Genomic DNA, 56,012 nt, shown 5'->3' with positions numbered 1-56,012 from the left:
AATGCGGTGTATCAGTGACAGGTGAGTTGACTGACCCACCGCATTCGCGAGCAAGCCCGCTCCCACATTGGATCTTTGGTGCCTTCAATCACCTGCTACCGCAGCTTCGATAGCAGCCACGTCAATCTTGGTCATGGTCATCATTGCCTCGAACGCACGCTTGGCGATGGCCGGGTTGGCATGCGTCACCGCCGCCGACAAGACGCGTGGGGTGATCTGCCAGGACACGCCCCACTTGTCCTTGCACCAGCCGCAGGCGCTGGCCTGGCCGCCGTTGTCGATAATGGTGTTCCAATAGCGGTCGGTTTCGGCCTGGTCGTCCGTGGCCACCTGAAATGAAAACGCCTCGGTATGCGGGAACGCCGGGCCAGCATTCAATCCCAGGCAGGGAATGCCCAATACGGTGAAATCGACGGTCAACACATCGCCTTGCTTGCCCGCCGGAAAGTCGCCGGGGGCGTGATGTACGGCCTTCACCGCGCTGTCCGGGAAAGTCTCGGCGTAGAACTTCGCCGCTTCCAGGGCGGTGCCGTTGTACCAGAGGCAGAGGGTGTTTTTGTTCATCTTGGGTCTCCACGGGTTGGTCGGGTGTAGAGAGTCTAGACGACGGTCGATCAAGGCTAATCGTGTGTCAGCTGTTGAGCTATCGCGGCTTTGTCGATGACTGACCAGACCTGCGCAATTTTGCCATCGCGGCATTCGTAGAACACGTTTTCATCGAAGGTCACCGTCCTGCCATTGATCGGCAGCCCGAAGAATTCACCTCGGGGGCTCACCGTGAAATTCAACCGGCTGGCGACGGTCGGCGGGTCGGCTACCAGCAGTTGGATGCGAAACACCAGGTCGGGGATCTCACGAAAATCGCGTTCCAGCATCGCGCGGTAGCCTGCCAGGCCGATGGGGCTGGCGTTGTAGGTCACCTGCGGGTGGACGAAGTCACCCAGGTGCTCCCAGTCCTGACGGTTGAGGCAGTCGATGTAGCCTTGGTAAAAGTCGACGAGTTCGGTTCGGGTCATGTCGCGTTCTCCCTATTCAGGGTGTCCATGTTCGTGAAGTGCGCGAGGCGGCCCTCACGCCCTGCGTGCCATCAACAGCACTGTGGCCGCCGCTGACAACAAGCCGGCGCAGCAGCGATTGAACAGTCGCTTGCCACGGGGCTCGGCAAACCAGCGGCGCATATGCAGGCCCATGTACGCGTAGGCGCTGATGGCGACCCATTCCAGGCCCAGGAACATCGCACCCAGCAGCGCAAATTGGGGGGTGATCGGTTGGCCTGGCACTACGAATTGCGGGAGGAAAGCGGTGAAGATCAGGATGGCTTTAGGGTTGCCGGCCGCCACCAGAAACTCCTGACGTGCCAAGGCCCACAATCCCACCTTGTCCGTCGCTGATTCAGCTTCTTTGTGCGGATTAGCCCGCCACAACTGGAATGCAAGATAAAACAGATACGCCGCACCCAGAATCTTGATCCCGTAGAACAACAGCTCTGAGGTTTGCAGCACCACCGCCAAGCCGGCAGAGGCGAGGGCAATCATGCCGGCAAAGGCCAGCAAACGGCCAATACCCGCAAGGCAAGAAGTGCGATAGCCATGACGCGTGGAGTTGCTTACGGACAGCAGGTTGTTGGGGCCGGGCGCCATGTTCAGGGCGAAGCAGGCGGGGAGAAAGAGGGCGAGCGTGGCGAGGTCCATGGCGGCTCCGGAGTGGGTCGTGCGGGACCGAAGAGGATAAAGGGTCTTGAGGGGGTAGGACAATCCACACACACCGCACTTCGATCTGCGTAGAAAAGGTCGCAATAAAAAAACCATTTGGGCAAATTTCCCCTTTACCTGTCTATAGCTTCATAGTTTATGTTGTACGCCATGGATCGAGGGACAGCTTATGTATCGTATTTCCGAGTTGGCGCTGAAAGTGGGTTTAAGCCGTTCGACGCTGCTCTATTACGAAAAGCTGGGGCTGATCAGCTCCAAGCGCCAGGCCAATGGGTATCGCGCGTATTCGACGCATGACCTGCAACAGTTGAAGTTGTTGCAGCAACTGCAAGCCGGTGGGCTGACGTTGAAAGAGTGCCAGGCGTGCCTGGACACGCGCATCGACAGGGCATTGTTGCTTGAGCGGTTACAGACGCTGGAACACGAGATTGCGCAGAAACAACAATCCCGGGATCTGCTCGCCGCCATGCTCGGGCAAGCCTCGATGCGTGGCTGGCACCAGGCGTTGGAGAACCAGGCCCCAGGCGCGCATCTGGGCTGGTTGCTCAAACAGGGCTTCAACGAAAAGCAGGCGTTGCGCCTTAAGTGGTTATCAAAGGATATGAATGAACATGACCACTACATGGCCGATTTCGAGCGACTCTTTGATAGTTTGGATCGCCTGGGGCCGGGCTCTGCCGAAGACACATTGGCAGCCCTGAATGCATTGCCCGCTGTTCCGAAGACGCTGCTGGACATCGGTTGCGGCCGGGGTGTGAGCACGCTGTTATTGGCACAACATACCCAAGGGCAGGTTACCGCCGTGGACAACGACGAATACAGCCTGGTCCACGTGCAGGCGGCCGTTGCGGCCAATGCGTTGGAGCAGCGTGTCCGGCTCCTGTGCGCCAGCATGACTGAACTGCCCTTTGAAGACGGTTCATTTGATGCCATTTGGGCCGAAGGCAGTGCTTACATCATGGGCTTTGGGCATGCGCTCAAAAGCTGGAGACGGTTTATCAAGCCGCAAGGTTTTCTGGTGGTCAGTGATTTGATCTGGTTAACCGATAGCCCGCACGCTGAAGCGTTTTCATTCTGGAAGAAAAACTATCCAGCCATGACGACGCTTCAGGACCGAGTTTCCAGCATGGCCCCACTGGGTTATCGGGTCCTGCACAGTTTTGCCTTGAGTCGCCACGCGTGGGAAAACTACGTGGCGCCCTTGCGTAAAAAGGTTGCAGAAGTATCTGCAAGCGACTTTTCGTCAAATGCTCTGGCAGACATCAAGGAAGAGATTGATATCCACGAGCGCTTTCTGGATGACTACGGCTATCAGTTTTTCGTGTTGCAGAAAAACAGCGCCTAGTAACGACGCAGCGTTTACCCCGTCCTGACACTTATTAGGTGGACAGTATGAATATTTCCAAATCGGAACAACGGAGGCTGCACGTCCTCGCAAAAGGCGGCCGCATCTCACACCAACGCGACGCGTCAGGTCGGGTGAGGGCGGTGGAATGCTATACCCGAGAAGGCTATCTGCTTGCTGACTGCACGCTCAGCGTGTTTAACAAACTAAGGGCCAAGCGATTGCTCAAGTCCATAGACGGCCAGCCTTATCGTGTGACCAAGTCAGGGTTGCAGGCGGTGCGTCCGCAACTGGATAACCGTTAATTATTGGAGTTGTCATGAACATTGAAACACTGAAAGGGCGCCTGGACTTCCTGCGCGAAGCGGAGCAACTCAAAAGTGTGCTCAGAAGTGCCCATACTTCATCCGGTCGCCAGGAAAGTACGGCCGAGCATAGTTGGCGATTAAGCCTGATGGCGATGGTGTTCGCTGACGAACTCAAAGGCCTTGACCTGTTGAAAGTGCTCAAGCTCTGCCTGATTCATGATCTGGGTGAGGCCATAAGCGGCGATATTCCCGCTGTGAGCAAGAACGACTTTCCACATAAAACCGAGCAAGAGCGCGCCGACCTCTTACACCTCACGCGTTCGCTGGATGAAGGTTTGCGCACGCAAATAATGACGCTGTGGGAGGACTACGAAAACGCCGGCTCCCCTGAGGCCCTGGCTGTGAAAGCGCTGGACAAGCTGGAGACGATCCTGCAGCACAACCAAGGCATCAACCCACGTGGTTTTGATTACGCGTTTAACCTGACCTATGGCGACCAATACACAAAAACGACTGATTTGTTCCGCACGCTACGTGGCCTGATTGATCAAGACACCCGAGAGCACTTGAATATGAGCCTGAGTATCCGCAATGAACTACCTGAAGACAGTAAACGTATATTCGCAGTGACAACTGAGGCATTCCAGAGCGAAGCGCATTCCAGCCACACCGAGCAATTCATTGTCGATGCACTGCGCCAAGCCGGGCAATTAACCGTTTCGCTGGTGGCGGTCGTGAATGATGAAATCGTCGGGCACATCGCCATTTCCCCAGTTACCGTGTCTTCCGGTGCTGCGGGTTGGTATGGGCTGGGGCCGATATCCGTATTGCCTGAACGCCAGGGCCTGCGAATTGGTTCATCCTTGATGAAAACCGCGCTTGCCAAGTTGCAAGGCAATGGTGCAAATGGCTGTGTTGTGTTGGGTAATCCTGGCTACTACGGTCGCTTTGGCTTCAAAGCTTACGCTGGTTTGGAGTTGCCCGGGGTTCCTCAAGAGTACTTCCAAACGTTGAGCTTTGGCGGTGATTTGCCAGTCGGCACTGTGCAATTTCACCCGGCATTTGACGCTAAGGAGTAAGCGCTTGGTGCGCACGTTTTCAGTTTGAAAGACTTACGCGGCCCGCATCGATGCGGGCCGCGTAGCGTGCGTCTGTCTTGAGTGTTGCCGCAAGCGCTGGTATCGCGCTTTACTTACCGTCCAGACCTGTCACGAACCGCGCTTTTCAAGGAGATAATCGTTGGCTACCAAGGATGTTGTTTACACGCTGGGTTTACCGGCCGAGCTGGATTACTACGACCAAAGATCGGTCAGGTTACCCACTGATACCAGCGTGCTTGAGGCCTGGAACATCATGACCGCCGACCCTGGGATGTTCATGCAGTGGGCCTTTCGAATCCGCGACGGGATTTCTTCGCGGTTCGGTGTGAAACGCATCGGTGGGTTCTCGGGCTTGCCGCGAAACACCGTGCAGGCGGGCGAGCGGCTGGATTTTTTCCTGGTAGAACACAGCGCCCCGGACGTGTTGGTGCTGACCGAGCGCGACCGGCACCTGGATGTGATGATTTGCCTGTCGATCAGTGAGCGGGTGTTTACGATCACCTCATCGGTGGTCACCCATAACACTTTTGGGCGCCTGTACATGCTGCCGGTGGGGCCGGTGCATAAGTTGATCATTAACAACCATTTGAGACGCCTCAAACGCGTACTTGAAGGATAGTCGCGGTCTCAGCCTGAAGGACTGTGGCTCATTTGATTTTTTCGGTCGCCGGGAAGTACGCAACCAAAGCGTCGGCATGGCCGAGGCTAAAACATAGTGATCACTCTTAGGGCTTTGTCGTCAGGACGGTATTCGAGTCCAACAATTGTACGTGCGGGGCAGGATGAACCAGGTCGTTGAGTTTCAATTATGATATTGAATTTTCGGGTGTCGTGCTCTTCTACATAACTGAGGTTGTAAATATAGCTTGATTCTATTTTGCCTCTGATCAGGCTTATCAGGTCCTCCTTGGTTGTTTGTGTGAGCCCGCTTTTTATCAGTTTGCCAGCGTTCAATAGGTAGTCGTATTTTTTATTTTCCAGGATAATGTTCAGGTTTGAAAGTGCTTGTACGTTTTCGGTGATTGCGTTGAGAGAAAAGTGGGTATCTGTTTCATGTCTGGCTAACGGTTTGCGTTCTATTTTATAACTGAGAAATTGGGTAAAGTTAAGCGTCTTGATACTTTTGATGCAATAACCTTCTTTTTCAAAGTCATAGCTGGTGATGTTTACGTTTTGGTCGTTTGGTCGATCATCTTCGTGCGCCAAAATTATTGTTTTTTCACGTTTTATGCCTACGTTCACTAAGGTTGTGGAAAGGTACGTCTTAGCGGGGGAGTCATAGGTGGTCGGAATAAAGCCAATATAGGAAGCTTGCGTTTTCAGCCCTTCGTTTATTCGCTCCAGTGCCGCGTCCGTAATATTGTTTAAATAAATGCAAAAGATATCGGTGCTGTGCCCGTACTCAAAATATCGCGCTACTTTTGTTTGGTGTTCAATGATTTCATACACGTAGTCTTGTTGTTTGTTGCTGGCGATTAAATCTCCCGCGAGGATGCTTTGGGTACTTTTGGGTTCCAGTAGAGGAAGCAGGTAGGACATGATCGCTTGACCATAGCTGCTGGATTGGATTACCCGCGTATCAAACAGAAAGGCTGCTTCATTGTTTTCAATGGACGGGACGAGGGCGGTTTTAAGTTGTTGATAATTGACGCCGCTGTTTGCGAGGGCTTTTAAGGTGCTTTGGAACATAGCCTGTATTTGGTGCGTCATTAACTGCTGAGAAATTCCAAAGTGCTCTGTGATCACCTCAAGAAAAACGTTACCCCTGGCGTCTAGTGTGTAAATTGTGTCCATATTTCAAACCTTCCATGTCTTGTAAACGTTAAAGGGGGCGAACAGCCAGTACTCGACACGCCCCCGACACTCACTGATGAAACCTGCGCCCCAACGCATCCAGCCTGACCGCAATCGGCGGCAACTGCTCACTGCTGCGCGCCAGGATTTCCACATCATCGGCGGTGTTTTGTGCAATGTTCTGCACTGACTGCAGGCGCCCGACAATCTCCAGGTTGGCAGAGGTCTGTTCGCGGGTGGTAATCACGATTCGCCCGTTCAGCGCGTCGATATGCGCGATGTCGGCGCCCACGGCCTGCAACATGTCCACCGCCAGTTGGCTGTCCTCTACGCAACGCGCTACACCTGCCTGGCTGTCGTGCATGGCCTCGACGGCCTGGCGGCTGCCGTGTTGCAGGCCTTCGATGATCTGTTTGATTTCCTGTGTGGAGACGGCGGTGCGCTGGGCCAGGCTGCGGACCTCATCGGCGACCACCGCAAAACCTCGGCCTTGCTCGCCGGCGCGGGCGGCTTCGATGGCGGCGTTGAGCGCCAGCAGGTTGGTCTGGTTGGCGATGCTGCTGATCACTTCGAGTACCGAGCCGATCTGTTCGGCTTGCGTGGCCAGGCCTTGCACCGTCTCATTGGTGCCGTTGATACGTGAGGCCAATTGGGTGATTTCCTGCTGGGCGCGACCGACACTGTCCTGGCCTCGTGCAATCTGTTGGCTGGCCTTGCCCGCATGTTCAACGGCCTGTTCGACGTGCAGGGTAATGTGGCCGGTGGCGTCTTCCATGCGCTGCATTGAGTCGGTCATCTGGTTGATTTCGACCAGTTGATGGCGCGCACCTTTTTCCAATGTGCCACTGGCGCTGGCCAACGCCTGGCCGAGTTGGCCGAGACCATGGGAGTCGCGGGTCACGCCATCGATCAGGTGGGTGATCTGCTGCAGGAAGTGGTCGAAACGCTTGGCCAGGGACACATGCGCCTTGCCTTCACCCCGGGCGGTTTCTACCGTGAGCTGGGACGTCACGGCGAGCATTTTTTCCAGCATCTCCTGGCTTTCGACCGCCTCGGCCTGGCTATGAATGGCGAGGTAGAGCAGGGCGACCGTCTCCATCACTACGTAAAAGGCGTGTACGAACACCATGTTCCAGCCGCCATGATGGTCCATCACAAATACCGGGAAACCTTGATGCTGCAACGCGTGAAACACCACGTGGTGGACGGCGATGGTCACCGCCGCGACGAGGATCGGCAGCCAGTCGCGATAAAACGTCAGCACCGCCAGCAGCGCGAAGATACCGAAGTGCGCTTCGATCAAGCCCTGCGCCTGGTTGATATGCAGCGCGGCCATGACCATCAGGCCGGCGCCGAGCAAACAGCGCATTAATCGGGTGCCACCGAGGGCGCGATAGAGCAGCGTAAGCACCACACTGGCGCCACCACCGACGATCACGGCTTGCAGCCAAGTGTCGTGCCAGAAGGCCAGACCCAGGGAGAATAGAAACATCAGCCAGATCAACGCCAGCATGATGCGGTCGGCTTTGCGGTAGTGCTCCAGGAAGCGGGCGCGTGCGGGCATTCACTCTTACTCCATGTGGTCGAGCCAGGAACAAAGCATGCGGCGTGCCACGATGGGCCGCCGGTAAAAAGCAAAGCAGGTATCAGGTTTTTTGCCGGATCAGCTGTAACAAATCGTTATCGGCAGTGGACAGTAAGACTTAAGAACGGCCGCCCGAGCGGGCGACCGAAAATACAAACAGGATCAGAAGCTATATTTGGCGGTCACCATCATGTTGCGCGGTGCGCCGTAGGAGTCGCCGCCATAGCTCACGGAGTTGGAGATGGACTGGTAATACGTGCGATCAAAGATGTTGTTGGCATTGAGCTGCAGGTCCAGATGCTGGTTGACTTGGTAACCAGCCATCAGGTCGGTCACGGCATAGGCGCCTTGCTTGAGGCGGTAGGTACTGCCGTCCGCGACTTTAAAGTCGTTGTACAAACGGCTTTGCCAGTAGACGTTGCCGCCTATGCGGAGTTTTTCCAGAGCGCCCTGGAAGTGGTAGTTGGTGGTCAGTTTGAACAAGTGTTCCGGGATGTCGGTGTCGAACTGTTTGTTAACATTTTGCGGGTTGGCGTCATCCTTGATGGTGTGGGTGCGCGCATAGGTGTAGCCGCCGCCAACCTGCCAATTGGGGGTCAATGCGCCCTGCAGTTCCATGTCGATACCCTGGCTGCGAATCTCGCCTGAGGCTACCGCGCAGGATGCCTGCGGGCAGTTCGGCACCACCACCGCCACGGCACGGTTTTCCTGGTCTACACGAAACAGCGCGACGCTAGCATTCAATGCGCCGCCCAGGTATTCGCCCTTGATACCGACCTCATAATTCTTGCCGACAATCGGTTTGAGCGGCGTGCCGGTGCTGTCCTTGTCACTCTGCGGGGTAAAGATGTCGCTGTAGCTGACATACACCGAGTGGTGGTCGTCCAGGTCGTAGATAAGACCGGCGTAGCGGGTGAGGTTGCGCGTTACATGGTAATCGCCATCGTTGCTGCCATGGGCATCGTAGTCATACCAGTCCAGACGGGCGCCGAGGATCAGCTTCAACGGGTCGGCCAGGCTCAGGCGTGTGGTGAGGTAGACACCGTCCTGGGTGGTGACGTCGCGGTCGTTGGTGGTGTGGACGAAGTCCGGTTTGCCCGCCGTCAGTGGCCAGTTCAAGTTGTACGGGCTGTAGTTGTGGGTGGTCATGTCATAGATGCGGCGGCTGGCGCCGACCACCAATTCATGGGTACGCCCGAAGGCCTGAAAGGGGCCGCTGGCGAAGGCGTCGACGCCGGCCTGGTCTTCATCGTAAGAGGCCTGGTAGACCGTGCGCGCCAGGGTGTTGTTGACCCAGCGCGACTGGTAGGAGCCCGAAAAGAGCGCGTCCTGCTCAGCGTAGTTGGCGTTGATCTGCAGTTTCCAGTCGTGGGCCAGGCGCTGACGCAGCTCGGCAAACACCGTGTTGATCTCCTGATCCTTGTTCTCCCAGGTGGTCCCTGGGTTGTAGGAGCGCGGCAGGTTCAAGTGATGGCCGTCCTGGCCAACCATCGAAGAACCCCAGAAGTAGTTGGTCTTGTCCTTCTGGTTCGAGAAACCCAGGGTCAAAGTGGTGTCTTCGCTGAGGTCTGCCTCGGTGACGGCATAGAACAGGCCGTGGTCTTCCTTGGCTTTGTCGATAAAACCATTGGCGTCTCGGTAAGAGGTCACAACCCGGCCGCGCCAAGTGCCGCTGTCATTGAGTGGGCTGGAGGCGTCCAGCTCGCCACGGTAGTCGTCCCAGCTGCCGGCGGCGCCGGTGAGGGTGACTTTCTGCTCATCCAGTGGCCGCTTGCGTATCAGGTTGATGGCCGCCGAAGGGTTGCCGGCGCCGGTCACCAGGCCGGTGGCCCCGCGCACGATCTCGACGCGGTCGAACATTGCCAGGTTCGGCTGGGCGCCGACTGAAACGCCGTTATAGCCGGTGGGGATGCCGTCATACATCAGGTTGTCGATGTCGAAACCACGTGAGGTATAGGATTCTCGGCCAGGGCCACTGGAGAAATTCAGGAACAAACCTGGCGTGGCTTTTACCACGTCGTTGATGCTGGTCATCGCCTGGTCGTCCATCCGCTGACGGGTAATGACCGTGACCGCTTGCGGGGTTTCACGCAGGGTAAGCGGCAGTTTGGTCGCGGTTGCCATCGAGCCGGTGGTGTAGGACTGGCTGCCTTCGGTTGTCGCACCGAGGACTTGCTCGGTGTTGATCTGCGTCGCACCTAACTCAACCACCTCTGGCGGTTGTTGCGCGTCGGCGGCGAAGGCCGCGGGTGAGGTGGCAAGATAAACCGCCAACGCCATCAAACTGGGTGTAAATGCTTTGCCAACATGAAGTTGCACAGACATGAAACGGAGTCTCCCCTGAACGCCGTCCCTAGCGAATAATAAATCTGTTGATAATTATTCGCATTAGTGTGGCAGATCAAGCCCAAGCAAAAAAGCCTTTGGGGAGACATAGTTAACAAAAATTTCACATTTTCCAGGGTGGCATATGGCTAGAGCCCGTCACAGCTGGTCGGCGTCTATCACGGCCTTGGCAAACGCCGCCGGCGCTTCTTGCGGCAGGTTATGGCCGATGCCGCCGCTCACCAGACGGAACTGGTACTTGCCGGTAAAGCGTTTGGCGTAGTCCTCAGGTGCCGGATGCGGCGCGCCATTGGCGTCGCCTTCAAGGGTGATAGTCGGCACGCCAATGCTCGGCGCCTGCGCGAGTGTTTGCTCCAGGGCGGCGTATTGCGCTTCGCCCTGCACCAGACCGAGGCGCCAGCGGTAGTTGAATACGGTGATGGCCACGTGATCGGGGTTGTCCAGGCCTTTGGCACTGCGTTCGAAGGTGGCGTCGTCAAAGGCCCACTTCGGTGAGGCGGTCTGCCAGATCAGCTTGGCAAAGTCGTGGGTGTTTTTCTGGTAACCGGCGGCGCCGCGTTCGGTGGCGAAGTAGAACTGATACCACCACTGCAATTCCGCTTGGGGTGGCAGCGGGTTTTTGCCGGCGGCCTGGTTACCGATCAGGTAGCCGCTGACCGACACCAAGGCCTTGACCCGCTCCGGCCACAGCGCCGAGACAATATCTGCTGAGCGCGCGCCCCAGTCATAACCGCCCAGTACCGCCTGTTTGATCTTCAGCGCGTCCATGAAATCGATCACGTCCTGGGCCAGTGCCGCAGGTTCACCATTGCGTAAGGTTTTATCCGACAGAAAACGCGTATCGCCATACCCACGCGCATACGGGATCAGCACGCGGTAGCCCTTGGCGGCCAACAATGGTGCGACGTTGGCGTAGCTGTCGATATCGTAGGGCCAGCCATGCAACAGAATCACCACCTGGCCATTGGCCGGGCCGACCTCGGCGTAGGCCACATCCAGCAGGCCGGCCTTGATGTGCTTAAGCGCCCCGAAGGCCGATTGATGCTGCGCTGGCGGGGTTTGCGCTTCGGGCATCTCGGCATGGGCAATGCCCGTGGCAGCCAATGGCAACAGGGCAAGGGCCAGGAAAAGTGGGTGGCGTTTCAACTGAGCGTGCATGGCGAGCCTCCTTGGGCTTGATGGGTGCCGGATGCTCAGTTGAACGTTGTGCTGTATCGGCTGTGTTTCAGTAAGTGCCTTGGGTTAAACGTTGTGTATCGCAACACCTCCTGTACACAGTGCGATACACATACGCGGATCAGAAATCCATTCGAAGCCCCAGTGTGCCTTGGCGGCCGTTGAGGGCATTGCTGTCCAGGTTGCGGTTGTAGCCGAGTTGGCCGTACAGGCTGATGCCTTGGGCAACGGCCAGGGTCGCGCCGAGGTTGAGGTCCAGCGTGGTCGACTTTTGTTCGGTGTTTATGTCGGTAGCATCATCGAACCTTACGGTGTTGGTGCCGGCGCGGGCATGCCAGACGTTGGCGCGCACGTAGGGCTGCACGGGCATACCACTCACCTCATAACTGCCACGCAAGCGGGCACCCAGGCGGGTGGTGACATGCGTGTCGGCGTCATAAGAGACGGCGGAGATCCGGTCGTGCTCGTTGTTAAGCCGTGTGCGGTCGACGATGAGCTGGGCTTGTGGCTCCAGTTCCCATTGGGCACTCACTGTAAAAGGCCAGCCCACTTCGGCGGACGCCAATGCATTGCTGCCTTTGGTTTTCATCTTGATACCCCGGTCTGACTCGTTGTTGCCGGTAAAGCGGGTGCCCATTACCACCAGGTCCAGATAGGCGCGGTTGTCGCCGATCAATGTCCAGTAGGCGCCCAGGCTGTCGCCGCGTAAGGTCAGGCTGCCTGCGTCGTTGTTGTGGAAACCACCATTGAAACCCTTGACGTCGCCTCGCAGCCGGCTGTGCCCCACAAAGAAGCCAAGCCGATGAGTCTGGCCGCTGTCCGTGGTGGTGGCGTACAGGTCGCTGCCCACCTGGAAGGCCGACAGCGAACTGTCGAGTGTCGGGCTGACCGTTCCAGCAAAACTCTGGCGACTGTTGCCGCCGTAGACCCTGGCCCAACCCGTGGGGAACACCCCGGCTTGTTGCTGCTGACGCTGATCGCCCACGCGTTCGTGGTAAGTGCCTAGCATGCCTTGCACGATTTGCTCGGCAGCTTGAAACAGCACGGCGTACACCGGCACTTCGGCGCGGTAGAGGGGGATTGCAGTGTTGCCTGGATTGGGCGGCAATGCCGGGGTGCCAGGCGCAGGGGCTGGCGCCGTAATCGCTGCACCGGGCGCGGGGAGGGCAGGCACGGTGGAGCGCAGGTAGTAATTGTGTTCCGTACCGGCAGTCACGCCCCCTTTGAACAAGTGATAGTCAAACGCACCGGCAGACACGGGGCCGGCCAGAGAGAATGCCCCGGCGTTGCTCGTGGCACCCTGGGTTGCCTGCACCACCTCAATGCCATCCTTCACGGTCAGCGCACCTGCACCGCCCAGGTTGGTGATATTGATCGCAGTGGCGCCCTGCAGTGTGCCTTGGCTGACCACCAGTTTGTCGCTGGGTGAGTTATCCGCGCCCAACACCGTTTGCAGCGCCAGCCGACCGCCCGTGCCGATGTAATTGCCGTTGACCGTCAAGCTGTCGGTCGTGCTGGAACTGCCGGTACTCATATCGATCAGACCGGCGTTGTTCAAGGTAGCCAATTGCCCGGACGTGAAGGTCGCGAGAGTGCCGGTTGAGACGATCAATCTGCTCGTTGCATCGATGCTCATTGCGCCGGTACCGGTATCGCTGCCTCCCAATACGAATGTACCACCCAGTGTCAGGGCTGATCCATTGACTAAAAACACCCTCTCCCAGCCGGTGTAACGGCTCGGGGCACTGGTGTGTGTGGCATCGAAGGTGAGCGTGTCGTTACCCAGGCCGCCGTCCAGCTGGGGGTTGGAAGCCAGCAAGGTTTCACTGAGGTTTTGCAGCAGGGCAGTATCATCATCGGCGCCCATGAGAATTGCCCCGTTGATTGTTCCCCCGTCGGTCCAGATGAACTGATCGGCGCCGAAGCTGGTGAGGATCTGGCCGTTGACCGTGCCACCTCTGACCTGAACCAGATCCACACCAGCGCTGGTGCTGATGTTGCCGCCGATGGTGCTGGTGCCCGAGACGAGAATGGTGTCCCTGCCAAGCCCAGTGACAAGGTTGCCGACGATGGTCCCACCGCTCATATCGAAGACGTTGTTGTCCAGTTTCATATCGACGCGTCCGATTCGCCCGCCCGTCATCACCGCTTGATCGCCGTCTTCAAACGCGCCAGTGATGGTGCCACCACTCATGTCGAATATGTCATGGCCGTCACCCTGGGCCAGAGACTCGACAGTGCCACCGCGCATTACAAAACTGTCGATGCCCCCGCCCTGGATGATCGCCCCGGCCTGCCCGCCGCTGATCTGTACCAAGTCCGCGCCATCCCTTTGGGTGACGGCCCCGACGGTGCCCAACGTCAGGCGAAAGATGTTCGCGCCGTCACCCTGGTCCAGCGCCCCATTGATTGCCGCGGGCGCACCGTTGATGTCTACCAGGTCGTTGCCGGCACCGAAGGTGACAGTGCCGTTGACAGTGCCGCTGCCGCTGATGTTCAGCGTGTTGCTGCCGGCGGTGTCGGTAAAGCCCGGTGCGGTGCCGCTGTCGCAGGTCGAGGTGTCATCACCGGCGGTGGTGTTGATCGTGCAGGCGCCTGGCGACGGCAGTGGCCAAGCCGCCATCAACGTGAAAGCCAAATACGTGAGAGAAACTGGCAGTGTGCGCATGACTGCTCCTTGTCAGAAGGTAGTTCCTGCACCTGGATAATCAGGTGCAGTTCTAGCCATGGCAAGGAAGTGCGCGATACGGAGCAGGGACTACAGGTTACCTGTTCGGCGAAAACACCGGCGAATGCAAGAGGTTGGCATGGCTTTCTCGACTGCACGTCAACCCGTGCAGGACTTTTTGCACCCTAGTCGCACATTGCGCCGGCCGCTACTGTGAGAATTAACAGGTACAGACGAGCGCTACCCTAGGCAAACACGATCTCATAGGGTTCACGCATGCGCTCCAGCAACTCCTGGGCAAGCATGGGCGCCAAACCGATCTCCGGGTCGCCGACCAATTGGCTGGCATACGCATGGGCGGCGTGCAGCTTGCGCGCGACGCTCCAGCTGTCCAGGCGCACCTTGCGCGCGCGATGCCAGGGGATCACCGAGCCTTCGCGCAGCGGCCAGTGCCAGGCCCAAATTGGCAGTTCATACAGGCGCGCGCCGGTGAGCTGGCAGGCTTTGGCGCTGGCGCGGCCGACGGCGTCATGGTCGTCCTTGCCGTCGTGGCGCCAGGTGGTGAACACCACGTCGCCCGGTTGCAGGTAGCGTGCAATGAACTGGCTCATGGGCTGTTCGCGGGCGGCGAGGGCGTCGTCGCAGAAGCCGCCGCGAATCCACTTGAGGCTGTGCAGCGGCATGCCCAGGCGCCGCAGCGCCTCAGCGCTTTCCTGCGGCCGGATCACACTCAGGCGGCTGGCCGGCCAGGCATTCGAGCCAGGGTGGCTGGCGCTGCCATCGGTGATCGAGATCAGTTGCAGCGGGTGGTTGAGGCTACTGAGCAGTTGCAACAAGCCGCCACACGCCAGCACCTCATCGCCGGGGTGAGGCGCGATGACCACCACGCGCGCACCGCGTGGCACCAGCGAGGAGGGCTTGATAAAGGGGATTTGCGCCAACTGCGGCGCACTGTTCCAGATTTGCGCAGGGCCACGACGGCCCTCGCTTAATGAGGCAGGTTTCATGGGTGTCACGTCCTTGTCGAATGATGCCGGGTCGTACCCCGTTGACGGGACGACGCTCTTTTTCTCAGCACAGGCTCCGCTGCGATGAACTGCGGCCATCCAACCCTGGATGACCAGCAAGGCGACTTCAGCATAGTCAAGGATTCGGCGTTTTTACATCTTGCACGGTCGAAATATTCAGGTGGCTTGCATCAAGCTCTTCAAATAATCACCAAAACCGCCTTGGGCGCGGCAGTCCAGGCGCGCACTGGTAATCACCTGGGGCGTGTGGCTCCAGGCGATGGAAGCGCCGCAGCGCTCCAGGTTGCGCACCAGTTGCACATCTTCGTGGCAGGCCAATGGCTCGAAGCCGCCTGCCTGCACGTACGCCGCGGCACTCACGCCCAGGTTGGCACCGTGAATATGCCGATGGCCGTCGCGGGCTTCGTAGGCTTGGGTGTAGCGGATCTGCGCCGCTGCGTCGAAGCCTTCGTTCCAGGCGTCCACCGTTACCGTGCCGCACACGGCATCGGCGCCCAAGGCCAGTTGCGCCACCAGCCAGTCGGGGGCGACACGGCTGTCGGCGTCGGTGCACGAAATCCAGCGTGCGCCCTGGTTCAACAAATGCCGCGCACCCACCCCGCGCACGTGCCCGACATTACGTGCCTGCACGTGAAGACACTGCACCGGATACGCCTGGGCAATCGCCGCGCTGCCATCGCTGCAGCTGTCGAGCACCGCCAGGATCTGCACCGCCTCACCCAGCAAACCAGGATGGCTGGCGGCGATCATCGCGGCCTTGAGGCATTCGCCCAACAGCGCTTCTTCGTTATGCACCGGGATCAGAATGCCGATCATCGCAAGCCCTCATGGGTGGCGACCGAGGTGCCGTCACGGCTCCACAGGTCGAGTAGAAAGTCACTTTCATGATGTTGGACGAGGTGGGCCATGCCCAGGCGTTGCGCGAGCAGTTCGTGTACTTGTTCAGCCGTTTGCGGGCAGCCATCAATGCGCGGGCGCCAGTGGCAGGCGAGCAGTTGGCCATTGTCGGTCAGTGCCTTGAGGGCGCAGTCGATCAGGCGCTGTAAATCGTCGGCATCGAGGTAGTAGCAAAGCTCGCTCAACACGATCAGGTCGAACTGGCCGGTCGGCCATTCCTGAGGTAAACGGCTTTGATGCACCTGGGCGTGGGCAAACCCCATCAAGCGGGTTTGCGCCAGTGCCACGGCAGCGGCGGCCGTGTCGCAACACACCAGGCGGTCGCAACGCGCAGCCAACTCGGCACTCAGCTCACCGTTGGCGCAGCCGGGTTCAAAGATCGACGTGTAATGGGGTCGGGTCAGCACGGCCAGGGTCAGGGCGCGCTTGCGCTGTTCGTACCAGCGCTGACGGAAGGCCCATGGGTCGTCATTACCAGCGAACAACTGATCAAAATAGGGCGTGGCCACACTCATACAAACACCACTTCAAAAGGTTGCAGCAACCGCTCCACCACAAAAGGTGCCAGCACCGGTGCCAGGCCCACCTGCGGGTCGCCTTCCAACTGGCTGGCAAAGGCATGAATGGCGTGACGTTTACGCGCCACGGCTTCAGGTGTCAGTGCGATCTTGCGCGCACGGTGCCACGGCACCTGGCTGTCTTCGGGCGTTGCCCAGTGCCAGGTCCAAACGGGCAGCTCGTAGAGAGTTGCACCGACCGCCTGTGCCGCTCTGGCGCTGGCGCGGCCAACGGCTTCATGGTCGCAATGCCCGTCTTCGCGCCAGGTGGTGAACATCACATCGGTGGGCTTGAGATAGCGTTCTATGAATGCGCTCAACTCATCTTCACGGGCCGCCACCTGGCTGTCGGCAAAGCCTGCGCGCAGCCACTGCAAACTGTGCAATGGCAGGCCGAGACGGTGCAGGGCCTGGGCCGATTCCTGCGGGCGCACGATGCTCAAGCGCTCGACCGGCCAGCGCCGGGAGCCTGGGTGGCTGGCGCTGCCGTCGGTGACGGAAATCAGTTGGATCGGCCGGCCCAGCATAGCCAGGCCTTGCATCAGGCCGCCGCAGCCCAGCACTTCGTCGTCCGGGTGCGGAGCAATGATCACGGCGCGGTGCCCAGCAGGCACCAACTGCTCGACACTGATGTGCGACAACTGGGCCATATGGGCTGAATCCTGCCATTGATGTAACGGCGTTCCCTGGCCAACGATCGGGTTGGGTTTCATAATAGCCACCTCCCTGTGGGGTCCTCGGCAACCAGCTTGCCCAGGGCGGCCAAGTCTCGTTCGGCGTGACTTTGGCGTACATACACGGGCAAGTCCGCCATCAACTGGGCGAAGTGCGGATCTTTGCAATACGGCCCGGCACCCACCGCGCGCCCGACATGGTGCATGACCTGCTCGACCGTATCTTCGATGCACGCCCGTGCCTGTTGGGCCAACAGCTGCGCATTGGCGCGAGGGTCGCGGTCGATCTGCTCAGCGGCGTCGCGCAGTACACAGGCGGCGCTGTTGAGCACGCTGTCGACCGCGCCCAGATGCGCCAGCGCATGAGGTTCAGGACGTTGGCTGCACTGCAGGCGCAGCACTTCGGCCAGGCGTTGAGCGCCGCCATACCAGCACGCGGCGATACCGACGCCGCCGTGCCAGAAGCCCGGCCGCGCCAGGTAGTCGCCCGGTTCGCCGACCGCGATGCCGTGGGCCCCATCAAAGATGATTTCGACACTGCCGGTGGCCGCCATGCCCACGGCGTTCCAGCCTTCGTGGGTGACGGTGACGCCGGGCTGGTTCATCTCGACCGCCACTAACTGTTGGCGGTCGTCTTCGTCCCAGGCGGTCAGCAAACCATGGCTGACCACCGCTGCGCCGGAACACCAGGCTTTACGCCCATCGACGATCAGGCGCTGGCCGTCGCGGCGCACGCGCACCCTGGCCGTCGGCGGTTCGGCGGCCCACATGCCCCAAACGCTGCCCAGGGGCGGCAGGGGGCTGTCGAGCTCGGCGATGATCGCCAGGGCATCGGTGTGGCCTTCGAACAGCTTGCACAGGCGCAGGTCATGACCTGCCACCTGCGCCAGCCGGCTGAAGCGTTCAAGCGTCTGGCCGCTGCCGGGCAATGGCAGTTGGTCCAGCCCTTCTTCCTGAAGCGCCTTCAGTGCAACGCCCAGCGCCTGAGTATCGGCGTAGCTGCGGTTGCCTTGAAGGAATCCATGCAGGGCCATGTCACACCTCATCGTCTCGTTGCAGTTCGAACAGCAGCAGGGAACGGCCCGTCACTGCGTATTCGTGCTCGAAATCAAAACGCTCCTGCCCGCGCACTGCCGGGGCATTGGTGTCGAGCATACACGTCCAGAATTCACCCTGGGGCACCGGCGGCAGGCGGAAGTTGACCATGTCGTGGTGGGCGTTGACTACCAGCAACAGGGTCGCATCAGCGCCAGGGCGACGAATCCCGGTTTCCTGGGCGCGGCCGTCCATCAGCATGCCCAGGCAGCGGCCATGGCTGTCTTCCCACTGTTCGGTGCTCATCTCGTTGCCATCTGGCGCCAGCCAGGTGACGTCTTTTACGCCAAGATCTTCGTTGTAGTCGCCCACCAGGAAGCGCCCACGGCGCAGTATCGGGTAGGCCAGGCGCAACTTGATCAGGCGTTTGACGAACTTGAGCAGTGCCTTGCCGTCATCGTCCAGGTCCCAGTTGACCCAGCCAATCTCGCTGTCCTGGCAATAGGCATTGTTGTTGCCGTGCTGGGTACGCGCGAATTCGTCACCGGCCACGATCATCGGCGTGCCTTGGGCCAGCAGCAGCGTGGCGAAGAAGTTGCGCATCTGGCGCAGGCGCAGGGCGTTGATTTCCGGGTCTTCGGTGGGGCCTTCGACGCCGTGGTTCCAGGACAGGTTATTGTTGCTGCCGTCCTGGTTGTTCTCGTCGTTGGCCTCGTTGTGCTTGTCGTTGTACGACACCAGGTCGTGCAGGGTGAAACCATCGTGGGCGGTGATGAAGTTCACCGAGCTGTAGGGCCTGCGACCCCGGTGGTTGAACATCTCACCCGAGGCGGTCATGCGCCCGGCAAAGTCCGCCAACTGGCCGTCGTCGCCTTTCCAGAAGGCGCGCACGGTGTCGCGGAAACGGTCGTTCCATTCCACCCAACCCGGTGGGAAGTTGCCCACCTGGTAGCCACCAGGGCCACAGTCCCAGGGCTCGGCGATCATCTTCAACTGGCGCAGCACCGGGTCCTGGCGGCAGGCCACGAGGAAGCTGTGGCGCTCGTCGAAACCGTCGCGGTAACGTCCAAGGATGGTCGCCAAGTCAAAGCGGAAACCGTCCACATGCATCTCGGTGGCCCAGTAGCGCAGCGAGTCGGTAACCATTTGCAGCACGCAGGGGTGGCTCAGGTCCAGGGTGTTACCGGTGCCGGAATCGTTGATGTAGAAGCGCTTGTCGTCGGGCATCAGCCGGTAGTACGAGGCGTTGTCGATACCGCGCATCGACAGGGTAGGGCCGCGCTCGTTGCCTTCGGCGGTGTGGTTGTAGACCACATCGAGGATCACTTCGAGTTTTTGTTCATGCAGGTGCGCGACCATCTCCTTGAACTCGGCGATCTTGCCGCTGGCCAGGTAACGCGGGTCGGGCGCAAAAAAGGCGATGCTGTTGTAGCCCCAATAGTTGGTCATGCCTTTTTGCAGCAGGTGCTGGTCGTTGACGAAGGCATGCACCGGCAGCAGCTCAACGGATGATACGCCGAGCTGGCGGATGTGCTTGAGCACGTCATCTTCCATCAGCCCGGCGCAGGTGCCGCGTACCGACTCACCCACCGACGGGTGACGCATGCTGATGCCGCGCAGGTGGGTTTCGTAGATGATCGTGCGGTCCCACGGCACCCGTACCGGCTGGTCGTTGCCCCAGGTGTGCGCGGGGTCGATGACCTTGCACTTGGGCACAAAGGGCGCGCTGTCACGTTCGTCAAAACTGAGGTCGTCGTCCGGGTGGCCGATGGTGTAGCCGAACAGCGCTTCGGACCATTTGAGTTCACCCACCAGCTGTTTGGCATACGGGTCGATGAGCAGTTTGTTGTGGTTGAAGCGGTGACCATTGGCCGGGTCATACGCACCGTACACACGGTAGCCGTAAATCAGCCCGGGGTGGGCGTCGGGCAGGTAGCCGTGGAAGGTTTCGTCGGTGTATTCGGGCAGTTCGATACGCTCAAGCTCCACCTCGCCGGTGTCATCGAACAGGCATAGCTCGACCTTGGTGGCATTCGCTGAGAACAGCGCAAAGTTGACGCCAAGGCCGTCCCAGGTGGCGCCTAGAGGGAAGGGCAAACCTTCACGAATCCGCGACGGCTCATTTTCCGGCGTGGCTGGGTTGTTATCGGGTTTGCTCATTAAAGTGCTCCTGCAAGGGTCTTTTTCGGGCCGAGCGCTACCGTGCCGACGGTTGCTCAGCTGACGCAATAGAAAGTAAAAAGGGCCGCCTGCCGACAGTGTCGGCAGGCGGCGCGTGGGCTGTTAAGGCTTGGGCTTTTTTGGCGCCGCAGGCTTCTTCGCCGCTGGCGGTGCAGGCTTGCTGGCCGCCGGGGCCGGCGGCTTGGCTTTTGGCGCAGGCTTGGGTGCGGTCTTGGGCTTGGCCGCAGCTTTAGGTTTGCTGGGCGTCAGCGCTTCGGCTTCGGCCAATTTGCGCGCCATCTCCCAGTGGCGTGCATCTTCACCGTGGGGCTTGCCTTCGGATTCCCAGATCTGATGCGCCAATTCGCGTATGCGTTTGTCTTCAGTACTCATCACAATACTCCTCACAGAAAATTTTCAGCTTTCTTGATCATCGGAATTGATAAAGACATTGACCGGGAAATCCCCCAGGGCAGCGCTGATCAACAGCTCCTTGTTTGGTGTGACTGCGCCTGTATGAAAAAGTCCCTTCCAGTTTTGTGTTGTGCTGGCGAACGGTAATTTCACCCGCGTATCGCCCCAAACCTGCGCATTGATATGGGGTTGCTCACCTGTTTCCAGCAAGCGATGGGACCAACGTGGCACCACTACCAGCAGGTGTTTGCCTGGATACGTGCGGCAAAATGCGACGACGTGATCGGCGTGTTTGCCTACCACTTCCAGCGCGGTGTAACTGCCGCGTTGGAAGAGTTCGGCATTGGCCTTGCGCACGGCCAACACCTGGGCAATCAGCGCCTGTTTGATACGCCCGTCGCGCCAGTGGGACAACAGCTCACCGACGTCCGGTGGGTTGTTCAGCGCGTGTTGCCGTGCGTTGAAATCCACCGGGCGGCGGTTGTCCGGGTCTACCAGGCTGAAGTCCCAGAACTCATCGCCCTGGTACAAATCCGGTACACCCGGCACGGTGATGCGAAGCAAGGATTGCGCCAGGCCGTTCAGTGCGCCCGCCGTGGCAATGGCCTGGGCGGCGCTGGCGATGGCGTTGCGTAACGGCACGCCGGCATCGCTGAGCAGCAGGCGTGACAGAAAGGCTTCGACCGACTGTTCATAGGCTTCGTTGGGCGCGCTCCAACTGCTTTGCAACTTGGCTTCGCGCAGGGCTTTTTGCTGCCATTGCCACAGGCGTTGCTGGTAAGACTGCAAGTCCGGGTTGGTTTCCAGCGGCCAACTGCCGAGCAGCACTTGATAAAGGATCAGCTCATCGCCCGCCGACGGGCTGTGTGCATCGTCGCGCAGCGGTGCGGCGAGGCGGCGCCACTGGTCGACCTGTTCGACATACCACGGCGCGCATTCACTCAGTACCGCCAGGCGCGCCCGTGTGTCTTCGCCGCGCTTGTGGTCGTGGGTGGCGGTGGCCAGCAGGTTGTCGGGGAAAGTCTGCAAACGCTGCTGGTTAACCGCGTGAAAATCCGCCAGCGGTGCACTGAACTGTTCAGTGCTGAACCCTACATCGTTACGCGACAGCAGCACCGCCGAGCGATAGAACGCGGTGTCTTCCACGGCCTTGGCAGCCGCCGGCGATGTAAGCTGCTGGAAGCGTACGCAGGCATGCTTGAGCATCTTGCGTTCACGCCCGACCGGGCGGTTGCGCCATGGTTGGCCGCCCAGCCATTTTTCCAGGTGGTCGAGCACCGGCCAGTCGCCTTCGCCCAAGGTGCTGCGGGCACCGGCCAAGGCTTGCAGGAAAAACACATCGTCATTGGCGCTGCGCCCACGCGCGCTGATGTAGGTGCGGTACACCGGGAAGTGCACGATCAGTTCCTGCAAGGCGCGGCGGATCGCGCCCAGGGTCAGGTCGCGGGTCATCACGTCGTCGCGGGCCACTTGCAGCAGGGCCTGTGCCACGCTCTCAAAGTCACCGGCCAGCGAGCCGTTGAGGATCTGCTGGCGAGCAAGCCAGGCTTCTTCGATAAAGGCCGCAGGCCGTTCGCTGTGGCGCGTCCACAACTCAGCCAGCGGTGCAAAGCCCGCCGGGTCGTGCTGTAACAGCGACAGCTGGTTCATGAATTCATAGCCGGTGGTGCCGTCCACCTGCCAGTCTTCGCGCAGGGTTTCGCCTTCTCCGAGGATTTTTTCCACGAAGATCGGCAAATGCCGGTTGGGCGAAAGTGAGTCCACACGCCGGCGCAACTTGCGGCAATACCCGCGCGGGTCGGCAAGCCCGTCGATATGGTCGATGCGCAGGCCGTCCACCAGGCCTTGGCTGATCAGCTCGAAAATCTTGCCGTGGGTGGCTTCGAACACGGCGCTGCGTTCTACGCGCAGGCCGCCCAGTTCATTGACGTCGAAGAAGCGCCGCCAGTTGATATCGTCCGCTGCGGTACGCCAGCTGGCCAGCCGATAAACCTGCTGTTCCAGCAAGGCGTGCAAGTGCTGGAAGCCGTCTGGCTGGCGGCCATCAAACTCGGCCAGCCTGTGTTCGATGGCGTGCAACACCGAAGCTTCGCTGGCACGTTCTGCCAACGCATGTTTGAGCCAGCCGGCTTCGGTGTAGGCGTCATCCTCATAGGCGAGGGCGCTGAAACGCTCAGCCAGGGGCTTCAACACTTCATCGCTGCCCAGGATCATGGCGTAATCACGCGGGCAAATCGGGAAGCGGTGTTCGTAATGCTCGACGTAAAAACCGCCATGCGCAGCATCGAACTTGAGCGTCAGATTGCCGCTTTGCAGCGCTTCACCGTAGTCGCTGCCCAGAAACGGCATCAGCAACTGGCCCTTGAGCAGCGGGTCCGGTGAGTGCCACTGGATATCGAAAAACTCGCTGTAGGGGCTCAAGCGCCCCCATTCCAACAGGTCCAGCCACCACGGGTTGTCGGCGCCACCGACGGCCATATGGTTGGAGACGATATCGAGGATCAGCCCCATCCCGTGTTCGCGCAGCGCCGCAACCAGCCGGTGCAAGGCGGGCTCGCCGCCAAGCTCGGGGTTGACGCGGGTCGGGTCAACCACGTCGTAGCCGTGCATGGAACCGGCGCGCGCGGCGAGCAGCGGCGAGGCATACAGATGGCTGATGCCCAGTTGGGCGAAGTAGGGCACCAAGGGGACGGCATCGTCCAGGGTAAAGCCTTTATGAAATTGCAGGCGCTGGGTTGCGCGCAGGGGTAATGCGTTCATCGGTCACGCTCATGGGCCTGGTTGCGCGCCACGGCCAGCAGCTCCAGGCGGCGGGCGGCACTGTCGTTGTCGAGCAAGCTGGCGGCTTCACCTGGCAGGCGACGGCGCCAATTGGGGTGGGTGTCGGTGGTGCCGGGCAGGTTGGCTTGTTCTTCGATGCCCAGCGCGTCTTCCAACGGCAGCAGCACCAACGGCGCGCGGGTGTGGCCCAGGTAGCGCACGCTGGCGTCGATCATGTGGTCGGTGTCGTTGCGGATTTCATCGACGAAGTTCTGCGGGTCCTGGCTCAAGGCCTGGCGCAGCGCCTGGCGTTCGCGCAGGCGGTGTTCGCTCCATTGCTCCACGGTGGGCGCATCGATCAGACCCAGCTGGATATTCCACTCGATATCGCGGCTGTGCCACCAGCCGTTGAGCGTTGGCAAGTCGTGGGTGCTGGAGGTGGCCAAGGCGTCGTCCGGCCAATCGAGGATCGGCTTGAAGTGGCCTTCGTGGTTTTGTTCAAACAGCAACACGCGCATGCCCAGGATCGAGCGGCCGCTGAGTTTTTCACGCAGGCCATCGGGCACGGTACCCAGGTCTTCACCGAGCACGATGGCCTGGTGACGGTGGGATTCCAGCGCCAGCAGGCGCAGCAGGTCATCCACCGGGTAATACAAATAGGCGCCTTCGCGCGGCGTAGCGTCCATGGGGATAACCCACAGGCGTTGCAGGCCCATTACATGGTCGATGCGCAGGCCGCCGGCGTGGGCGAAGTTGGCCCGCAGCATCTCGATAAAAGCGCGAAAGCCGTTGCGCTTGAGGCCTTCGGGGGAAAACGCCGAGATGCCCCAACCTTGACCGGCGCGGTTGAGAATATCGGGTGGCGCGCCGACGGTGAGGTTGGCCAGCAACTCATCCTGTCGGCTCCAGGCCTGGCTGCCGCCGCCATCGGCGCCCACGGCCAGGTCAGCGATCAGGCCGATGCCCATGCCGCTGCCACGCGCGGCTTGTTGCGCGCGCTCCAGGCTGCGGGCGATCAGCCATTGGCTGAAGGCGAAATAGCCGATTTCATCCGCATGCTCGGCGGCAAATTGCGCCAGCGCCGGGCTTTGTGGCGTGCGCCATGCTTCGGGCCAGTGGCGCCAATCGAGGTCTTCACCGGCGGCGGCGCGCACGGCCTGTATGGCTTCGAAGCGACAGTGATTTTCCAGAGCTTCGCCGCCGGCCTGGCGAAAGCTCAGGAAGTCGGCGTGTTGCGGGTGCTGGCCGTGGCGGAAATCTTCATACAAGGCCCGCAACACGCCCTGCTTGGCGCGGGCGGCGGCGGGCCAGTCGATCAAGGTGAGCTGTTCCAGTGCGTGCATCTCATCCGTGAGGTCCAGTGCCTCGATGGCGTTGCGCACTTCGCGCTCGCCAAGGATGCAGCCGGGCGAGGCATACAGGCTGTTGAGGAACAGGCGGCTGGACGGTGAATAGGGGCTGTAGCGCTCGGTGTCGGCGCTGAACATCGCATGCATCGGGCTGATGGCCAACGCGTCGGCGCCGCGTTCGGCGGCACTGCGCACCAAGTGCTCCAACGCCAGGGTGTCTCCAAAACCGCCGTCGCCCAGGCGCCGCAGTGCATACAGTTGCGCGCTCAGGCCCCAGGCGCGGGCGGGTTGGCTGTCGACCGCTTCAGCGACGCTGTAGCAATGGGTAGGGGCCACGGCAAGGGTGAAGGTTTGGTCGTCGATATGCACCTGGTGATAACCCAGCGCAATCACGCCGGGCAGTACGGCATTGCCGTCCAGGCGCAACTCCAGGGTTTCGCCCTGTTCCAGGCTGACGCGACACGGTGTGTCCGGTGCGAAGTAACGTGCAAGGTCCAGACCCGCGCCGGTGTCCACGGTCATCAGCGGTGGCAGGTGCTTGTCGTGTTGCACCTGTTCCATTTCGAGCAGGCTGGCATCGATCTCGGCGTCGGTATCGGCCGGGTGGCCCAGGCCTTTGAGGACGGCGCGCAAGGCTTCAGGTTTGACATGTTGCGGGCGGCCGTTTGCGTCGATCCAATCGACGGCCAGGCCCGCACGGCTGGCGAGTATTTCCAGGTTCGCTTCGCTCAAGGGTGATCTCCAACAGGGGATAAGGCGACGCGTGCGCTGAACGGCGCCAGTTGCGCGCCTTCATGGGCAGACGTCTCGAATAGCAGGTGCGGCGGCGCCGGGTGATCCAGCGGCGTGGCGCCCAGGTTCAGGTCAATCTGCAACAGGCTGCCGTTGCCCAGGCGCCAGCGCGCGGTGACGGCGCCGTCGGCCAATACCTGTGCGCCGAGGGCCACGCTGCCGGGCAAGTGCGGCACGATATGCAGGTGGCGCAGGCTCAGCAGCTGGCGGTACAGCTGTGCGTGTGCGTTCTCGGTGAATAAGGGCGCCGACTGCAGAAATGTCGGCAGCGCATTGGGGTCGGGGATGTGTTCGCGCCGCTCTGGGTCTTTGAACGCGGCGAAGTCGGCGAATTCGTTGCGCCGACCCTCGCGCACGGCTTCGGCCAGCTCACCGTGGTGATCGGTGAAAAACAGGAACGGTTGCTCGGCGTTGACTTCATCGCCCATAAACATCAGCGGAATCATCGGCGACATCAGCAGTAAAGTGGTGGCTGCTTTCAGCGCCTGGGGCGAGCACAGCTGGTGCAGGCGCTCGCCCAGGGCGCGGTTGCCGACCTGGTCGTGGTTCTGCAAAAACGCCACGAAGGCGCTGGGTGGCAGGTCGCCACTCGGTTCGCCGCGCGCATGGCCGTGGCGGGTGGTGTGGCCTTGGTAGATAAAACCTTCGCCCAGGCAGCGCGCGAGTTTCTCGGTAGGGTTTTGCGCGAAGTCGCTGTAGTACGCATCCGTTTCGCCGGTGAGCAGTACGTGTAGCACGTTATGGAAGTCGTCGTTCCACTGCGCATCAAAGTCGTGCTTGAGCAGGCTGGCCTGGTTGAGTTCGTTTTCCAGTACCAGCCACACGTGGCGGCCGGTGTCCACCTGCTGGCGTACCCTGTGCGCGAGTTCCTTGAGGAAACCGGGGTTGTCGATGGCGTGCACCGCGTCCAGGCGCAGGCCGTCGAAGCGGTACTCGAGCAACCACATCAGAGCGTTATCGAGGAAGAAATCGCGCACCTCGCGGCGATCAAAATCAATCCCGGCGCCCCAGGGCGTGTGCACGTCTTCTTCAAAAAAGCCCTGGGCATACTGGCCCAGGTAATTGCCATCGGGGCCGAAGTGGTTGTAGACCACATCCAGGATCACCGCCAAACCGTGCTCGTGGGCACTGTCGATCAGCGCCTTGAGTTGTTCGGGGGAGCCATAGGAGGCTTGCGGGGCGTAGGGCAGAACCCCGTCGTAGCCCCAATTGCGCTCGCCGGGGAACTGCGCCAAGGGCATCAATTCAATGGCGGTAACGCCAAGCTCAGCCAGGCGTGGCAGCTGTTTTTCAACGGCTGCATAACCCCCCATTGCGCCCACATGCAGTTCGTAGATAACGGCTTCATGCCAAGGGCGACCTTGCCACTGGCTGTGTCGCCATTGATAGGCGAGGGGATCGACGACGATGCTCCAACCGTGTACGTCAGCAGCCTGAGCCCGGGAAGCGGGATCGGGCACGTCGTGTTCGCCGTCGATGTTATAGCGGTAACAAGTGCCCGCCGGGCACTTGGTTTCTACCTCGAACCAGCCATCTGCCTTGGGCAACATGGCGATGGACTTGCCGTCTTGCAATTCAACGCTGACATAAAACGCGTCTGGCGCCCACAAGGCAAAACGCGTGTGTTGCGCGTCCAGCATGATTGCGCCGTGGGGCCAGGTTTCCAGAGTCCTTGACGGCATCTATGAAGACCTCCCTTTTTTGAAACAAAAACAAATAATTACTTCGTGGGTTTCCCCAGCGCCTTGGCCACCAGTTGCTCATAAAGCTCGGCATAGGGTTCCACCGCCTGGCACCAGTTGAACGGTTGGGTCATAGCGCGGCTGCGCATCGCGTTAAGCAGGCCTTTGTTGGCAAATACCCTGAAGGCGCGGCTCAGCGCCTCTTCATAGCTTTCAACCGTGGACTCGTTGAACAGGAAGCCGGTTACGCCATTTTCGATGGTGTCCGCCAAGCCGCCGGTATTGCGCGCCACCGGAAGCGAGCCGAAACGCTGGGCATACATCTGGCTCAAGCCACACGGCTCATAGCGCGAAGGCATCAGCAGAAAATCGCTGCCGGCAAACATGCGCCGTGCATCGGTTTCATTGAAGCCGATTCGCACGCCGACCTGGCCCGGGAAGCGCAGGGCGAGTTCGCGCATGGCGTGTTCTTCTTCCGGCTCGCCACGGCCGATGATGGCGATCTGGCCACCGTTCTCGACAATAAAGCGGCTGACCGCTTCGGTCAGGTCCAGGCCTTTCTGGTACACCAGGCGCGATACCACCGCGAACAGCGGGCCGGTGGACTCGTGCAGGCCGAACAGTTCGCGCACATGGGCGGCGTTCACCGCCTTGCCTTCCCAGTCGCCAATATTGAAATTGTGGGTCAGGTGCGTGTCGGTGGAGGTTTCCCAGCTTTCGTCGATGCCGTTGGGAATCCCGCTGAGCAAACCTTGCTGGGTTTTGCTGGCGAGGAAACCGTCGAGGCCACAGCCGAATTCCGGGGTGGTGATTTCCTGGGCGTAGGTCGCACTCACGGTGGTGATATGGCTGGAGTACGCCATGCCCGCCTTGAGGAACGACATCTTGCCGTAGAACTCCATGCCTTCCTGTTGCAGGGCATGGGGTGGAATGCCCAATTCCGGGGTCGACGCCAGGCTGACCACACCTTGGTAAGCGAGGTTATGAATGGTGAACAGTGTGGGGGTGCGCGACCCACGCCAGTGCATATAAGCCGGCGCCAGGCCAGCAGGCCAGTCATGGGCGTGCACCAGGTCCGGGCACCAGTGGATCTGCGCCAGGTTGGCAGCCATGTCGGCGGCGGCCAGGCCCAGGCGGGCGAAACGGATATGGTTGTCCGGCCAGTCGCGGCCGTTGTTGGCGCCGTAGGGCGTGCCTTCACGCTCGTAAAGCTCGGGGCAGATCAGCACGTAGATGACCAGGCCGTCCTTGAGGTCCATGCGCCCGATCTTGCACGGCGGCAGCGCCGCGTGGCCGCCCAGTTCGCCGATGATATGGATCGGGTTGTCGCTCTCCATCACCTGCGGGTAGCCCGGAATCAGCACGCGTACATCGTGCAGGTGCGCCATGGCGCGGGGCAGGGCGGCGGAAACGTCGCCCAGGCCGCCGGTTTTCACCAGATCGGCGAATTCGGAGGTCACAAACAAGACTTTCTTTCGATTAGGGCTCTGACTCACGATCGGCCGCACAGTGTTGGGCAGGTCGGCCAACGACGTCGGTCCCCCTGCCGTCTGACTAAAACGCTCTCCCTGAGTATCGACTGCAGCACTGATCATAGTTCTCTCCTACATGTTTGGTCGGCTGATGGCCCGCTGCCATCGGCTCCGATTGGCCACATCCTGCGGCCAGGCGCACAAGCACTGTACAAACTGGCAAGGCGTATGCCAGTTGCACCGATTGCTAAAAAAGAGTGGATGGACGGGCATTCGGCTGAATCGCCTGCGCTCGTCTCCCTTAAAAACTTGACCTGCGGCAGAGTTGTAAAGTTTCGATTTTTTGCGGGGTTTTTGTTTTGGAACGGACCCATCGGTCATGAGTCTAGGACAGATCCCTGAGCCTGTAAGGTTTCTAGGACTTTTTTGTAGGACAAAAAACTTGTAACGATATGCACAGTTCGAGACTGCTGTGATTTTGCGAGAACGGCGGGGCAATAGTGGCGAACGGCCTAGGTGTGGCGAGCAGGCTTACTGTGGCGAGCAGGCTTGCCCTGCGTTGGAGCGCGCAGCGCTCCCAAATGGCTGAATCGGTGCATCAGGTAGTTCGGTGTGCTCATTATGGGGCTGCTCCGCAGCCCAACGCAGGGCAAGCCTGCTCGCCACAACAAGCCTGTTTGCCACAACAAGCCTGCTCATCACAACCGGCCCGCTCGGCCACAATGCCTAGAGCGTGCGAATGGGCGCACCTTTGGCCCAGGCCTGAATGTCCTCGATCATCTGCTGATAAAACTGCCGATAATTCTGTTCACTCACATAGCCTACGTGGGGCGTGGCCAGCACGTTGGGCAAGCGCCGGAAGGGGTGATCAGTCGGTAGTGGCTCTTCGCTATACACATCCAGCGCAGCCCCTGCCAATTGCCCGGCTGATAACGCCTCGATCAGCGCCTGCTCATCCACAATCGGCCCACGTGAGGTATTCACCAGGCGCGCACTCGGTTTCATCCAGCCCAGCGCCTGCGCATCCACCAGGCCGCGGCTGCGCTCGCTGAGTACCAGATGCACGCTAAGAATATCCGCCTGTTCGAACAATTCACGCTTGCTGACCCAACTTACACCTGCCTCGGCGGCACGTTCCGGCGTGAGGTTCTCGCTCCAGGCAATTACGCGCATGCCAAATGCCTGGCCAAACTGCGCGACTTTATGGCCGATGCTGCCCAGCCCGAGAACCCCCAGGGTTTTGCCATACAGATCACCGCCCAGCCCGACCTGCCAACCGCCGGCACGCAGCGAGTTGGCTTCGGCCAGCAGGTTGCGGGTCGAGGCCATGATCAGCGCCCAGGTCAGTTCCGGTGCCGCCTGCTTGTAGCTGTCGCTGCCACACACCTGGATGCCCTGGGCTTTGGCCGCGGCAATGTCGATGGCCGCGTTGCGCATACCACCGGTCACCAACAGTTTCAGCTTGGGCAGGCCTTGCAGCAGGGTCTGGTCGAAGGTCGAGCGCTCGCGCATCACACAAATCACGTCGAACGTCTGCAAACGTTCGACCATCGTGGCGGTATCGGCGGGGTAGTCGTGCAGAAAATGCACCTGGCCCACCGACGCCAATGCCGACCAATCCACCACACCACTGGCCACATTCTGCCAATCATCAATGACTGCGATCTGTACCGACATTCACCTGTGCCTCGAAAAGGTTGGATTAAAGGGCGTTCAGCCCCTGCAACAGTGCTTTATGAAACTGCGCGGGCTCTTCCATTTGCGGTGCGTGGCCCAGGCCTGGGAACTCCACCAGGGTCGCGTGGGGGATCAGCTTGGCCGCCTGCTTGCCCAGCACGTCGTAGTGACCGAGCCTGGCCTTGACCGCTGGCGGTGCGATGTCACTGCCGATGGCGGTGGTGTCGGACGTACCGATCAACAGCAGCGTGGGCATCTGCAAATCCTTGAACTCGTAGTACACCGGCTGGGTGAAGATCATGTCGTAAATCAGCGCCGAGTTCCATGCGACCTGCGTATGGCCTGGGCCTTTATTCAGGCCGGCAAGCATATCGACCCAGCGTTCGTACTCAGGCTTCCAGCGCCCGACGTAATAGGTGTTGAGCTCATACTGGCGAATGCCGTCGGCACTGAGTTTGAGCTCGCGCTCATACCACTGGTCGACGCTGCGATAGGGCACACCCAGGGCTTTCCAGTCTTCCAGGCCGATGGGGTTGACCAGCCCCAGTTGCTCGGTTTGCGTGGGATACAGCAGTGCATACCGGGTGGCGAGCATACCGCCGGTGGAGTGGCCGATGATTGTGGCCTTCTGAATGCCGAGTTTTTCCAGCAGTTGATGGGTGTTGATCGCCAATTGCTGGAAGCTGTACTGGTAGTGGTCAGGCTTGCTGGACGTGCAAAACCCGATCTGGTCCGGCGCGATCACGCGGTAACCCGCTTCGCTCAAGGCTTTGATCGAGTCTTCCCAGGTGGCGCCACAAAAGTTCTTGCCGTGCATCAGCACCACGCTGCGGCCGTTGGCGGTGCCTTTGGCGGGCACATCCATATACCCCATCTGCAGGGTTTTGCCTTGGGATAGGAAGCTGAAGTGTTCAACCGGATAAGGGTATTGAAAGCCTTGCAGCTCGGGGCCATAGGTAGTGGCGAGGGCGGTAGCGGCGAGGGCCGGCGCGGCACTCGCCGTCAGCAAGCCGGTGATGCAAAAGGCGCGGATTAGAGACATGGCAGGGCTCCGATAGGAATGCCCGGATGCTGTTGCGAGGGGATTAAGTGGGGATTAACACCCAGTGCAAGGTCAGCGCTGCCAGCACGCTATATCGCAGGCTTTTGGCCAGGGTGACCAGCAGCAAAAACCGCCACAGCGGTTCGCGCATCACGCCTGCGACCAGGGTCAGCGGGTCACCAATAATTGGCACCCAACTGAGCAACAACGTCCAGTACCCCCAGCGTTCGTAATGGCGACGGACTTTGTCCAGATGCCTGGGGCTGACCGGAAACCAGCGTCGCTCTTTAAAACGTTCAACCGAAAACCCCAGCCACCAATTGACCAGCGACCCAAGCACATTCCCCAAGGTCGCAATACCCAGCAGCAGCCACAGGCTGTAGTGCCCGCTGAGCAGCAGGCCGACCAGCACGGCTTCCGATTGCAGCGGTAGCAGGGTGGCCGCGCCGAAGGCGGCAAAAAACAGCCCCAGGTAACCGGCGAACATCAATCAGTGGGCCGGGTAATCAGCCACTACCACGTCCTGACCATCGCGCGTCAGGCCAATGACTTGATAGGCCTCGCGGCGCTCACCCATTTCCATGCCGGGCGAACCCATGGGCATGCCAGGTGCGGCAATACCCAGCAGATCATCGCGCTTGCGCAGCGCCAGCACTTGTTCAGCGGGCACATGGCCTTCGACGAACTTGCCGTCAATCACGGCGGTATGGCACGAGCCCAGGCGTGGTGCCACGCCCAGGCGCTGTTTGACGGCGCTCATGTCGGCTTCGACATGGTCGTTGACCTTGAAGCCGTTGGTTTCCAGATGGCTGATCCATTTTTTGCAGCAGCCGCAGTTGGCGTCGCGGTGTACGTCGATAGGGATCAGGTCGGCCGCGTGGGCCAGGGTGGTGGTGAGCAGGGCGCAGAGTAACGCCAGTCGCAAGGGGTTTTTCATGCGGGTCTCGTGGGCAAGAGGATGGCATCGGGAATGTGCGGCGATCATGACCGACGTCATCGCAGGCAAGCCAGCTCCCACAGTGTGATAGGTGAGGGAGTAATGTTTCTAAATTATACGAAGGCCGCGTTTTCCAGCCGGTGCTTGAGCTGGTCCAGCGCAATGCCCGACAGCTCGACCATGCGCTCGTGCAAGGTGGCCAGTTGCAATTCGGTCTCGTAGGTCAGCACACGCTTGAACAAGGTGCCGTTACGATGGGGTTGCAGGAAGTAGTGAATCGAGCCGTCTACCGCCAGGGAGGTGAACACGGTCTTGAATTCACTGGGACGACGGGCGATCTGCACGCGATAGCTCATGGGCACGCGCACGCCCAGCAGGTCGATGATTTCGGTAAAGCGTGTGCCGACCGGCAGTGAACCGCTGGTGCCGGTGTCGGCACTCAGGGAAGTGGGGTGCCACTCGTGCCAGCGATCCGGCTGGGTCACGTAGTCGTAGATGACCTCGATAGGTGCCTGGATGAAGCGCTCCTGACTGATCCGCTCCAAGCGGACCGAATGCTCAGTTGCATGCATGACACACCTCCTGTGTGGCGAGATTTTGTCCTGAGAACTGTCAGAATAGTCCCACTCCCGCGCATTGCACGGGAGTGTCTCAGTAAATTATCAGCGCACCTTGAAGCGGCTCATCAACGCAATCACTCGGCCATTGGCGTCCAGCAGGCTCTGGGTGTTGGTTTGCGTGGCATGGCCGCTTTCTACCAACTCGTCGACCATCTGTCGGATCTGCACCATGCTGCGGTTGATCTCCTCGGTCACCGCGCTTTGCTGCTCGGCGGCCGTGGCGATCTGGGTGCTGAGGTTATTGATATGGCTGACGGAACCGGCCATCTCATCCAGCCCGGTGTTCACCCGCGCCGTGGCATCCGCCGCCGACTGGCAACTGGCCTGGGTGTTTTCCATGGCCGCCACCGACGAACTCACGCCCGTGGTCAGGCGCGCGAGCATCTCGTTGATCTGCGAGGTGCTGGCCTGGGTGCGTGCCGCCAGCGCCCGCACTTCATCGGCCACCACCGCAAAACCACGGCCTTGCTCGCCGGCCCGCGCTGCTTCAATGGCGGCGTTAAGGGCCAGCAGGTTGGTCTGGCCGGCAATCGCGCCGATCACGCCGAGGGTTTCGGTGATGCGTGCAGCGTCCTGGCGCATCGCCTCCACGGTGTGGGTGGCGCTGGCGACTTCGCCAATCAAGGCGCTGACACTGGTGGACGCTTCGCCCACTACCACGCGGGAGCGGTCGGCATGCTCGTTGGCGCGCTGGGTAAACGAAGCGGTTTGCGCCGCGTTTTGCGCCACAGTGTCGGCAGTCGAGCTCATTTCGGTGATGGCGGTAACGGTCTGGTCGGTCTCCGAGGCGTGGCGTACCAGAATCTGGTTGGTATGGGCCGAGGTCTGCTGCAACTGCGCCAGGCTCGACGACATGGCGCCCGTGGCCTGGGTCACCTCACCAATCATGTTCTGCAGGTAGACGATAAAGTGGTTGACTGAATGGCCGATGGCGCCCAGTTCATCCTCGGCGCGAATAGTGATGCGCCGCGTCAGGTCGGCGTCGCCGGCTGACAATGCATCAATATTGGTTTTCAGTGACTTCATGCGCTGCACCAGTTGGCGGATCGCATAAGCGGCCAACAGCACCAGCAGCAACACCATGGGGATTTGCAGCAGGGCCAGGCTGCCGAGCACGTCATCACGTTGGGCGGTGATCAACGAGGTGGGCAGGGCGGTGGCGAGGAACCACGGCGTGCCCTCGATCGGGCGCAAGTAGAAGGTGCTGGCCACGCCTTGGTTGTCGAACTCGGTGCGCACAAGCACCTGGTCGCGATGGGCCAGGGCTTTACTCACCTGGGCGGCAAACGCCGAGGTGCCGGCCAGTTCGCTGATGTTCTTTAACACCACCGGGCCACTGATGCGTGAACTGTTGCTGATGATCTTGCCGTCGCCTTCGACGATCAGCATCTGGCCGCCGATGTCTTTTTCCTTGCTGGCCACCAATTCATTGAAGAACCCCAGGGTCACGTCAATGGTGGCCACGCCATACGCCGCGCCGTCACGCTCGATGGCCATGGCGCAGTTGGTGCGCGGCTCCTGGCTGGCGTCGTCCTTGTAGGCCGCCGCCCAGGCGCACTGGCCGCGTGGCGAGGCGAGGCCGCCTTTGTACCAGCTCTGGTCGTAGTAGTTGGGTGCGGCGTCGCTGTTCCAGAACGTATTGACCGCCAGCTTGCCCGAGGCATCGCGGTGCCAGAAGGTGCTGAACTTGTTGCGCCCTGGCGCGCGCTGGTTGGGCAGCGGCCAGATACCGCCGCCGAAGACTTTCAGCTCGCCATACTGGTCCACCAGGCCGGGCAGCACCTTGTCGATGGCGTCGCTGTCGAGCAGGGGAATGGTTTGGGTGATGCTGCGTTGCTGGGCCTGAACCTTGTTCAGTTCGCCCTTGATGCGTTCAGCCACTTCGGCGACGCGGTTGAGCACCACCTGCTCTTCGGTATGGCGCAGCGTGGGGGCCACCAACTGGCCGATACCGACGACGGTCAACACCAATATCAGCAGGACGAACAACACCAGAAACAGGGTATAGCGGGTTTGGATGGAGCGCAGTGGGGGCATGGGGTCGTCCTTACGAAGCGTTATTGTCGACGCGGCTTTGTTAGAGCTTCGTAGGGCTATCGGCTTGGCGAGGAGGAGCTTTAGGTGCGATGGTGCGAAGTTGTCGGGTTGGCGGCGACCTTGTTGGCGTTCGTTGCGCAAGGTCGCCTGTTCGCAAAACGTGCTGCCGGGTTACCTGTTGCCCGCTTTGCCCTGTTTCACTTCAGTCAAGGGTGAGGAAGGGGGTCGGTGCCAACCGCCAGGGGCATGAATGAAAATTCGTTTTCGCTGCGGCTATCCTGGACGCGGTCGGAACCTCCACCGTTGTAGCGGGTTGTGCGGTCATTCACAAACAGTTGGTTATTACCGTTGCCACCGTTCAGATGATTTTTGCCGTCAGTGGCATAGAGCACGTCGTTGCCGTCACCACCGAACATCAAATTTTCTGAGTCCTTAGCGCCGGTCTTGCTATAGATGCGGTCGTTGCCATTATTGCCGAACATGACGCTGGTGCCGTAGCCGCCCACGATCAGGTCGTCGCCGTCGTCCCCTTGCGCATAGCCGTAGCCGCGCCCCAACCACAGTTCATCGTTGCCACCTCCACCATAGAGTGCGCTGGGGCCTCCACCCGCCTTGAGGATGTCGTTGCCTTCGCCACCGTGAATTTCCACGACGTGCATGACGTCATCATCAATGCTGACCTTGTCGTCGCCACCGTTGGTCTTGATCAAAAGGCTCGGCTGCGGGCCTTGTTGTGCTTGGGCGTCGAGCACATACGACCTGCCATTGACGAGGAACTGCAACTTGTCTCCAGGCCAACTGCGCACCTGAATCTTGTCGGCATCATTGCCGCTTTCAACTATTAGCCGATTGGACACAATCCTGGGTTTTTCGGAACCCACGGTGCTCCAGGTGATTTCCCGGCTGAAGGTCACATCGCCTTTTTTGAGCAGTTCATGTGTTCTAGCGGCTTTTGCGCCTGGCGCCAGGTCAGACGGTGGGTCGTAGGGTGAACGTGCAGGTTTGACTGGCTCGACGCTGGGTACCAGGTGACGCACGGTTGCTGGAGCGTAAGCGTAGGGAGAGAGCATGCTGATGTCCTTCTCGATGACCAACGTAGAAAACCTGACTGCATGTCAGGGCTTCTCTTACGTGGACGCTCGATGCGCAAGCGTTCCTGGCAGCCGCGCAGAGCTTGCGACTGGATATGTCGCTCGCGCCTGGATGGCTCAAGCGTTACCTGGCCTATGTGCGGTGACGCTCGAACGCACAGGGTCAGACCAGGTAGCTCTTGCGCAAAGGCCGACCCATTTCACGGTGCATGCCATTTTCCGTGAAGTGTTCGGGGTTGATGGTGGTGGGCGGGGTAGACGGGTCGTTGTCGAAGTCAAAAGGCTGCGCGGTGCTGCCCGGTAAGCCGACGACCTGAAACTCAACGTTTTTGACTGTGTCTTTGAACGCAGGATCGTACGCCGACCGCTCCGAGGTTTTACCGGGTAGGTTTGTCCCGGTCGCGCCGTTGTAGGCATGCCCGATTTCATGCACCAAACCAACGACTGGCGGGATAAACAGGAGGCCTCTCTCATCGCCTGAAACTGTCGGATCGTAATACACCACCCCCGCGTCGGCACGTGAGCCGGGCCTGTTATGGGTGATCACGCCGCTTCTAGGGTCCTCAGCGCTTATGTTCAGCTCACCGGCGCGCTGAGCTCTGCCCAGTTCGCGGCTGCGAAACAAGTAGTGGCTTCCGTCGGTCGACTCCTGGATCTCAACCTTGCCCCCGGCCTTCAGCGCTTCCTTGTCCATGTCTCTGAGTATCTTTTGCCCATTGGGCGAGCTGCGCAGGAATTCGAAGTCGTCATCGACCCGTTGTTTGAATTCGGGACGACCACTGACTTTGAAACCTTCATTTCCCGCGAAGCTTGGTTTTACCTCGACAAATTTTGAGCCCTGAGACCGGTCGTAGGCGTCTCCAGCTTTTGCATAAATAAGATCGCCAGGTCGGTTGTTCCAGATCCGATCTCGGCCTTTACCCGTGTAAAAGGTCGTACGATCTGTTCCCAGCAGGTGATCGTCACCCTTGCCGCCGTGAAGGACAGAATGCCCGCTGCCGGCGTACAGGTGGTCGTCGCCGTTGCCGCCATCAACATAGCTTTGCTTGCCAGCCGGCCCTATACCGGCATAGAGGTGATCCTTGCCGTTGCCACCGTAAATGACCGTATTGCCGGTTCCGCCGACGATCAAGTCGTCACCGTCATTGCCTTCGGCGTAGCCTGTTCCCGAGCCCAGCCAAAGCTTGTCGTCACCTGCACCGCCCAGTGCACTGGTCCTGCCTGCCCCGGCGATAAAGGTGTCATCCCCATCACCGCCTTCAAACGTGACGGGGTTATCGACTGTAGGGCTGATGGTCAGATGGTCATGACCGCCATTGGTTTTGATATGTAACTCAATGGGCTCACCGTTTTTACCCTTGGCGTCGAACCGGTAAGACTTACCATTGATCTGCACCTGCAAACTTCCATCAGGGTTATTGCCGACATGGAGCGTGTCGGCGGCATTACCGGTTTCCAGTGTCAGGGTGACGCGCTCGATTTTAGGCGGTTGGGCATATATGTCCCATTTGGCCTGCTGGGTGATTTTTACGTAGCCATCATTGAGTAATGTCTCGGCTTTGGTTCGAGTTCGGCCAGTACCTGGGGCGTAAAAATCCGGAGCGTTATAAATGGATTCCCGTGGGGCAGGAGCTGGTGTGGGGTGTGTGTCAGCGCGATTGCCAGGCTGCGGGGCGTAAGCGAGCGAGCTAGGAGTCATAGTTCTAATGCCAGTGAGTCATGGACTCGCTGTGTGGAATTAACCCGCAACACAGTTCCATTTCTTACAGCCGATGGTAAGCAAGCCGACATTCGTGTTTGCTAATTCTGCCATTGACCTTTGCGATAAGCCCCAGGCTGCTGGCCGGTGGTCTTGTGGAACGCGCGAGTGAATGCCGCCACCGATTGGTAGCCCACCGCCAGCGACACATCGGCAACGGTCATGTCTTCTTTGAACAGGCGGCACGCATGGCGCATGCGCATCATCAACAGCACGTGCCCCGGCGATTGCCCGCACAGCTCGCTGAAGCGCTTGAAAAATGCCGAGCGCGACAAGCCGGTGCAGGCCGCCATGCTTTCCAGGGTCCATGGGTCTGCCGGGCGTGCGATCAATTGCTCGAGCAGTTCGGCGAACGCCGGTTGGCGGCCCAGCGCTGCCAAACCGCCCAGTTCGGTGTTATCGATGACTTGCTGACGCAGCACATACAGAAACAATAAATGGCACAAGCGCTCGAGCAATGCCGAGGAGGGCGCGGGTACGCGCTCACATTCCTGCAAAATCAATTCGAAGAGATTGCGCGCGGCGGTCAGCGAAGGGTCGCCGGCGCGCAGGATAATCCAGGCGGGCAAGCTGTCGACGATCATCGCCGACAAACCGGAATGGAAGTGAAAAAAGCCGCAGACCAGGCCGACGCCATCCTCGGCGCTGCTATCCAGTGCCTGCATTGGTCGGCGCGGGCATTCCTGTGCGCCCTGCGCCGTCGCTTCACCAGACAACCGATACTCAAGGTCACGCAGCAGAAACACCGCATCACCATTATTCAGGTGTTGGGGCAGGGGTTCACCGTCAATATGCAACCAGCATTGGCCCTGCACAACCAGGTGGAAGCTCGCGCTGGCCAGCCCATGGGTGCTGGCATGCCAGGCACCGCAATAGCGGCCCACGTGGAACAGGCTGGTGTTGAGTTCGAGGCTGTCTAATAACCAATCAACGAGCGCACTGGACGAATTCATCTAACGTAAAGACTCTAGAGCAAGTAATCGCTACTTTAGCCTATTGAGGCGTTTTTTTATAACCAACAGACTTAGGTGATGAACCCATCAGGAGACCACTCCATGTCCCGTGTACCGTTGCTCACCCCCGAAACCGCCCCGGATGCGGCCAAGCCCTTCCTGGAAAATGCCCTCAAAGGCTCGGGTTTCATCCCTAACTTGCTCGCCGTGTTGGCCAATGCACCGGCGGCGCTGGAAACCTACATCACCGTGTCCGGGCTCAACGCCAAGTCTGAGCTGAGCCTGGCCGACCGCGAAGTGGTGCAGTTGATTGCCGCCACCACCCACGGCTGCGATTTCTGCGTGGCCGGCCACACCGCTGTCGCGCGCAATAAAGCCAAGCTGCCCGAAGACGTGATTGACGCCCTGCGCCAGCGTGGTGAATTGCCCAACGCTCGTTATGAGACACTCGCTGCGTTCACCCGTGAAGTGATCGCCACCCGTGGTGATGTCAGCGACGCGGGTTTTGAAGCGTTCCGCGCCGCCGGTTATACCGATGGCCAGGCGTTGGAAGTTATTTTGGGCGTCAGCCTGGCAACCCTGTGCAACTTCGCTAACGTGTTTGCCCGTACCCCGCTGAACCCGGAGCTGGCGCAATACCGTTGGGAAAAACCGGCAAGCTGAATCGGCGATGGTCCACCTGCTGTAAAAAGGAGAAACGAATGCTTGACCCAATCTTGAGCCGTTGGCTCGATGTTCAAGCGCAGGCCCTGGATGTGGGCAGTTGCGATCCACAGGAAGTGCTGCCAAGGCTGGCAGAGTCGAATGTATTAAGTATTGGAGTACCCAAAGCGCTGGGCGGCCTGGGCGGTGATGTGACCGGCGCAGTAGAAGCCATTGCCAATGTCGCCAGCCATTCCCTGGCGGCGGCATTTGTGTGTTGGGGCCAGCGCTCTTTTATCGAATATTTGCTGCAGAGCCCCAATGAGCGGCTGCGCGAGCAACTGTTGCCGGACCTGCTCAGGGGCAAGCTGGCCGGGGCCACCGGGCTGTCGAACGCGATGAAGTTTTTGTCCGGCATCGAGACCCTGCAAATCAGCGCGGAGCCGACCGAAGACGGTTGGACCCTTAATGGCCGCCTGCACTGGGTGACCAACCTGCGCAAGAACGGTTTTGTTGCGGCCGCGGCGATCGAGCATGCCGGCGGCGGCGCGCCGTTTATCCTGGCCATCCCGGATTCGGTCGCAGGGCTGCAGCGCTCGCGTGACCTGGAACTGATGGGCCTGCAATCGAGCAACACCGCAGCCCTCGGTCTGGAAGGCGTGGAGCTGAGCCGCGACTGGTTGCTGCATGAAGATGCACGCAAGTTCCTGCCGGCCGTACGCCCGGCGTTTCTGGGGTTGCAATGTGGCATGTCCATCGGCCTGGCGCGGCGCTCCCTGGCGGAGGTGGCCAACCACTTGGGCTCATCACGCACGGTGTTGCGTGACGAGCTGGAAGCCTTGCGAGCGACCCTGGATCACCTGGTCACAGAACTCAAAAGTGGCCTGTTGGCCGGGCGTTTTGCCGTCGAGCCGGTGCCTTTGTTCAAACTGCGTATCGCCTTGGCGGAAACGGCCGCCAGCGCGGTGCAGCTCGAACTGCAAGCCAGCGGCGGCAAGGCCTACCTCACCGCCCATGGCAGTGGCTTTGCACGGCGCTGGCGCGAGTCGGCCTTTGTGCCGATCGTGACGCCAAGCCTGGTGCAACTGCGCACCGAGCTGCACCGTCAGGCCAATCTATGAGCCAGGCGGTAATGCACGCCCAGGGTATTTGCCTGGGCTATGCCAGCGGGCCGGTGTTGCAAGGGTTTGACTTGCAGCTGCAAGCGGGCGAAGTGGTGTCGATCCTCGGCCCCAGCGGCGTGGGCAAGTCCAGCCTGCTGCGCGTGCTGGCCGGTTTGCAAGCGCCCCAGGGCGGCAGCGTGCAGGTGCTGGGCGAGCCGCTGGCCGGGCCGCATCCACGGGTCGCAGTGGCGTTTCAAGACCCCAGCCTGTTGCCCTGGCTGAACCTGGAAAAGAACGTCGCCTTTGGCCTGGATTTCGCCCGTCAGCCGCACTTGAGCCCTGACGAGCGCCGCCAGCGCGTCGACCACGCCATTGCGGCGGTCGGCCTGGAACATGCGCGTCAGCAATTCCCTGCGCAGTTGTCCGGCGGCATGGCCCAGCGCACCGCGTTGGCCCGCTGCCTGGCCCGCCAGCCACAAGTGCTGCTGCTGGATGAACCGTTCGGCGCGCTGGATGAAGTCACCCGCGCCGACATGCAGCACCTGCTGCTCAAGGTCAACCGTGAGCAAGGGTCGGCGGCGGTATTGATCACCCACGACATTGATGAAGCGCTGCTGCTGTCCGACCGCATCCTGCTATTGGGCAACCGCCCGGCGCGGACCTTGGGCGAATGGCACATCGATCTGCCACAACCGCGCGAAGAGCAGGTTGAAGCCATCGGCGCGTTGCGCATCGAGATTCTGAAAACCTTACGGCAGGTGAGCCGCCCTCAACCCCACCCCATTGACCAACAGGAGTTTTCACATGTGTCTGGATGACCTTACGCACTCGCGCCGTGACTTTCTCAAACTCTCGGCGGTGCTCAGTGCCGCCGGTGCCTTGCCGTTACTCAGCAGCCTGCAAGCCCGCGCCGCCAATGAACCGGATGCGCCGGTGCGTATCGGCTATCTGCCGATCACCGACGCCACGCCCTTGCTCGTCGCGCATAACAACGGCTTGTTCGAGGCCGAAGGCATCAAGGCCGAACGCCCGGTGCTGTTGCGCAGTTGGGCGCAGGTGATCGAGGCGTTTATTTCCGGGCAGGTCAACGTGATTCACTTGCTGTCGCCGATGACGGTATGGGCGCGCTACGGCAGCAAGGTGCCGGCCAAAGTCGTGGCCTGGAACCATGTCGGCGGTTCGGGCCTGACGGTTTCGCCGGGCATTACCGAGGTGAAGCAACTGGGCGGCAAGTCGGTGGCGATTCCGTTCTGGTACTCGATCCACAACGTAGTGGTGCAGCAACTGTTCCGCGACAACGGGCTGACGCCGGTGGCGCGTGCTGCCGGTGCTGCGATAGCCGCCAATGAGGTCAACCTGATTGTGTTGCCGCCTTCGGACATGCCGCCTGCATTGGCGAGCAAGCGCATCGACGGCTATATCGTCGCCGAGCCGTTCAACGCCCTCGCGGAAAACCTCAAGGTCGGTCGTGTGCAGCGCTTTACCGGCGATGTGTGGCGCAATCATGCGTGCTGCGTGGTGTTCATGCACGAGCATGACCTGACCAACCGCCCGGAGTGGTCGCAGAAGGTGGTCAATGCCATCGTCAAGGCGCAGGTGTGGACCCGTGATAACCGCGAAGAGGCGGTGAAGCTGCTGTCCAAGGACGGCCCGAACCGCTATACACCGCACGCCGAGCCGGTGTTGAGCAAGGTGCTGGCCCCGGCCGCCGCCGACCGTGCCGCGTACCTGGCTGACGGCGCGATCCAGCATGCCAACTGGGACGAGCATCGCATCGACTTCCAGCCGTACCCATTTCCCAGCTACACCGAGGAATTGGTCCGGCGCTTGAAGGACACTTTGATCGAAGGCGACAAGAAATTCCTCGCTGACCTGGACCCAACGTTCGTGGCCAAGGACCTGGTGGACGACCGCTTCGTGCGCAATGCCATCGAATCCGTGGGCGGCATGAAAACCTTCGGCTTGCCCGACGGTTACGCACGGCACGAGGAGATCGGCGTTTGAACAGCGGCAGAATCCCTGGCTGGTGGCTGGGGCTGAGTGGTTTGGCCAGCTTGCTGTTGCTGTGGTGGCTGGGCGTAAAAGTGTTTGGCGACGCCGATGGTTTGTCGGCGCGCTTCTCGCTCGCAGCAACCGCCAGCAGCTTGTGGGAATTGCTTGGGCGCAGCGAGCTGTATCTGCACATCGCGGTGAGCCTGAAACGCATATTCGTTGGGCTGTTTCTGGCGCTGTTGGTGGGTGTGCCGTTGGGGCTGCTGGTGGGCAGTTCGCGCAACCTGGAAGCGGCTACCACACCGGCGTTCCAGTTTCTGCGGATGATTTCGCCACTGTCCTGGATGCCCATCGTGGTGATGTTGATGGGCGTGGGCGACCAGCCCATCTACTTCCTGCTGGCGTTTGCCGCAGTGTGGCCGATCATGCTCAACACCGCCGCTGGCGTACGCCAGTTGGACCCGCGTTGGTTGCAGTTGAGCAAAAGCCTGAGTGCCACGCGTTGGGAAAACCTGCGACGGGTGATCATCCCTGGCGTGGTCGGGCATGTGCTGACCGGCGTGCGCCTGGCCATCGGCATTTTGTGGATCGTGCTGGTGCCGTGCGAGATGCTCGGGGTGAGCGCGGGGCTGGGGTATTACATCCTCGACACCCGTGACCGCCTGGCGTATTCGGAGTTGATGGCGATGGTGGTGGTGATCGGCTTGCTGGGGTTTGCGCTGGATGCGTTTGCGCGGTGGTTGCATCAGCGTTGGGTGCATGCCGGCTGAACGGCGAACATCTCGCTTTCCGTCCTGGAAAGCGAGAGGCGCCTGGTATCAGCGGTGCTCGTAGCCAGGGCCGCCATCGTAGCGATGGTCGTGCCAGCCGCCACCGCCGCCGCGAGGGAAAAAGAAGCAGCCGCTCATGGTCAACATGATCAGCAATGGAATCAGCAGTGTGATTCGACGGAGCATTTTTACATCCTCTAGAGTACCGACAGGTTCAATCAGGCGCGGAACAAGCCAAAATTTCTCAGCGCCTGTAACATATGACCCTGCCGAACCGGTGCCATCCCCGTAACCGGGTATGTGCTTGGCATGCTCGGCGATACAAAGTGGATACATTCTTAAGCTTCAGGAACCCGTCATGACCCAAAAGCAACGTTTGAAATATTCGATTCTGATCGCCCTGGCAGTACTGGCGTCGATGTTTGGCCTGTCTTATCTGCAAAACACCGGCGTGATCAGCGAAAAAACGTTCCAGTACCTGGCGATTGCGATTGCCGTGGTGGTAGTGGTGATCAACGGCATCATGCGTCGCAAGGTCAAGCCTCACTTCTGATGCCTGCTAGCGCGCCGGGTGAAAGCGTCAGGCGCGACTGTCGAGCACTTTGGCAGCCTCTGCATGGAGGCTGTAGCTTTTATCGGCATTGAGGGTGATCACGCCCTCGCTGCACAGGCGCTTTAGCACCTCGCGCACGCTGAGAAACGACAACGGAATGCCCAGATCGAGCAAATGGCTGTGCACGCCGCGCACGCCCAATGTGCGCTGGTTGTCGGCGGCGGTGAGCAGCGCGTCGATGACCTTCAGCCGGATCAGGCTGGTGCGCAAACCGAAGCACTTGAGCAAATGGCGGATACGCTGGTTGCCGTGCTCCGGCGCTTTGCCGAACGCTTGTGCGCCACCGTCGTAATTGGCGTCGGCAGCCGATGAATGTCCATCCGTGGGCGGTTGCGGGTTGTACATGCAAAAACTCCTTATCAGAGCCTGATCAGGAAAATGATGGCGCTCTTATTGAATAAGACGAACGAGCGAGCGAAATCATGAAGTCCCGGATGTAGAAATTTTGTCGGTATCCGCTATGACACACGTCAGCCACCTTTAAAAAACACGCGCTGCGGCTAAATTATTCCCGGTTGCCTGCGTTCTTACGGTGGGGTCGTTGCCCCTTGTAAGGGTGTTCAATTTGACTGTGGAGTTTGCGTGATTATTTCCAACCGGTTGTCCAAGGCGTGCGTCGCAGGGCTGTTGCTGGGGCTGAGCCTGAATGCTTCAGCGCGTGAACAGGTGACACAGGCTTCAGCCGATATTCGCCGCACCACCTTCGGCGTGCCGCACATCCGCGCCAATGATGAGCGTGGCCTGGGCTACGGCATTGGTTACGCGTACGCGCAAGACAACCTGTGCCTGCTGGCCAATGAAGTGGTCACGGTGAACGGCGAGCGCGCGCGGTTTTTCGGCCCGGACCAGGCGACCCTCGAAGAGCGCAACAACCTCGCCAGTGATGTGTTTTTCAACTGGCTGAATACGCCCCTGGCGGTTGCCGCATTCTGGAAGGCGCAAACCCCACAGATGCAGCAGCGCATCGAAGGCTATGTCGCCGGCTACAACCGTTATCTGAAAGAGCAGGGCGCACCGACCCAGTGTCACGCCGCGTGGGTGCGCCCGCTGGTAGTGCAAGACCTGGTCAAGCTGACGCGCAGGCTGCTGGTGGAAGGCGGTGTCGGCCAATTCGCCGAAGCTCTGGTCGGTGCCACGCCGCCGCAAGCCACTGCCGATGTGCAACCGAGCGTCAAAGCCTTTGCGCTGGCCGCAGCCAATCAACAACGCTTCAACCTTGACCGTGGCAGCAACGCCGTGGCCGTGGGTCGTGATCGTTCGTTTAATGGCCGTGGCATGCTGCTGGCCAATCCGCATTTTCCGTGGGTCGGTGGCATGCGTTTTTATGAAATGCACCTGACCATCCCGGGCCAACTGGACGTGATGGGCGCAGCACTGCCGGGCTTGCCGGTGATCAATATCGGCTTTAACCAGCACGTGGCCTGGACCCACACGGTGGACACGTCCAAGCATTTCACGCTGTATCGGCTGACCCTCGATCCCAAGGATTCCACGCGTTATCTGCTGGATGGGAAATCCATCGCTATGGAGCATCGTGCGGTGAAGGTCCAAGTCAAACAACCCGATGGCAGCCTCAAAGAGGTCACTCATACGGTCTACAGTTCGCAATTCGGCCCGGTGGTGCAATGGCCCGGCAAACTCGACTGGGACAGTCACTACGCCTTCAGCCTGCGCGACGCCAACCTGGGTAACGACCGCGTGCTGCAACAGTGGTACGCGATGAACCGCGCCAGCAGCCTTAAAGAACTGCAAACCTCGGTGCACACCCTGCAAGGCATACCGTGGGTCAATACCGTGGCCGCCGACGACCAGGGCCAAAGCCTGTACATGAACCTGTCGGTGGTGCCCAACGTCAGCGCCGCCAAACTGGCGCAATGCAGCGACCCACGCGCCGGCCTGCAAATGATCATGCTCGACGGCGCCCACAGCGCCTGCGCCTGGGAAGTTGACCCGCGTGCGGCGCAGCCGGGCATCTTTGCTGCCGACCAGTTGCCGCAACTGCAACGCAGCGACTATGTGCAACACTCCAACGACTCGGCGTGGCTGGCCAACCCCAAGGCACCACTCACGGGTTTTTCTCCAGTGATCAGTCAGGACCACATCGGCCTCGGCCCGCGCGCACGTTTCGCCGTGCAACGCCTGCAATCCCTGGAGAAGCAACCGATCAGCGTGGCCGACCTGCAAAACATGGTCATGGACAACGAGGTGTACCTCGCTGGCCAGGTCATGCCGGATCTGCTTGAGTTCTGCGCCAAGCATCTGGGCACCGACGCCGCCGCGCTGCAATCGTTGTGTACCAGCCTGAAAGCCTGGGACCAGCACGCCAACCTCGACAGCGGCATCGGCCTGGTGCATTTCATTAACCTGGTCGAACACCTGCAACAAATCCCCGACGCCTGGCGCGTTGCCTTCGACCCGGCGCAGCCGTTGACCACACCCCGTGGCCTGGCCATCGACCGCGAAGATGTCGCCAAAGCCCTGCGCGAAGCCATGCTGGCCTCCAGTGAAGAGGTCAGTAAACTCAAGGCCACCCGCTGGGGCGACATCCAGGTCAGCGGCCAAACCCCCATGCACGGCGGCCCGCAACAACTGGGCATCTACAACGTCATGCAAACCGTGCCCCGCGCCGACGGCAAACGCGAAGTCGTCAGCGGCACCAGCTACCTGCAAATCGTTACCTTCGACGACAAAGGCCCACAGGCACTGGGCGTGCTGGCCCTCTCCGAATCCAGCAACCCCGCATCCAAACACGCCAAGGACCAGACCCAAGCCTTCTCCGAGAAAAAGCTGCGCCCGCTGCCCTTCACCGAAGCCCAGATCAAGGCCGACCCGCACTATCAGCAGCAGCGCATCCAGGAGTAGGGCAGGCCCGCAACCCCTTGATGGCAATACGAAATATTTTTGAAATCAAGGGGTTGCAGGCAAAAGCAAATGCGTACATAATGGCGCCCATCGAACGCAACGAAGCTTTTAAAACTTCAATGTATTCAATGAGTTAGAGTAGAGGCAGGGTTTTATAGCCCACTCAAGTTTTTATGCGGTGAATGTCAGTAGTCAGGGCGTTGATCGTTTGAGGCCGAGTAGCAAAATGGTTATGCAGCGGATTGCAAATCCGCCTACGCCGGTTCGATTCCGACCTCGGCCTCCACTCTTGAAAACCCCGTAGATTAACGTCTACGGGGTTTTTTATTGGGCGCAGGAAAGTCTGGTTGTGGTTCGGCTTAAGGAGAATAATTATGGAGATTCATCGAAAGGGTTCCAATGGAAACGATTTTTGGGCCCGAATTCAAAAGAGAAAATCAAAAGCTAAGCCATTTGCATTGTCGTCAGGGCTAATGAGCCGCGGCACGACAATTCGTGGGCCTGCTATCCACCTTCTACACAAACGGTGCAAGATTTCCGATACCAGTGAATGTGACTACCTTGTCGAACTGGACTTCTCGGAAATTGCTGGTTTGATTGATTTCCTTTCTGGAGAAGGGCTGGAGCAATTTGGTGATCCCTTGTCGCTCGCGCTTTCGCAGTCAGTCCGCTCACTTAACCGCTTGATGGCTGCCGCAAGTGGAGTGCGCTTAGATCTGAAAGAACCGGATGAAGAATAAGGTAGGGCCAGACTACTTTTCTAAAAGCTAAACGAGTGGTATGGCCCGCCGGTCCCTTTAATCAATCATGTGCGCAAAACTGGACTTGATTCCTCCAGTGCAGCATTTACAAGAAGCCCCGCGCTCTGAATTAGCTGGGCCAACCCGAATAGTTGGAGGCTCTGTGATCCGCTTGAAGAGAACGCCTGCTCATTAGCGGTAGCCAGTGCTGACTCAAGAAGTTCACTTGCATTCACAAGCGCTTCCTCTTGACTTAAGCCGGGCCTCACGATGAGTGCGCTATTGGTGAACTTGTTATCGATTGAGTTTGTTTTCATCAGTAGTGCTCCATAGAACAATACTCAGACAATTCAGGTTGCGACGCCCGGTCACAGTACTTACTGCGACGGCAAATCCTAACCAAGTCACTTCCTATGGCTCAACCTCGTCAGGTTGTGGGAAATCTCCGAGATCAAGCAGAGCAGCTTAGCGCCGTTGAAAAATTGAAATTGTAAAGCAAGCTGGCGAGGTGCCATGTACCCTCATGCCTTTCCTGGGGGATAACAATGAAAATATGGCTAATGGTTTTAGTCACGGCGATGCTCACGGCCTGCGCCGACAGCGGTCCTATAAAAGTGGGACCTGACACCTACACCATCTCAACGCGGGTTCCCCTTGGCGGGCCAGCCTCGGCGAAAGGCCAGGCGCTGAAAGAAGCGAACCTGTTTTGTGAGTCTCAGGGCCGGGAAATTCTTCTGGACCATATGCAGTCAAGCGAATGCGCCTTGCACGGCGGCTGCGGGGAGGCGGAGATATTCTTCTTCTGCCTGGCCAAGGGCGATCCGCAATTAAAACGCCAAAAGTACAGCCCCGATCCCACGCAAAAAATAGAAATCGACCAGCGCTGATGCTCTGCTGCCGAGAGAAGGGGCGGACCTATGTTCAGTGACATGAATCCATCCCTTTCTTTTATTAAGCCGTTACCGCCATAGCAACCGGAGCGTACAGTGCTTGGCGTTCCAGAAGGCTCAGCAACAGCGCCATCACTGTTTTGGCTTCTCCATTTCATCCATTTTTTGTGTTATTACCCCCATCTCCCTTCCTCCAAGGATCACCCAGCCCATGTCCACTACTGCCGGCGTATTCACCCGCCAGTTCTTCCACGGCACCCGGGCTGACCTGGAGCCAGGCGACACCATTTGCGTCGGCTACCCCTCCAACTTCACAACGGACAAACCGCTGTCCTGGGTCTATTTTGCGGGCACGTTGGACGCTGCAATCTGGGGCGCGGAACCGGCGCTGGGCGAGGGGGCAGAGCGGATTTATGTGGTAGAGCCCACCGGGCCGATCGTGGACGACCCCAACGTGACGGATAAGAAATTTGCCGGCAACCCCACGCAGTCCTATCGCTCGCTGGAGCCGCTGCGAGTGGTGGCTGAGGTGACGAAGTGGCAGGGGCATGCGCCTGAGCGGCTGCAGCAGATGAAGGACAACCTAGCCCGTTTGAAGGCGGAAGGTCGCGATGTGATTATCGATTGATTGAGTGGCCTTGTGGTGAGCGGGCTTGGCCCGGTGCAAGCCAATTCAGGCGACGTGATGTGTCAGTTAGAGGGAGCTGGGGCTGCTTCGCAGCCCAACGCAGGGCAAGCCTGCTCGCCACAGTTACGTTGTTCGCCTTAAATTGATGGGTGATGGTCATAAAAACGTTCAGCATTCCGGCTGTGGTTTACACCTTTTTTTCAGGCTTTTTGTGCGAGCGCCACAGCTGCTGTAATGGCCGCCCGCGCCTGGGGGCTGTTTTTCCAGCAGGTCGACCCGACTGCTGCCGATGCTTGCGCCAGAATGTCACCCACGTCCGACTTTCCAAGCACTTCCAATGAGTCAATGCCCAACTGCTCCAGCCGTGTAATCACGGTGGGGCCTACGCCCTTAAGGGCCCGCAAAGCGGTTCTTTCTTCCAATGAAAACGGCATGTATAAATTCCTTTTTTTGTTACTCGCTAGGCTTCAGCGCGGACAATCCGTTGCGCCTTCACTTCTTCGGCGTATACGCCAAGCTTTGCCTGTTGCGCAGCCAGTAGTTCGCACATTTTCATCAGCGCCACCGCTTCATCGGGTGTTCTGCCGTTCGCGGCCATCGCTGTCAGCTCAACCACCGACCAGCCGATAACTGCCTGTGCATCGTCAAGGTCGTAAAACAATTCTTGTTGCGCGGTTCTGGGCCCGTCGAGGCCCTCTATCAGTTCGGCCATTTATCGCTGCGCCTGCTGTTTTGGTTGAAGTCCCATGACGACCATCCCGATGTCGGCAAGGTCCGTGCTGAAGGGGATTTCGCCAATGCGCCGAAACCCGAATGCCTCATAAAAGCCCTGTGCATTGGCATTGGTTTTAAGTACATCCAGCCACAACAACTGTTCACCACGTCGCGCCACTTCATCGCGAACAAACCACAACAGTTGCTTGCCGTAACCCAACCCGGCGGCGGATTTTAGCAAGTAGATTTTCTGCAGCTCCGCGCCCACTTCACCAGTTAACGGCGCAGGCACTGCCCAATTCACTTTGGCAAACCCGACGGCGTTGCCTTGTTCATCGCGAGCAATGAACCACGTATGCCTGCTTGGCAACTCGAGCGACTGGCGCAGCGCACTGGATGAAAAATCCTGCTCAAGAAAACCGTGCATACCGGCAGTCGACCATAGCGTCGAAAAATGCTCGCGGTAGGTCTGGCCACCGACCTCGCGCAGCGTATCAATATCGGCGGTTGTCGCTTTACGAATGGAGATCATGTTCTTCCTTGGTTTATGCGTGTAGCACCCTTCACAGCGTCCAGCCTAACCCAAGCGCCTTGTGCAAGGACGCAAAATCCTTCAGCAGTTCAGCGTCGCCGGAAATCCGGCTCTCTTGCGCCTGGTAGCGCGTGCGCTCGGCATCCAGCCAATCGAGGGTGCTCGCCGTGCCCGCGCGATAACGCTGGCGGGTCAGGTCGGCGGCGCGTACTGCCGAAGATTCCACATTACGCAGCAGCATCACATTCTGACGCTGATGCCCATAGCGTGCCAAGGCCACATCCGCGTCGCGCAATGCACTCAACACCACGCTCTTGTACTGCGCCAGCGCTTCATCGCGCCCGGCCTCGGCGCCTTTGACGCTGGCGGCTACGCGGCCGAAGTCGAGGGCGTTCCAGGTGATGCGCGGCAGGATCAGCCAGGTGCCGCTGTCTTTGCGCGCAAGGTGGCCGGGGTCGCTGGCCGAGAAGGAGAGGTCGCCGGTGAGGCTGAGCTTGGGGAACCAGTCGGCATTTTTTTCGCCGATCTGTGCGTTGCTGGAGGCCAGTTTACGCTCGGCCATGCGGATATCCGGACGCGCCTTCAGCACCGCCGCCGGGTCGGCCAGCGGCACGGCGCTGGGTAGGGCGGGCAGGGCGCGGGCACTGGCGAGTTGGCCATCCAGTTCGCCGGGCTCCAGGCCGCAGAGCAGGCCGAGTTGGTCGAGGGATTCGACGATGGCGGCTTGCAGTGGCAGGCGCTGGGCCTGGGTGTTTTCGGCTTGGGTGATGACTTGTTCAAGTTGCAGTTGCGAGGCCACGCCGCGCTCGCGGCGCTGCTGGGTGAGGTCCAGGGCCTGGTTTTCGATGTCGACGCTGGAGTCCACCAGTGCCAGGCGTGCTTGCTGGTCGCGCAGGTCGGTGTAGGCCTGGACGATTTCGGCGGCCAGTTGCACCTGGGCATCGGCCAGTTGCGCCTGGGACGCGTCGGCTTCGGCTTGCGCGGCTTCGACGGCGCGGCGGGTGCCACCGAACAGGTCGGCTTCCCAGCTGGCATCGAAACCGGCGAGGTAGAGGTTCAGCGGGCCGCGGCCGCCGCCACTGTTGCCGCCCAATGCGGAGGTGTCGGGCGAGCGCAGTTTGAGCATTGCGGCATCACCGCTGACCTTGGGCATCGCGTTGGCCTGCGCACCGCTGAGGCTGGCGCGCGATTGCTGCAAACGGGCCCGGGCGGTAGCGATGTCCGGGCTGTTTTGCAGGGCTTTTTCCACCAGCTCGTTGAGCTGCGCGTCGCCCAGCGTGCGCCACCATTGCGCGACAGCGGGTGCGCCTGGGGAGGTGTTATCGGCATGCGGCAGGCGTCCGGCCGCCAGGGTTTTAGGCGCGACGTTGGGAGCGCCCTGGTAGTCGTGGCCGACTGTGCAGGCGGACAGCAGCGCAACGCTGAGCAGAAGAGGAAGCTTGCGAGGGATCATCGGGTTACCGTGCGCTTTTTCAGAATGAAGATCAGGGGCAGGCACGCCAGCATCGCCAGTCCCAGTAGATAAAACGAGTCGTTGTAGGCCATGACCGAGGCTTGCAGCGCAATGTCGTTGGCCAGTTGCGCAAAGGCTTGCAGCTGTGAGGTGGACGCATCACCGGTTTGCGCCAGGTAGCTGGCGGTGCTGCTGGCCATATGGTCCTGGGCCAGTTGGCTGTTGGCCTGGATGCCTTCACGCAGCATGTCGTCGTGAAAGTGGCTGCGCCGGTCCATCAACACGCCGAGCAGGGCCAGGCCGATGGTGCCGCCCAGGTTGCGCGACATGTTGTACAGCCCGGCGGCGTCCCCGGCCTCGTGGGTTTGCACCGAGCGCATGGATAATTGGCTTAGAGGCATCATCACCAGAATCTGCCCGAAGCCGCGTAGCAACTGCGACCAGATAAAGTCATGGCCAACGCTGTCGGTGGTGAGCGTGGTGTCGACGTAGCAGCTGGCCCAGTACAACAACAGCCCGGCGCCGACCATCCAACGCAGGTCGTAACGGCCCAGCATTCTCGGCAGAATCGGCATCAACAGAAACGCCGGGATCCCCGACAACAGCATGATCGCTCCCGATTGCTGGGCGTTGTAGCCGGACAAAATGCCCAGGAACTGCGGCACCAGGTACGCCGTGCCATAGATCCCGGCACCGACGGCGGTACCGATCAACAGCACGCTGCCAAAGCTTTTGTTGAGCACCAGTTGCAGGCGCAGGATCGGTGTTGTTGAGCGCACTTGCCCCACGGCAATCAGGAAGAACCCGGTGACGGTGGCGATGCTCAGCCAGATGATCAGCAGCGAATCAAACCAGTGCTCGCGCTGGCCTTCTTCGAGCACCACGGTCAGCGAACTCAGGCCCATGGCCAGGCCGAGGATGCCCAGCCAGTCGGCGCTGATAAAGCGTTGCAGGTTCATGCGCTCGGTTGGCAGGCCGGTGATCAGCAAGGTGATCAGCGCGATGCTGATGGGCAGGTTGAGAAAGAAACACCAGCGCCAGTTGATGTTTTCCGTGAGCCAGCCGCCGATCACCGGGCCCAGCAACGGGCCGAGAATCACGGTCATGCCGAACATCGTGGTGCCGATTGCCAGTTGGTGCGGGGGCAGGCGCGTGCGCACGATGGTCTGCGCGGTGGGGATCATGGCGCCGCCGGCAAAGCCCTGGCCGATGCGCCCGGCGATCATCGCGCCGAGGCTGGATGACAAGCCGCAGAACATCGAAAACGCGGTGAACATCAACGCTGTGCCGATCAGAAAGCGGCGCAGGCCGAATACCCGCGTCAGCCATGCGGCGAGCGGGATCATGACGATCTCCGACATCAGGTAGCCGGTGGCGATCCACGTGCCTTCGGTGCCGGTTGCGCCGATCTGGCCCTGGATCTGCGGCAGCGCCGAGTTGGTGATCGACACGTCCAGCGTCGCCAGCAAGGCGCCCAATGCCCCGGCAGCCACGGCGATCCAGTCGGTCAGCGAGGCGTTGCGCGGTTTTTCGGCGACGGCCTCAGCCATCAGTGCCTCAGCCATGGTTGGCATCCGCAGCGTGGGTGCGCGTGTCGACTTCGACGGTGGCCGATAGGCCCGGCATCAACGAGGCGCGAATATCATCGGGTACATCAAGGGCAATCCTCACCGGCACACGCTGCACGATCTTGGTGAAGTTGCCGGTGGCATTCGAGGGCGGCAGCAAGGCGAACTGCGCGCCGGTGCCGGGCGACAGGCTGTCGATATGCCCCTGCAGGTTGCGGCCGGGCAGTGCATCCACGTGTACCGTGACGGCCTGGCCGGGGCGCATCTCGCCGATCTGGGTTTCCTTGTAATTGGCGGTCAGGTAGATCGCGCTGATCGGCACCACCGTCAGTAAGCGCGTGCCAGGCTGCACGTACTGGCCGACGCGCACACCACGGTCGGCGACCCGACCCTCCAGCGGGCTGCGGATCACCGCATCATCCACATCCAACTGGCTCTGGGCTTCGCTGGCCTTGGCCACGCCGAGTTGCGCCTGGGCCTGTTTGAGTTGGGCTTGCAGGGTGCCGTAGCGGGTTTCGCTGGAGCGCAGCGCAGCCTGTTTGGCCGCCACGGTGCTGCGCGCCTGCGCCAGTTGGTTGTTGAGTTGCGCCAGACGTTCTTCTGGCTCGGCGCCGGAGCGGGCCAGCGGCGCATAGCGGGCCACTTCGGTTTGTGCGTGTTGTGCGTCGGCCTGGGCACCTTGCAGTTGGGCGCGGGCTTCGGCGATGGTCGAGTCTTGTTGCACCAGGTCGGCCTGGGCTTTGGCGTAGTCGGCATTGCGCGCGGCAATCGTCGCCGAGGCTTCGTCGCTCACTGCCTGGTATTTGCGTGCATCCAGGCGCACCAGCACGTCACCGCGCTTGACGTTCTGGTTGTCGCTGACCAGCACCTCGGCCACATAGCCGTTGATCTTGGGCGCCACGCTGATGCTGTCGGCCTGCAGGTACGCGTCGTCGGTGGTCTCGACAAAGCGCCCGTTCAGCCACCACCACGCGGCCCAGCCAAGGCCGCCCAGCAGCGCGAGGGTGGCGATACCCAGGAGAATGCGGCGCGCTTTGCTGCGCTGGCCATTCACGGTGTCTTCAGGAACGACCTGAGGGGAGGGTGTTGCTGCGGACATCGGGTCATTCCTGTTTGTGAGAGTTGGTTTTATATCGGTTGGAATAAATTCTATTTTTCGCCAATTTTTGTCAACTGGTATATTTTGTTCAGGTATTCGAAAGGAGCTGCACATGGCACGACATAAACCTGCCGCCGAAGGTGGTTACCAGCGCGGTGAAGAAACCCGCGCACGTATTGTCGAGGCGGCGGTCGAGGTGTTTGGCGAGCGCGGCTATGACCGCGCGTCCACCCGTGACATTGCTACGGCGGCCGGGGTTAATGCGCCCGCGATCCAGTACTACTTCGATGGCAAGGAAGGCGTGTATCTGGAGTGTGTCGAGCATTTGATCACGCTGCTGTGGCGCAAGATGTCGCCGTGCGTGGAAGCCGCCGAGGCCGCGCTGGCCGATGCCAAGGCGAGCGATAAAACCTTGATCGATGTCTCGCTGGGCATTCTTGGTACTGTGGTTTCGACCATCCAGGACAGCCCCCAGACCACAATCTGGCGCGCATTTATGGATCGCCATCAGGCCGGCCTGTGCCCGCAAAGTGCGACCACCGCCTTTGAAGACCGCTTCAAGGCACGCATTGGTCGGGTCATACGCCAACTGATCGCGCGCCTTTCCGGCTTTGCCGTGGAGGACGAGCGCACGGTGATTCACTCCATGGCGCTGTTCACCCAGGGCTTGGCGTTTCGGGTGCAGAAGCCCAAGTTGCTGGAAGCGCTGAAGTGGACCGAGGTGAATCAGAAGGAGATGGAGGCGGTGCGCGATGTGGTGCTGATGCAGGCACGGTTTACGCTGGAAGGGTTGGCCAGGCAGCGGGATGTGCGCCCGGCTTGATCCCGTTTTCAATTCAGAACTTTCAACCTGGAACAAGGACGTACTATGTCGGTTTACACCATTACTATTCCCTGCTTTGCGCAGATGCTTAACACGCTCAAAGGTCTGCTGGCCAAGGGTGAGGCTCGGGCAGAGGACTCAATCACCCTAGAGCTTCCCGGCGGCATCGCCTTCGAGATGACCGGCAATGAGTACGCGGTTAATTGGGCCACGCCGCAGTTCTATTTCACTTGATGACGGCCTACAGCATCCTGCGTCATAACGGTGTGCCGCTGGGCAAGGCTGATTATGTGCCGCATAGGTTTGCGTATCTGCGCAAGGGCTAATTATTCAGCGAGTGGCAGCACTGTTGCTTTGCTGTGGGGGTGGGCTTGCGCGCGATAGCCCTGGGCATCTACACAAATATTAGCGACTGGGGTGTTGGGGTGTTTTATCTTGGGGGGCATATTCGTTATTCGGGTAACGGCGGCCTGAAAGCCGACCTGAGTGGTTGAAGCAAAAGCCAGATCAAGTGCAAAGCAAAAGCCTATCTACCTGATGCAACACGGTCTAAATGTGGGAGCGGGCTTGCTCGCGAATGCGGTGGGTCAGTCAATTCCTCTGTCACTGACCC

Annotated in this window: 52 protein-coding genes, 1 tRNA gene and 2 pseudogenes; 18 read left to right on the top strand and 37 right to left on the bottom strand. The window is 60.1% G+C overall.

Going from position 1 to position 56,012, the window contains the following annotated elements; genetic code table 11:
- Positions 1-84 precede the first annotated feature (84 nt).
- Genes ACTD9P_RS13655 through ACTD9P_RS13645 form a run of 3 tightly spaced genes read right to left on the bottom strand, consistent with a single transcriptional unit; the run spans position 85 to position 1,691 of the window.
- A complete protein-coding gene (locus tag ACTD9P_RS13655) occupies positions 85-564 on the bottom strand; it encodes a VOC family protein (RefSeq protein WP_438868096.1) in 480 nt (159 codons plus the stop codon).
- Positions 565-620: 56 nt separating this feature from the next.
- Positions 621-1,016: an ester cyclase gene (locus tag ACTD9P_RS13650; RefSeq protein WP_438868095.1), complete on the bottom strand. Its 396-nt coding sequence runs from the start codon at positions 1,014-1,016 to the stop codon at positions 621-623.
- A gap of 54 nt (positions 1,017-1,070) precedes the next feature.
- The gene (locus ACTD9P_RS13645; protein WP_438868094.1) at positions 1,071-1,691 is read right to left on the bottom strand and encodes a LysE family translocator; all 621 of its coding nucleotides are present in this window, start codon (positions 1,689-1,691) and stop codon (positions 1,071-1,073) included.
- A 190-nt stretch (positions 1,692-1,881) separates the two neighbouring features.
- Here ACTD9P_RS13645 and ACTD9P_RS13640 point away from each other — a divergent pair, with 190 nt between their 5' ends.
- The 5 genes and pseudogenes from ACTD9P_RS13640 (at position 1,882) to ACTD9P_RS13620 (ending at position 5,084) form a co-directional block, all read left to right on the top strand.
- The gene (locus ACTD9P_RS13640; RefSeq protein ID WP_438868093.1) at positions 1,882-3,057 is read left to right on the top strand and encodes a methyltransferase domain-containing protein; all 1,176 of its coding nucleotides are present in this window, start codon (positions 1,882-1,884) and stop codon (positions 3,055-3,057) included.
- A gap of 47 nt (positions 3,058-3,104) precedes the next feature.
- The gene (locus ACTD9P_RS13635) at positions 3,105-3,362 is read left to right on the top strand and encodes a YjhX family toxin (protein WP_438868092.1); all 258 of its coding nucleotides are present in this window, start codon (positions 3,105-3,107) and stop codon (positions 3,360-3,362) included.
- Between the two features lie 14 nt (positions 3,363-3,376).
- A pseudogene (locus tag ACTD9P_RS13630) lies at positions 3,377-3,934 on the top strand (HD domain-containing protein); the annotation flags it as partial.
- A 3-nt stretch (positions 3,935-3,937) separates the two neighbouring features.
- Positions 3,938-4,444: a GNAT family N-acetyltransferase gene (locus ACTD9P_RS13625; protein WP_438868099.1), complete on the top strand. Its 507-nt coding sequence runs from the start codon at positions 3,938-3,940 to the stop codon at positions 4,442-4,444.
- Positions 4,445-4,604: 160 nt separating this feature from the next.
- Positions 4,605-5,084 carry a DUF2867 domain-containing protein gene (locus ACTD9P_RS13620; RefSeq protein WP_438868091.1) on the top strand — a complete coding sequence of 160 codons (480 nt, stop codon included), beginning with the start codon at positions 4,605-4,607 and terminating at the stop codon, positions 5,082-5,084.
- Positions 5,085-5,170: 86 nt separating this feature from the next.
- Here ACTD9P_RS13620 and ACTD9P_RS13615 read toward each other — a convergent pair whose 3' ends face one another.
- The 25 genes from ACTD9P_RS13615 to ACTD9P_RS13495 form a co-directional block, all read right to left on the bottom strand.
- Positions 5,171-6,259, bottom strand: coding sequence for a hypothetical protein (locus ACTD9P_RS13615; RefSeq protein ID WP_438868090.1), 1,089 nt, complete (start codon positions 6,257-6,259; stop codon positions 5,171-5,173).
- A gap of 70 nt (positions 6,260-6,329) precedes the next feature.
- The gene (locus ACTD9P_RS13610) at positions 6,330-7,823 is read right to left on the bottom strand and encodes a methyl-accepting chemotaxis protein (protein ID WP_438868089.1); all 1,494 of its coding nucleotides are present in this window, start codon (positions 7,821-7,823) and stop codon (positions 6,330-6,332) included.
- Between the two features lie 183 nt (positions 7,824-8,006).
- Complete coding sequence (locus ACTD9P_RS13605) at positions 8,007-10,169, bottom strand: TonB-dependent siderophore receptor (RefSeq protein ID WP_438868088.1); 2,163 nt, start codon at positions 10,167-10,169, stop codon at positions 8,007-8,009.
- Positions 10,170-10,328: 159 nt separating this feature from the next.
- On the bottom strand, positions 10,329-11,348 hold the full coding sequence (locus tag ACTD9P_RS13600; RefSeq protein WP_438868087.1) for an alpha/beta fold hydrolase: 1,020 nt from the start codon (positions 11,346-11,348) through the stop codon (positions 10,329-10,331).
- A gap of 139 nt (positions 11,349-11,487) precedes the next feature.
- Entirely contained in the window at positions 11,488-14,034 is a 2,547-nt protein-coding gene (locus ACTD9P_RS13595; RefSeq protein WP_438868086.1) for an autotransporter family protein, read from the bottom strand.
- Positions 14,035-14,279: 245 nt separating this feature from the next.
- Complete coding sequence (locus ACTD9P_RS13590) at positions 14,280-15,041, bottom strand: PIG-L deacetylase family protein (protein WP_438868085.1); 762 nt, start codon at positions 15,039-15,041, stop codon at positions 14,280-14,282.
- A gap of 177 nt (positions 15,042-15,218) precedes the next feature.
- Complete coding sequence (locus tag ACTD9P_RS13585; protein ID WP_438868084.1) at positions 15,219-15,878, bottom strand: glycosyltransferase family 2 protein; 660 nt, start codon at positions 15,876-15,878, stop codon at positions 15,219-15,221.
- Positions 15,875-16,474: an SAM-dependent methyltransferase gene (locus tag ACTD9P_RS13580; protein ID WP_438868083.1), complete on the bottom strand. Its 600-nt coding sequence runs from the start codon at positions 16,472-16,474 to the stop codon at positions 15,875-15,877. Before ACTD9P_RS13580 ends, ACTD9P_RS13585 begins: the two co-directional genes overlap by 4 nt.
- On the bottom strand, positions 16,471-17,229 hold the full coding sequence (locus tag ACTD9P_RS13575) for a PIG-L deacetylase family protein (protein WP_438868082.1): 759 nt from the start codon (positions 17,227-17,229) through the stop codon (positions 16,471-16,473). The genes ACTD9P_RS13580 and ACTD9P_RS13575 overlap by 4 nt, the downstream gene beginning before the upstream one ends.
- Positions 17,226-18,224: an acyl-CoA dehydrogenase family protein gene (locus ACTD9P_RS13570; RefSeq protein ID WP_438868081.1), complete on the bottom strand. Its 999-nt coding sequence runs from the start codon at positions 18,222-18,224 to the stop codon at positions 17,226-17,228. Before ACTD9P_RS13570 ends, ACTD9P_RS13575 begins: the two co-directional genes overlap by 4 nt.
- Before the next feature lies 1 nt (position 18,225).
- On the bottom strand, positions 18,226-20,385 hold the full coding sequence (glgX, locus tag ACTD9P_RS13565) for a glycogen debranching protein GlgX (protein ID WP_200432231.1): 2,160 nt from the start codon (positions 20,383-20,385) through the stop codon (positions 18,226-18,228).
- Positions 20,386-20,508: 123 nt separating this feature from the next.
- Positions 20,509-20,778, bottom strand: coding sequence for a DUF2934 domain-containing protein (locus tag ACTD9P_RS13560; protein WP_017138916.1), 270 nt, complete (start codon positions 20,776-20,778; stop codon positions 20,509-20,511).
- Positions 20,779-20,802: 24 nt separating this feature from the next.
- Positions 20,803-23,559: a malto-oligosyltrehalose synthase gene (locus tag ACTD9P_RS13555; RefSeq protein WP_438868080.1), complete on the bottom strand. Its 2,757-nt coding sequence runs from the start codon at positions 23,557-23,559 to the stop codon at positions 20,803-20,805.
- Positions 23,556-25,640: a 4-alpha-glucanotransferase gene (malQ, locus tag ACTD9P_RS13550; protein WP_438868079.1), complete on the bottom strand. Its 2,085-nt coding sequence runs from the start codon at positions 25,638-25,640 to the stop codon at positions 23,556-23,558. Before malQ ends, ACTD9P_RS13555 begins: the two co-directional genes overlap by 4 nt.
- Positions 25,637-27,382 carry a malto-oligosyltrehalose trehalohydrolase gene (gene treZ / locus ACTD9P_RS13545; protein WP_438868078.1) on the bottom strand — a complete coding sequence of 582 codons (1,746 nt, stop codon included), beginning with the start codon at positions 27,380-27,382 and terminating at the stop codon, positions 25,637-25,639. The genes malQ and treZ overlap by 4 nt, the downstream gene beginning before the upstream one ends.
- 38 nt (positions 27,383-27,420) lie before the next feature.
- Complete coding sequence (gene glgA / locus ACTD9P_RS13540) at positions 27,421-28,977, bottom strand: glycogen synthase GlgA (RefSeq protein WP_438868077.1); 1,557 nt, start codon at positions 28,975-28,977, stop codon at positions 27,421-27,423.
- Between the two features lie 603 nt (positions 28,978-29,580).
- Complete coding sequence (locus tag ACTD9P_RS13535) at positions 29,581-30,531, bottom strand: D-2-hydroxyacid dehydrogenase family protein (protein WP_438868076.1); 951 nt, start codon at positions 30,529-30,531, stop codon at positions 29,581-29,583.
- 25 nt (positions 30,532-30,556) lie between these two features.
- Positions 30,557-31,573 (bottom strand): alpha/beta fold hydrolase, encoded by a 1,017-nt coding sequence (locus ACTD9P_RS13530; RefSeq protein WP_438868075.1) that lies wholly within the window; start codon positions 31,571-31,573, stop codon positions 30,557-30,559.
- A gap of 43 nt (positions 31,574-31,616) precedes the next feature.
- A complete protein-coding gene (locus ACTD9P_RS13525; protein ID WP_438868074.1) occupies positions 31,617-32,060 on the bottom strand; it encodes a YqaA family protein in 444 nt (147 codons plus the stop codon).
- 3 nt (positions 32,061-32,063) lie between these two features.
- Positions 32,064-32,510 (bottom strand): DUF411 domain-containing protein, encoded by a 447-nt coding sequence (locus ACTD9P_RS13520; protein ID WP_438868073.1) that lies wholly within the window; start codon positions 32,508-32,510, stop codon positions 32,064-32,066.
- A gap of 113 nt (positions 32,511-32,623) precedes the next feature.
- Positions 32,624-33,082, bottom strand: coding sequence for an SRPBCC family protein (locus ACTD9P_RS13515; protein WP_438868072.1), 459 nt, complete (start codon positions 33,080-33,082; stop codon positions 32,624-32,626).
- A gap of 90 nt (positions 33,083-33,172) precedes the next feature.
- Complete coding sequence (locus ACTD9P_RS13510; protein WP_438868071.1) at positions 33,173-35,167, bottom strand: methyl-accepting chemotaxis protein; 1,995 nt, start codon at positions 35,165-35,167, stop codon at positions 33,173-33,175.
- Between the two features lie 206 nt (positions 35,168-35,373).
- Complete coding sequence (locus ACTD9P_RS13505; RefSeq protein WP_438868070.1) at positions 35,374-36,261, bottom strand: calcium-binding protein; 888 nt, start codon at positions 36,259-36,261, stop codon at positions 35,374-35,376.
- 160 nt (positions 36,262-36,421) lie between these two features.
- Positions 36,422-37,957 (bottom strand): M91 family zinc metallopeptidase, encoded by a 1,536-nt coding sequence (locus tag ACTD9P_RS13500; RefSeq protein ID WP_438868069.1) that lies wholly within the window; start codon positions 37,955-37,957, stop codon positions 36,422-36,424.
- Positions 37,958-38,058: 101 nt separating this feature from the next.
- Positions 38,059-38,970, bottom strand: coding sequence for an AraC family transcriptional regulator (locus ACTD9P_RS13495; RefSeq protein ID WP_438868068.1), 912 nt, complete (start codon positions 38,968-38,970; stop codon positions 38,059-38,061).
- A 102-nt stretch (positions 38,971-39,072) separates the two neighbouring features.
- On the opposite strand from ACTD9P_RS13495, the gene ACTD9P_RS13490 reads away from it, so the two are divergent.
- The 5 genes from ACTD9P_RS13490 to ACTD9P_RS13470 are packed head-to-tail and all read left to right on the top strand — an operon-like array spanning position 39,073 to position 43,477.
- Positions 39,073-39,633 (top strand): carboxymuconolactone decarboxylase family protein, encoded by a 561-nt coding sequence (locus ACTD9P_RS13490; RefSeq protein ID WP_438868067.1) that lies wholly within the window; start codon positions 39,073-39,075, stop codon positions 39,631-39,633.
- Positions 39,634-39,671: 38 nt separating this feature from the next.
- On the top strand, positions 39,672-40,733 hold the full coding sequence (locus tag ACTD9P_RS13485; protein WP_438868066.1) for an acyl-CoA dehydrogenase family protein: 1,062 nt from the start codon (positions 39,672-39,674) through the stop codon (positions 40,731-40,733).
- Positions 40,730-41,533, top strand: coding sequence for an ABC transporter ATP-binding protein (locus tag ACTD9P_RS13480; RefSeq protein WP_438868065.1), 804 nt, complete (start codon positions 40,730-40,732; stop codon positions 41,531-41,533). The genes ACTD9P_RS13485 and ACTD9P_RS13480 overlap by 4 nt, the downstream gene beginning before the upstream one ends.
- Positions 41,520-42,719, top strand: coding sequence for an ABC transporter substrate-binding protein (locus tag ACTD9P_RS13475; RefSeq protein WP_438868064.1), 1,200 nt, complete (start codon positions 41,520-41,522; stop codon positions 42,717-42,719). The genes ACTD9P_RS13480 and ACTD9P_RS13475 overlap by 14 nt, the downstream gene beginning before the upstream one ends.
- Positions 42,720-42,730: 11 nt before the next feature.
- The gene (locus ACTD9P_RS13470) at positions 42,731-43,477 is read left to right on the top strand and encodes an ABC transporter permease (protein WP_438868097.1); all 747 of its coding nucleotides are present in this window, start codon (positions 42,731-42,733) and stop codon (positions 43,475-43,477) included.
- A gap of 48 nt (positions 43,478-43,525) precedes the next feature.
- Here the strand turns inward: ACTD9P_RS13470 and ACTD9P_RS13465 are convergent, their stop codons facing one another.
- Positions 43,526-43,663 carry a hypothetical protein gene (locus ACTD9P_RS13465; RefSeq protein WP_178112666.1) on the bottom strand — a complete coding sequence of 46 codons (138 nt, stop codon included), beginning with the start codon at positions 43,661-43,663 and terminating at the stop codon, positions 43,526-43,528.
- A 172-nt stretch (positions 43,664-43,835) separates the two neighbouring features.
- On the opposite strand from ACTD9P_RS13465, the gene ACTD9P_RS13460 reads away from it, so the two are divergent.
- Positions 43,836-44,030 (top strand): hypothetical protein, encoded by a 195-nt coding sequence (locus tag ACTD9P_RS13460; protein ID WP_065931559.1) that lies wholly within the window; start codon positions 43,836-43,838, stop codon positions 44,028-44,030.
- 27 nt (positions 44,031-44,057) lie between these two features.
- Here ACTD9P_RS13460 and ACTD9P_RS13455 read toward each other — a convergent pair whose 3' ends face one another.
- A complete protein-coding gene (locus ACTD9P_RS13455) occupies positions 44,058-44,435 on the bottom strand; it encodes a fe2+ zn2+ uptake regulation protein (protein WP_438868063.1) in 378 nt (125 codons plus the stop codon).
- Positions 44,436-44,672: 237 nt separating this feature from the next.
- On the opposite strand from ACTD9P_RS13455, the gene pvdQ reads away from it, so the two are divergent.
- From pvdQ to ACTD9P_RS13440, 3 genes are all read left to right on the top strand, one after another.
- On the top strand, positions 44,673-46,952 hold the full coding sequence (gene pvdQ, locus ACTD9P_RS13450; RefSeq protein WP_438868062.1) for a bifunctional acylase PvdQ: 2,280 nt from the start codon (positions 44,673-44,675) through the stop codon (positions 46,950-46,952).
- Positions 46,953-47,164: 212 nt separating this feature from the next.
- Positions 47,165-47,238, top strand: a tRNA-Cys gene (locus ACTD9P_RS13445).
- An 88-nt stretch (positions 47,239-47,326) separates the two neighbouring features.
- Positions 47,327-47,692 (top strand): hypothetical protein, encoded by a 366-nt coding sequence (locus tag ACTD9P_RS13440; RefSeq protein ID WP_438868061.1) that lies wholly within the window; start codon positions 47,327-47,329, stop codon positions 47,690-47,692.
- Between the two features lie 65 nt (positions 47,693-47,757).
- Here the strand turns inward: ACTD9P_RS13440 and ACTD9P_RS13435 are convergent, their stop codons facing one another.
- Positions 47,758-48,009 (bottom strand): DUF6124 family protein, encoded by a 252-nt coding sequence (locus ACTD9P_RS13435; protein ID WP_438868060.1) that lies wholly within the window; start codon positions 48,007-48,009, stop codon positions 47,758-47,760.
- Positions 48,010-48,237: 228 nt separating this feature from the next.
- On the opposite strand from ACTD9P_RS13435, the gene ACTD9P_RS13430 reads away from it, so the two are divergent.
- On the top strand, positions 48,238-48,579 hold the full coding sequence (locus ACTD9P_RS13430; protein ID WP_438868059.1) for a hypothetical protein: 342 nt from the start codon (positions 48,238-48,240) through the stop codon (positions 48,577-48,579).
- Positions 48,580-48,793: 214 nt separating this feature from the next.
- On the top strand, positions 48,794-49,210 hold the full coding sequence (gene arr, locus ACTD9P_RS13425) for an NAD(+)--rifampin ADP-ribosyltransferase (protein WP_438868058.1): 417 nt from the start codon (positions 48,794-48,796) through the stop codon (positions 49,208-49,210).
- Between the two features lie 200 nt (positions 49,211-49,410).
- Here the strand turns inward: arr and ACTD9P_RS13420 are convergent, their stop codons facing one another.
- Genes ACTD9P_RS13420 through ACTD9P_RS13395 form a run of 6 tightly spaced genes read right to left on the bottom strand, consistent with a single transcriptional unit; the run spans position 49,411 to position 54,576 of the window.
- Entirely contained in the window at positions 49,411-49,644 is a 234-nt protein-coding gene (locus ACTD9P_RS13420; protein ID WP_438868057.1) for a helix-hairpin-helix domain-containing protein, read from the bottom strand.
- A gap of 26 nt (positions 49,645-49,670) precedes the next feature.
- Positions 49,671-49,922: a hypothetical protein gene (locus ACTD9P_RS13415; RefSeq protein WP_438868056.1), complete on the bottom strand. Its 252-nt coding sequence runs from the start codon at positions 49,920-49,922 to the stop codon at positions 49,671-49,673.
- Positions 49,923-50,456 (bottom strand): GNAT family N-acetyltransferase, encoded by a 534-nt coding sequence (locus ACTD9P_RS13410; RefSeq protein WP_438868055.1) that lies wholly within the window; start codon positions 50,454-50,456, stop codon positions 49,923-49,925.
- 31 nt (positions 50,457-50,487) lie between these two features.
- Positions 50,488-51,909, bottom strand: coding sequence for an efflux transporter outer membrane subunit (locus tag ACTD9P_RS13405; protein WP_438868054.1), 1,422 nt, complete (start codon positions 51,907-51,909; stop codon positions 50,488-50,490).
- Positions 51,906-53,474, bottom strand: coding sequence for a DHA2 family efflux MFS transporter permease subunit (locus tag ACTD9P_RS13400; protein ID WP_438868053.1), 1,569 nt, complete (start codon positions 53,472-53,474; stop codon positions 51,906-51,908). The genes ACTD9P_RS13405 and ACTD9P_RS13400 overlap by 4 nt, the downstream gene beginning before the upstream one ends.
- Positions 53,467-54,576 carry an HlyD family secretion protein gene (locus ACTD9P_RS13395; RefSeq protein ID WP_438868052.1) on the bottom strand — a complete coding sequence of 370 codons (1,110 nt, stop codon included), beginning with the start codon at positions 54,574-54,576 and terminating at the stop codon, positions 53,467-53,469. Before ACTD9P_RS13395 ends, ACTD9P_RS13400 begins: the two co-directional genes overlap by 8 nt.
- 112 nt (positions 54,577-54,688) lie before the next feature.
- Here ACTD9P_RS13395 and ACTD9P_RS13390 point away from each other — a divergent pair, with 112 nt between their 5' ends.
- A complete protein-coding gene (locus tag ACTD9P_RS13390) occupies positions 54,689-55,399 on the top strand; it encodes a CerR family C-terminal domain-containing protein (protein WP_138452617.1) in 711 nt (236 codons plus the stop codon).
- 45 nt (positions 55,400-55,444) lie between these two features.
- Positions 55,445-55,725, top strand: a pseudogene (locus ACTD9P_RS13385) (DUF1993 family protein).
- The last annotated feature ends 287 nt before the right edge of the window (positions 55,726-56,012 follow it).

Source organism: Pseudomonas onubensis (genome assembly GCF_965653655.1).
Classification (GTDB): Bacteria; Pseudomonadota; Gammaproteobacteria; order Pseudomonadales; family Pseudomonadaceae; genus Aquipseudomonas.
This window is presented reverse-complemented; position numbering and strand designations above follow the sequence as displayed.

Excerpts from the sequence above, each read along its gene's own strand:
- ACTD9P_RS13655 (WP_438868096.1), bottom strand. The coding sequence starts at position 564 with ATGAACAAAAACACCCTCTGCCTCTGGTACAACGGCACCGCCCTGGAA.
- ACTD9P_RS13650 (WP_438868095.1), bottom strand. The coding sequence starts at position 1,016 with ATGACCCGAACCGAACTCGTCGACTTTTACCAAGGCTACATCGACTGC.
- ACTD9P_RS13645 (WP_438868094.1), bottom strand. The coding sequence starts at position 1,691 with ATGGACCTCGCCACGCTCGCCCTCTTTCTCCCCGCCTGCTTCGCCCTG.
- ACTD9P_RS13640 (WP_438868093.1), top strand. The coding sequence starts at position 1,882 with ATGTATCGTATTTCCGAGTTGGCGCTGAAAGTGGGTTTAAGCCGTTCG.
- ACTD9P_RS13635 (WP_438868092.1), top strand. The coding sequence starts at position 3,105 with ATGAATATTTCCAAATCGGAACAACGGAGGCTGCACGTCCTCGCAAAA.
- ACTD9P_RS13625 (WP_438868099.1), top strand. The coding sequence starts at position 3,938 with ATGAGCCTGAGTATCCGCAATGAACTACCTGAAGACAGTAAACGTATA.
- ACTD9P_RS13615 (WP_438868090.1), bottom strand. The coding sequence starts at position 6,259 with ATGGACACAATTTACACACTAGACGCCAGGGGTAACGTTTTTCTTGAG.
- ACTD9P_RS13610 (WP_438868089.1), bottom strand. The coding sequence starts at position 7,823 with ATGCCCGCACGCGCCCGCTTCCTGGAGCACTACCGCAAAGCCGACCGC.
- ACTD9P_RS13605 (WP_438868088.1), bottom strand. The coding sequence starts at position 10,169 with ATGTCTGTGCAACTTCATGTTGGCAAAGCATTTACACCCAGTTTGATG.
- ACTD9P_RS13600 (WP_438868087.1), bottom strand. The coding sequence starts at position 11,348 with ATGCACGCTCAGTTGAAACGCCACCCACTTTTCCTGGCCCTTGCCCTG.
- ACTD9P_RS13595 (WP_438868086.1), bottom strand. The coding sequence starts at position 14,034 with ATGCGCACACTGCCAGTTTCTCTCACGTATTTGGCTTTCACGTTGATG.
- ACTD9P_RS13590 (WP_438868085.1), bottom strand. The coding sequence starts at position 15,041 with ATGAAACCTGCCTCATTAAGCGAGGGCCGTCGTGGCCCTGCGCAAATC.
- ACTD9P_RS13585 (WP_438868084.1), bottom strand. The coding sequence starts at position 15,878 with ATGATCGGCATTCTGATCCCGGTGCATAACGAAGAAGCGCTGTTGGGC.
- ACTD9P_RS13580 (WP_438868083.1), bottom strand. The coding sequence starts at position 16,474 with ATGAGTGTGGCCACGCCCTATTTTGATCAGTTGTTCGCTGGTAATGAC.
- ACTD9P_RS13575 (WP_438868082.1), bottom strand. The coding sequence starts at position 17,229 with ATGAAACCCAACCCGATCGTTGGCCAGGGAACGCCGTTACATCAATGG.
- ACTD9P_RS13570 (WP_438868081.1), bottom strand. The coding sequence starts at position 18,224 with ATGGCCCTGCATGGATTCCTTCAAGGCAACCGCAGCTACGCCGATACT.
- glgX (WP_200432231.1), bottom strand. The coding sequence starts at position 20,385 with ATGAGCAAACCCGATAACAACCCAGCCACGCCGGAAAATGAGCCGTCG.
- ACTD9P_RS13560 (WP_017138916.1), bottom strand. The coding sequence starts at position 20,778 with ATGAGTACTGAAGACAAACGCATACGCGAATTGGCGCATCAGATCTGG.
- ACTD9P_RS13555 (WP_438868080.1), bottom strand. The coding sequence starts at position 23,559 with ATGAACGCATTACCCCTGCGCGCAACCCAGCGCCTGCAATTTCATAAA.
- treZ (WP_438868078.1), bottom strand. The coding sequence starts at position 27,382 with ATGCCGTCAAGGACTCTGGAAACCTGGCCCCACGGCGCAATCATGCTG.
- glgA (WP_438868077.1), bottom strand. The coding sequence starts at position 28,977 with ATGATCAGTGCTGCAGTCGATACTCAGGGAGAGCGTTTTAGTCAGACG.
- ACTD9P_RS13535 (WP_438868076.1), bottom strand. The coding sequence starts at position 30,531 with ATGTCGGTACAGATCGCAGTCATTGATGATTGGCAGAATGTGGCCAGT.
- ACTD9P_RS13530 (WP_438868075.1), bottom strand. The coding sequence starts at position 31,573 with ATGTCTCTAATCCGCGCCTTTTGCATCACCGGCTTGCTGACGGCGAGT.
- ACTD9P_RS13525 (WP_438868074.1), bottom strand. The coding sequence starts at position 32,060 with ATGTTCGCCGGTTACCTGGGGCTGTTTTTTGCCGCCTTCGGCGCGGCC.
- ACTD9P_RS13520 (WP_438868073.1), bottom strand. The coding sequence starts at position 32,510 with ATGAAAAACCCCTTGCGACTGGCGTTACTCTGCGCCCTGCTCACCACC.
- ACTD9P_RS13515 (WP_438868072.1), bottom strand. The coding sequence starts at position 33,082 with ATGCATGCAACTGAGCATTCGGTCCGCTTGGAGCGGATCAGTCAGGAG.
- ACTD9P_RS13510 (WP_438868071.1), bottom strand. The coding sequence starts at position 35,167 with ATGCCCCCACTGCGCTCCATCCAAACCCGCTATACCCTGTTTCTGGTG.
- ACTD9P_RS13500 (WP_438868069.1), bottom strand. The coding sequence starts at position 37,957 with ATGACTCCTAGCTCGCTCGCTTACGCCCCGCAGCCTGGCAATCGCGCT.
- ACTD9P_RS13495 (WP_438868068.1), bottom strand. The coding sequence starts at position 38,970 with ATGAATTCGTCCAGTGCGCTCGTTGATTGGTTATTAGACAGCCTCGAA.
- ACTD9P_RS13490 (WP_438868067.1), top strand. The coding sequence starts at position 39,073 with ATGTCCCGTGTACCGTTGCTCACCCCCGAAACCGCCCCGGATGCGGCC.
- ACTD9P_RS13485 (WP_438868066.1), top strand. The coding sequence starts at position 39,672 with ATGCTTGACCCAATCTTGAGCCGTTGGCTCGATGTTCAAGCGCAGGCC.
- ACTD9P_RS13480 (WP_438868065.1), top strand. The coding sequence starts at position 40,730 with ATGAGCCAGGCGGTAATGCACGCCCAGGGTATTTGCCTGGGCTATGCC.
- ACTD9P_RS13475 (WP_438868064.1), top strand. The coding sequence starts at position 41,520 with ATGTGTCTGGATGACCTTACGCACTCGCGCCGTGACTTTCTCAAACTC.
- ACTD9P_RS13465 (WP_178112666.1), bottom strand. The coding sequence starts at position 43,663 with ATGCTCCGTCGAATCACACTGCTGATTCCATTGCTGATCATGTTGACC.
- ACTD9P_RS13460 (WP_065931559.1), top strand. The coding sequence starts at position 43,836 with ATGACCCAAAAGCAACGTTTGAAATATTCGATTCTGATCGCCCTGGCA.
- ACTD9P_RS13455 (WP_438868063.1), bottom strand. The coding sequence starts at position 44,435 with ATGTACAACCCGCAACCGCCCACGGATGGACATTCATCGGCTGCCGAC.
- ACTD9P_RS13440 (WP_438868061.1), top strand. The coding sequence starts at position 47,327 with ATGGAGATTCATCGAAAGGGTTCCAATGGAAACGATTTTTGGGCCCGA.
- ACTD9P_RS13435 (WP_438868060.1), bottom strand. The coding sequence starts at position 48,009 with ATGAAAACAAACTCAATCGATAACAAGTTCACCAATAGCGCACTCATC.
- ACTD9P_RS13430 (WP_438868059.1), top strand. The coding sequence starts at position 48,238 with ATGAAAATATGGCTAATGGTTTTAGTCACGGCGATGCTCACGGCCTGC.
- arr (WP_438868058.1), top strand. The coding sequence starts at position 48,794 with ATGTCCACTACTGCCGGCGTATTCACCCGCCAGTTCTTCCACGGCACC.
- ACTD9P_RS13420 (WP_438868057.1), bottom strand. The coding sequence starts at position 49,644 with ATGCCGTTTTCATTGGAAGAAAGAACCGCTTTGCGGGCCCTTAAGGGC.
- ACTD9P_RS13415 (WP_438868056.1), bottom strand. The coding sequence starts at position 49,922 with ATGGCCGAACTGATAGAGGGCCTCGACGGGCCCAGAACCGCGCAACAA.
- ACTD9P_RS13410 (WP_438868055.1), bottom strand. The coding sequence starts at position 50,456 with ATGATCTCCATTCGTAAAGCGACAACCGCCGATATTGATACGCTGCGC.
- ACTD9P_RS13405 (WP_438868054.1), bottom strand. The coding sequence starts at position 51,909 with ATGATCCCTCGCAAGCTTCCTCTTCTGCTCAGCGTTGCGCTGCTGTCC.
- ACTD9P_RS13400 (WP_438868053.1), bottom strand. The coding sequence starts at position 53,474 with ATGGCTGAGGCACTGATGGCTGAGGCCGTCGCCGAAAAACCGCGCAAC.
- ACTD9P_RS13395 (WP_438868052.1), bottom strand. The coding sequence starts at position 54,576 with ATGTCCGCAGCAACACCCTCCCCTCAGGTCGTTCCTGAAGACACCGTG.
- ACTD9P_RS13390 (WP_138452617.1), top strand. The coding sequence starts at position 54,689 with ATGGCACGACATAAACCTGCCGCCGAAGGTGGTTACCAGCGCGGTGAA.